The following is a 56,053-nucleotide window of genomic DNA, read 5'->3' as shown; positions in this document are numbered from 1 at the left end:
GGGCGTGCAACGGCCGAGTGGGCACGAGTTCCAGCAACAGCGCCACCGCCCGGCCCGCGACACCCTGACCCCACACCGCGCGGTCGATCCAGTACGTGATCTCGGTGTCGCCCTCGATCACGAAGCTGGCGATGCTGCCGACCACCCGCCCGTCGCCGACGATCACGCGATTGGTGGTGTCCGGGCGGGCCAGGTTCCTGCGCAGGTGCGCGTCGAACGCCTCGCGGTCGTCCGGGTCCTCCGCCGTGAACGCGGCCATCCGCACCGACTCCGGGTCGCGCATGAACTCGAAGAGGATGTCGAAGTCGGCCTCTTCCACGGGCCGCAGCGTGACGGTCTCGATCATCGGGCGAGCTTATCCGCGAGCCAGGCCAGGGAGAGCGGATAGCGGTAGTCGATGCCGCCGTGGCCCGCGTCGAAGAGCTCGAAGTGCACGCGCTCGTCCGGTAACCCGGCTTCGGCCAGCTGGGCGCGGAACGCTTCGGCACCCAGGTCCAGGTAGTACTCGTCGCTGCGCCCGGCGTCGATCCACACCGCCCGCAGCGACCGGACCGCCTCGGCGTGGACGGGCACCATCCGCACCGGGTCCCAGTCGAGCCAGCGCTGCCACACCTCCGGTCGCACCACCGCGGTCACCGGGTCGAACGGCAGCTCGGGAGTACCGTCCCCGGCCGCCGAGAAGCACGCCGCGACACCCAAGGTGCCGAGCAGCACCACGTCCTCCGGCTTGGTGAACGACGGCCGGCTCTGGAAGTCCGCCCACCACTTCTGGATGTCGTGGTCGTGCCCGCGTAAACCCCGCACCGCCTTGCCGAAGTCCGCGAGGTAGCAGAGCTCGTAGAGCGAGTCGCCCGCGTGCGTGGCCAGTGCGCCGAACAGGTCCGGACGCAGCATCGGCGTGATCATCGCCCCGAACCCGCCCGACGACTTGCCCGCGATGGCCCGCGACTCGCGGTCCGGGATCGTCCGGTAGTGCTCGTCCACCCACGGCACGATCTCGTCGCACAGGTACGAGTGATAGCGGCCGGTGCCGGGCGAGTCCACGAACTGCGAACCGCCGTACGACGTCCACGCGTCGACGAACACCACGACGCAGCCCGGCGCGCCGTCGGCGAACACCGCGTCGGCCGTCTCGACGAACGGCCGGCGGAACGGCATCCGGTTGGCCCACATGGACACGTGCCCGGTGTAGCCCTGGATGACGTAGACCGCCGGATATCGCTCGGTACCGGAGTCGTAGCCCGGCGGCACGTACACCCACAACGGGCGCTCGTGCGGATCGCCGAGCGGGTTGCCGCGCAGCAGGTCGGAAACGACGGTGTGCCGGTCGAGCCGGCCGGCCAGTGGGCCCTCCCAAGGAAGCATGGGGCCAGTCAACCATGGTGGACCAGCCGGTCCAGAAACCCTAAAATCGAGCCATGGCGATCACGGCGAAGGGACGCGCGACCAGGCAGCGCATCATCGAGGGTGCCGCGGCGTATCTGCGCAGCGACGACCCGGCGGGCGTGACGCTGGACGACATCCGCGCGATCACCGGCACCAGCAAGGGCCAGATCTTCCACTACTTCCCGGACGGCAAGGAGGAGCTCTTCCTCGCCGTCGCGCGCTACGAGGCGGGCCGCGTGCTCGACGACCAGCAACCGCACCTCGGCGCGCTGACGTCGTGGGCGGCCTGGGACCGGTGGCGGGACGCGGTGGTCGCCCGCTACCGCACGCAGGGCCGCAACTGCCCGCTGGCCGCCCTGATGAGCCAGGTCGGCGGTACGCCGGGAGCGAACGAGGTGGTCACCACCCTGCTCGACCGGTGGCAGTTCGACGTGCGGGAAGGCATCGCCGAGATGCAGGACGCGGGGCTGGTGCGCGCGAGCGTCGACGCCGACCGGGTCGCGGCCGCGTTCATCGCGGGCATCCAGGGCGGCGTCCAGGTGCTCCGGTCGACCGGCGACGTCGCGCACCTGGAGGCGGCGCTGGACACGCTCATCGACTACCTCAAGGGCTGAAGGTCTGGACTTGCTGGTCCAAAATTTGGTGCCTAACTTCGAGGGCATGGCACATCGTCTGCAGGCCAAAACGGCCCTCGTCACCGGTTCCACCAGCAACATCGGCCGTTCGATCGCGGTCGCCCTCGCCGCGGAGGGCGCGCACGTCGTCGTCTCCGGGCGGGACGACGCCAGGGGAGCGGCCGTGGTCGAGCACATTCGCGACAGGGGCGGACGGGCCGACTTCGTCCGCGCCGACCTCGACGGCACCGCCGCCGCCAGCCGCGCGCTCGCCTCGGCCGCCACCGAGATCCTCGGAGGCCGAGTCGACGTCCTCGTCAACAACGCCGGCATCTACCCGCCGTCGACCACCCCGACGACCGACGAGGAGACCTTCGACCGCGTCTACGGCGTCAACGTGAAGGCGCCGTTCTTCCTGACGCAGGCCCTCGTCCCCGGGATGATCGAGGCCGGCGGGGTGATCATCAACCTCGGCTCGTGGATCGCCCGGCTCGGCGTTGCGAGCAGTTCGCTGTACAGCTCCACCAAGGGCGCGATGGAGACGCTCACGCGCGCGTGGGCGGCGGAGTTCGGGCCACAGGGTGTCCGGGTCAACGCCATCTCGCCCGGTGTCGTCGTCTCGCCGGACTGGGACACCACGACCGACCACCCCGGCGAGGTGATGATGCACGGCACCCCCGCCGGACGGTCCGGGCATCCCGACGCGATCGCCGCCGCGGCCGTCTACCTGGCCTCGGACGAGTCCGCGTTCGTGCACGGCACCGTGCTCGACGTCGATGGAGGCCGCACCGGCGTGGCAGTGGTCTCGGTGTGACCTGGGTCACCAATTCGCCCGGTTTCTGTGACCTGAGGTGAGACTGCCCGGTCTCCCATGACGTACGGATGTCGTCGGCGAAGGGTGCGGAAGTGACGGGTCGGGAGTGGCTGGGGCAGGTGGACGCGGAGCAGGTGCAGGCCGCGCGGGCCGGTGATCGTGAGGCGCTCGACGCCGTCGTCACCGCCAGCCTGCCTCTGGTCTACAACGTCGCCGGTCGGGCGCTGAACGCCGATGCCGACGTCGACGACGTGGTGCAGGAGACGATGTTCCGCGTGATCCGCGGCATCGACGCGCTGCGCGAGCCCGAGCGGTTCCGGTCGTGGCTGGTCGCCGTGACGATCAACCAGGTCCGCGAGCACTACCGCCGCCGTGACGCCGCGCCCGCGCCGTTGGAGGAGTACGACCGGGCCGACCCGGACGCCGAGTTCGTCGAGGTCGCGTTATCGCGCCTGCACATGGCTCAGCAGCGGCGTGAGGTCGACGAGGCGGCGCGCTGGCTCGACCCGGCCGACCGCGAGCTGCTGGCGTTGTGGACGCTGGAACGCGTCGGACAGCTCACCCGCGCCGAGGTGACCGACGCGCTCGACCTCAACGCCCACGCGGTCACCGTGCGGGTGAGCAGGTTGAAGGGCCGCCTGGAGACGGTCCGGCACCTGGTCCGCGCGCTGTCGGCCGAACCGCGCTGCGCGGGGCTGGCCCAGGCCGCACAGGGCTGGAACGGCGAGCCGAACCCGTTGTGGCGCAAGCGGCTCCTGCGTCATGTCGACGAGTGCGGGCGATGCGGCCGCGGAATCGACGACGCGATGCCGGTCGAACGGATCCTGACCGGCGCCACGCTGCTCACGGTGCCGGCGAGCTACCTGCCGCAACTGCTCGAGAACCTCAGCGACCCCGCGCTGGAACAGGTCGCGCACGCCTACCACCTCGGTGAGGCCGCGGCCAGAGGCTCCCACGCGGCCGAGCCCGCCGGCCTGATCGGCAAGGTCACCGGGCTGACCGGCAAGCCCGTTCTCGCGGTGGCGGGCGCGGTGGCGGTGGCCGCGCTCGTCGGCGTGGCCGGAACGATGGTGCTCTTCCCGTCCGACCCGCCCGCCGCTGTGGCGATTCCCAACAACACCACGGCAGCGATCACCACGTCGTCGTCGGTCACGGAGACCGCCTCAAGCACGCCATCGTCCACGACCACCACAACCACTACGACGACCACGACCACCACCACTCAGACGCCCGAACCGGTTCGTGTCGCCACACCGGAGGAGCGCGTCCTCGCGCTGATCAACGAGACCAGGGCCAAGTCGGGTCTGCCGCCGCTGACCGTGGACCCGGCGTTGGTCGTGGCGGCCGAACGGCACACCAAGGCGATGATGAGCAACGGCTGTGGGTTGTCGCACCAGTGTCCCGGCGAGAGCGGTCTCGGTGAGCGCAGCACGGCGGCGGGCGTGAAGTGGAGCTCGGTCGCGGAGAACGTCGGCATGGGCGGTCCGGTGAAGGACACCGTCGAGGCGATCTCCAAGATGGCGCTCGGCCTGACCCAGGGCATGATCGACGAGAAGCCGCCGAACGACGGTCACCGCAGGAACATCCTCAGCGACTCCTCGACCCGCATCGGCATCGTGGTGATCCGCGACGCCAAGGGAACCGTGTGGATGACGCACGACTTCGCCGGGCGTTGACCGACTCAGGTATGGAAAAGATCATCCTCTGGTCGTACGCACGGACGCGACCGCAGTCGGACGCGTGACGATCCGTCCGGAAAGCACTGTCTCACCCGTGCAGATGCCGTCGACCGTTCTTCAACGCACGTCCGCGCCCGTCACCACCGGAACCCCTGATGTCCTGCGTTGGACGGGTTTCGGTGGCGCGGTGCTCCTCACGGCGGGAGCGTGGGCCACGAGTGCGGTGCCGGTCGCGCTGGGAGCCGCCATCGCGGGCGCCGGGCTGGTCGTGCTGGCCTGGGCGATGCTCGGCCGGGCCAGGCCGGACGCGTCCTGGTTGCGGCGCACGCTGGCGTTGTGGTGCGGGCCGTTGGTCCTCGCGCCGCCGTTGTTCAGCATGGACGTCTTCAGCTACCTGGCCCAGGGCGAGGTGGCGGCACGCGGGCTCGACCCGAACGTCGTGAGCCCGGCCGTCGGCGCGAGCGCGGAGGCGGTGGCGCGGGTCGGCGTCTACTGGAGGGAGACGCCGTCGCCGTACGGACCGCTGTTCAGCACCGTCGAACGGGCGATCAGCGAGGTCACCGGCGGGAACCCGGTGGCGGGCATCGTGCTGTACCGGCTGGTCGCGGTGGTGGGGCTGCTGCTGGTGGTGTGGGCGGTGCCCAGGCTCGCGCAGCGGACGGGCACGTCCGAGCGCGCGGCGTTGTGGCTGGGCGTGCTGAACCCGTTGGTCCTGTGGCATCTCATCGGCGGTGTCCACAACGACGCACTGATGCTCGGCCTCATGCTGTCTGGCACCGTCGTGGCGTTGCACTCACTCGACGACCTCAGGTGGTGGCAGTTCACGGCCGGTGTCGTGCTCATCGGCCTTGGTGCGCAGGTGAAGCTGCCCGCGCTGGTGGCGCTCGCGGTGGTGGGCACCGCGCTGGCCAGGCGGCTGGGCGGAGGCCTGGTCCGGTTCGCGGCCGCGGGCCTCGCCATGGTGGCGACCGCGGTCGGGGTGTCGGTCGTGACTTCACTGGCCGGCGGGGCCGGTTTCGGCTGGGTACAGGCGTTGGGGACGCCCTCGAAGGTCAACAGCTGGATGGCGCCGACCAACTGGCCGGGCTTTCTGGCGGGTGCGGTGTTCGGCCAGGAAACCGGGCAGGCGATGATTTCCTCGGCACGGATCGCGGGGCTCGTGCTGATCCTGTGCGGCATCGTGGTGGTGTTGAACCTCCACCTGCGCGGCGGGATCTCCGAGGTGACTGCGCTGGGAATGATGATGAGCCTGATCGTGGTGCTGGGGCCGGTGATCCAGCCGTGGTACCTGCTGTGGGCGGTGCTGCCGCTGGCCGCCTGCCTGCCGGCGGGGAGGTGGCGGACCGGGGTCGCCGTTCTGACCGGGGTGTTCGCCCTGCTGGTGCCGCCGCTCGCGGGCAACTTCGCCGGTCGCGTGACCGAGCTCGTCCTCGCCTACGCACTCGGGGTCGCCCTGGTGGGTTGCGCGTACTTCGTCCTGCGCCGGGTGCCCGTTGCCGTCCAGAACTGATCTCGCCCGCTACGGCGCGGCCGCGCTGGCCGGCGCCGCGCTCGCCCTGAGCTTCCCGCCGCGCACGTTCTGGTGGCTCGCGGTGCCCGCGTTCGTCGTGCTGTGGCTGACGCTGAACGGCGCGGGCGCGCGTCGCTCGGCCGGCCTCGGGTTCGTGTTCGGGCTCGCGTTCTTCCTGCCGCACCTGTGGTGGATCCAGCACTTCCTGGGCAACGAGTTCGGTCCCGCGCCGTGGCTCGTGCTCTCGGCGTTGATGGCGCTGTTCATCTGCGGGGTGTGCGCGCTCTTCCCGTTGGTCTCGCGGCTGCCGGTACCGCCGGTGTGGGCGGCGTTGCTGTTCGTGTTGCAGGAGACCGCGCGCGGGCTGATCCCGTTCAACGGCTTCCCGTGGGGCCGTGTGGCGTTCGGTCAGGTCGACGGCCCGTTCGCGCACCTCGCGGTGATCGGCGGCGCACCGCTCGTGACGTTCGCGGTGGTGGTGACCGGGTTCGGACTCGCGGCGTGGCTGCCCCGCGTGCGCGAGTGGCGTCGAGGCTGGGCACTGGTGCCGTTCGCCGCCGCTCTCGCCGTTGGCCCGCTTGTCGCCGTTGACGCGCAGAACGGCACACGGACCGTGGCGGTCGTGCAGGGCAACGCGCCGGACATCGGCCTCGGCCTGTTGACCGAGTCCAAGACGTTGCGCGCCAACCACCTGCGCAAGACCGAGGAACTGACGAAGCTGGTGCAGGGCGGGTCGATCCCGAAGCCGGACCTCGTGGTGTGGCCGGAGAGCGCGACCAGGACCGGCGACCGCGACCCGGTGCTCGACCGCGCCGTCGACGACCTCGGCGTGCCTGTGCTGGTCAGCGCGCTGCGCAACGGCCAGAACTCGGTCATCGCCTGGGAACCCGGACGCGGCGCGGGGGAGTCGTACGCGAAGCAGGAGCTCGTGCCGTTCGCCGAGCACATCCCGCTGCGCCCGCTGGCCCGGCTCGTGACGCCGTTCGCCGACCAGCCCGATCTCGACGCCGGCACCGAACCCGGCGTGCTGAACATCGCGGGCACACGCGTGGGTCTCGGCATTTGTTATGAGGTCGCGTACGACTACGTCCTGCGTGAGAGCACGGCGCTGGGTGCACAAGTGCTCGTCGTGCCGACCAACAACGCCTGGTACGGCCGTGGCGAGATGACCTACCAACAGCTCGGGATGGCCCGCCTGCGCGCCATCGAACACGGCCGTGCGGTCGTGGTCGCGGCGATCAGCGGCGTGAGCGCGGTGGTCCGCCCGGACGGCAGCGTGGTGCGATCGACCGGGATGTTCACCGACGACCTGCTGGTGGACTCCGTGCCGCTGCGGACGGACCTGACGTTCGCGACGAGGTTCGGCGGCGCGATCCACGTCCTGCTCACGGGAGCGGCTTTCGCCGCGTGCCTGGCCGGGCTGTGGATGCGCCGCCGTGCCTCAGTTGTTGCTGCCCAGCAAAGCTGATCCGAGCAGCGTTCGTTGGTGCAGCACCGAAATCCCCTGTCTCTCCGTCGTCAGCAGCCCTGCCTCCCTCAGCACGGTCGTGTGCCGGCTGACCGCGGACGCCGAGGCGCCCAGCCGTTCCGCCAGCTCGGTGGTCGTGGCGCCGGCACCGACCGCGGCCAGCACCGCGGACCGGGTGTTCCCCAGCAGCGCCGCGAGTGCTCCGAGCTCGCGCCGTCCACTTGCGAGCTGCCGCTGCCAGGTCCAGTCGTGGTGCACCGGATAGACGACGGTCGGCGGCAGCCCCGGATCAGCGAGCGCGACGGGTGTTCGCCGGCAGAAGTACGACGGCACCAGCCGCAACCCGCGCCCGTTCAGGTACAGGTCCCGGTCGTAGGCGTACTGAACCTCCAGAACGGGCGGCCGCCAGTTCATCAACGGCCACATGCCCCGCAGCAGTCCTTCTGTCCCCGACGCCGCCCGATTCAACCGGTCCGTCGCGACCGCCTCGTCGATCAGGTCGCGGTACGGCTCGATCACCGCGCCGTGATACCGCTTGAGCGCCTCGGTGAGCTCGGCCAGCGCGCCGTCGCACCCCTCCGCCAGCGGACGTGTCCACGTGGGAGTCGGGGTGACGTCGGCGAGCAACTGGAACTCGTCCCGCAGCCGGGCGCGCGGTGTCGACCGGATCGCGGCGAGAGCGGCCGGTAGACCGTCCGCACCCTCCGGCGGTGTGAGGAAGTCCGGAAAGTACGGACCCAACGGCGCGAGCACGGACAACAGCCGCACGCCGGAACGGATCACCTGCACGTTGCCGTTGCGCCGGATGTCGTGCAGCCACGGTTGCAACAGCATCCCGCTGTCGCTTTCGGTCAGCCGGTTCCGGCTGAACACCATCTCCCAGAGCGGATCGACCCTTTCTGCTATCTGCGTACGCTCCAGATCACCAGTGGAAAAATGGATGCGCAACACAGCAACCTCCCCAGGCCCAGGTCACCGTGGAACACGTTACCCGGCGTGTCACTCCGCCGAATTCCGCAACGAAAACCGGGCGTGCCGCCAATTGCCGCACGTCCGGTTTCGCATTACTGGCCGATCAACCGCAGGGGCCGCTGGTCCACTGGTGCGAGCGCACCTGGTGGGTGCCGGGCAGGTCGACCTTCCGCTCTTGTTCGGCGCAACCGATCCGGTCGTTGAACCCGGTGTCGCGGTAGAAGACGACGCCCCTGGGCGAGGCGGTGCCGCGGTTGTAGAGGGACCTGACCTCCTTGGCTGTCGCCGGCGAGCACTTGATGGCGCCGGACGCCCAGTCGGCGTCGGCCACGTCCCACGTGCAGCGCCCGCCGGTGCCGCCGAAACCGCTCCAGAAGCAGACGTTGCCGGTGTTGCAGTCCCAGGCGGCGAGCGCCTGGCCGGTCTCGGTGTCGTACGCGGCACCGACGGCGGCCTGCCCCTGTGCCTGCTGCCCCTGTTGCCCCTGTGCCTGCGCGCTCGGGGCCGCAACCCCGACGAGCCCGAGCAGCGCGAGCGACGTCAACGTCGGAGAAATTCGCCGAACAAAAGTCAAGGATTTCCTCCTCGCTCGTTCGAAAAGGAAAACCGGGCGTGCGGTCAGTTGCCGCACGCCCGGTTCCGCAGTTGCCGCGGGATCAGCCGCAGCGGCCCGTCGTCCACTGGTGCGACTTCACCTTGTAGGTGCCGGTCAGGTCACCCTTCTGACCCTGTTTGGTGCAACCGATCCGGTCGTGGAAACCGGTGTTGCGGTAGAAGACGACGCCCTTGAACTGCGAGGATGTACCCCGGTTGTAGACGGACTTGACCTCGTTGCTCGAAGCCCACGAGCACACCACGGGGGCGCTGTTCCAGTCGTCGTCCTGGTTCTCCCACATGCAGCGCTTGCCCTTGCCCTGGAAGTCGTTCCAGAAGCAGACGTGGCCGATGCTGCACTCCCACTGGGCGAGCGCCTGCCCCGTCTGAGCGTCGAAGGCCGCGCCCACGGCCGCGGCCTGCACGGCCGGAGCCTCCGCCTGTGCGCTCGGAGCCATGATTCCGGCGACGATGAGCAACGCGGCGGGAACCAATGCCAGGAAAATACGCCGAACGAAACTCAAGGATTCCTCCCTCTCCCATGAATTAAGCCGGGCTCACCTTAGGCAGAAGGAGGACGTCCACAAAAGCTATTGCTCTGTGGTGCAAAAGCTCATTTCACGACCGTCGTGTGTACCTGTGTTTCACGCCGATCGGGAAGTACTCCGGATCGCCCTGGGGTCGCAGCACGACCTCGGGCAGCTGCCGTTCCGCCGGCACGTAGTGGGCGAACTCGCTGTTGAGCCGCAGCAGTTGATCCCTGATCTCCCGCGCGATCCGCGGCGCGTCCGCGGTCCGGCCGGGTGCGGTCTCGACGGTGATCCGCAGCGTGCGGTCCCGGTCGGCGTCCTCGACAGACTCGATCACGAACTTGCCGGTCACGGTGTCGCTGACGCCCGGCTGTTCCAGGCCGACGGTGACGTTCTCCGGATAGACGTTCGCGCCGAAGAACGACACGGTGAACAGCGACCGTCCGAAGAGGAAGACGAACGGCAGCTCCGGTCCGGGCGGTGGCGTGAAGCCGTGTTCCGCGCAGAACGCCAGAAGTTCGTCGTAGCCGAGAATCCCGCCCTCGTCGGCGATTCGATAACGGATCAATGGAATTCCGCCGTCCGCGGTGAACACCAGCGTGCCGTCGTGCACCTCGAAGAACCGGCTCGCCGGGTCGTACTGCACCAGCGTCGGCAGCCGTGCGTCGCCGAACACCTCCCGCGCCAGATCGGGCCGGATCGCGAAGAACCGGCGAATGCTCACCGACAGCGCGGTCTCGTTGCCCAGCACCCCGGAATCCGCGGTGCCGTAGAGGGAAGCGATGTCGGTGATGGGATCGGCGACCCCGGCCCGTTGCGACACCAGATCACGCCACTGCTCGCTGAACACCTCACCGGCCAGCACCAGTTTGATGCGGTACGCGGGCCAGTCGACGCCAGGCGTGTCGATGACGTCCTTGACGAACGGCGGATAGCCGAGCAGCACGACCTGGTCGAAGTGCGACGCCAGTTCGGGCAGCACGCGCAGGATCTCCGCCTTGTTGTTGCCCGGCGCCACGACCGTGATCGGGCAACCCTTGGCCGCGAGATGCCTGGTGCACGCCTGCGTGAACAACCCGCCGACCCACGTGCCGAGCGGAAAGCACACCACGGCCAGCGTCCTGCGCTCGTCCGCGTGGAAGCCGTCCACCAGCACCTGCTCGAACCGCCGCGCCACGTGCAGCTCGTCTTCGAGGCCGCGCGGCCAGATCGTCGGCCGCCCGCTCGACCCGGACGACACCGCGATCATGTCGCAGCTGGTCAGCGTGCCGTCACGGCACAGCTCCGGCAACGGATACCGCTCGTGGTAGCTCGGCTTGTCGAGCAGCGGCAGCCGCTGGAAGTCGTCGAACGTCACGATCGTGGCCGGGTCGATGTCGTTCTCGCGCAACAGCTTCCGGTACGCGGGCACGGTCTGTGCCGTGTGCCGGAACAGGTCGAGCACCCAGCTGCCGGACTTCGGCTCGGACGGCGCGAAGAAGTCGTCGAACGCCTCGCGCACACGGGTCTGCCGGCTGGTGTCCATCAGCCGAGCCTATCCAGCCAGGCGCGGTCCGGGTCCCTGGCGAGCATCTCGCGGGTGGGGCCCGCCCGCAGCAGCGGAGTGGGGGCCGTCGACGGTGGTGGCCGCCAGCCGTCGAAGATCCGGACGTAGCCGCCGCCCGCGAGGATGGCGGCATCGTTGTGGCGGGGAAGGCGCTGGAACGTGCGGCTCACCGCGCTGGTGCGGGGGTCCTGACGTCCGCCTGGGCCTCCAGGTGGTCGGGCAGGGACGCGCGGTAGATCGGCATGGCCGCGGCGGTGGTGACGATCGCGACCAGGACGAGGATCGCGAACATCTCCGGTGTCACCATTTCGTAGGCGAGGCCGATGTTGATGAAGATCAGGATCATCAGGCCGCGCGCGTTCATCAGGCCGCCGACCGCGGAGGCGTAGCGCCAGGAGTAGCCCTGGGCGCGGACCACCAGGCCGCAGCCGAGGTACTTGCCGGCGAACGCCGCCAGCATGATCACGGCGAGCGGGAACCAGAGCCTGCCGCCCGCGCCGAACCCGGACACCTGCGTGTTCAGGCCGCTGAACGCGAAGAACACCGGCAGCAGCAGGATCGAGTTGAGGTCGGTGAGCTTGGTTTCGAGCTCGTGCCGCACGACCGGCGACTTGGGCATCGCGAGGCCGGTGATGAAGCCGCCGAACACCGAGAACACGCCGATGAAGTCGGTGAACCAGCCGGCCACCAGCACGACGAGCAGGATGATCGCCATCATGTCGCGGCTGAGCTTGCCGTCGCGTTCGGCGCGCTCACCGAGCTTGCCGAGCCACTTGCGGCCGAGCGTGAGCATCAGCACCGCGAAGATCGTCGCTCCGATGATCGTGCGCAGCGCGCCACCAGCGTTGCCCGAGGTACCGACGGCGATGATCAGGGCCAGGAACGCCCACGCCACCGCGTCGTCGATGGCCGCGGCGACCAGGGTGAGACCACCGATCGGGGTGTTCGCGATGCCGCGCTCCTGCAGGATCCGCGCGAGCATCGGGAACGCGGTGATCGACAGGGCGCCGCCGACGAACAGCATGAACACCCACAGGCTCGACCCCGCCGGGCTGAGTGTGTCGAAGAAGATCACCGCCGTGCCCGCGCCGAGCAGGAACGTGGGCACGATGCCGGACACGGCGAGCACACCTGCCTTGCGGGCGTTGGCTCCCGTGGTCAGCTTGTGGTCCAAAGAGGACCCGACGAGGAACATGTAGAACGTCAACCCGATGGTGCTCAGCACGTAGAGGGTGCTCTTGACGTCGGCGGGGAAGAGCTGGGCCTGCACACCGGGCGCCACCGCGCCGAGCAGGGCCGGGCCCAGCAGGACACCGGCGACCATCTCGCCGACCACCCTGGGCTGCCTGACCAGCATGGCGAGGCGCCCGCAGACCGTGGTCGCGACGAGCACGACCGCGAGTGCGGCGAAGACCTGCAACGCGAAGTGGATCTGGTTCACGGGGATCTCCTGGGGTCAGTGACGGACCGGGCAACCCTGCGGGTCGTGCGTGTCGAAGTAGCGGCCAGCCAACCGAAGCCGGCGGGCGTGCAGCACCATCGCGGTGCCGAGGACGAGCTGGACGACGCTGCGCCAGACGTCCTCCCAGCGGTCCCGCGCGCGCATCGGGGTCAGGCTCGGCACCCGGCCGTGTCGCACGAGCAGGCACGGGCCGCGGCTCGGCAACGATCGGGTGTGCGTGACCGACGAATGCAACGTGACGCGGCGCAGCACCACCCTGGTGGCCGCGCGCATCGCGATGGGGGAGAGCCGCCACGCCGGGCAGGGGCGGTTGGCGGCGATGCCGAACGGGATGTGGTGCTCGTCGCGTGCCGCTGTCCGGTCCCAGCGGTCCGGGGCGAACTCGTGCGGGTTCGCGTACCCGGTCGCGTGGTAGGCGGGATAGTTGAAGCACAGCACCGAACCCGCCGGGAACGTCGTGTGCTCGTCGAGCGAGATGTCCGCGGTGGTGATGCGGTGCGCGATGCCGAACAACGGGTAGAGGCGGAAGGTCTCGTCGAGCACGTGGGCGAAGTACCTGTCGTCGTCCCCGACTCGGGCCGCCACCTCGGGATGCTGAGCCAACGCGAGCAGCAGGTGCGCCATCGCCTCGGACATCTGCACGACGGCGGTGTTGAAGTAGGTGCCCTGCAGGTAGTGCACCTGCGCGGTCCTCGACAACGTCTCGGGCAACGGGTGCCGGACGTCCGCGAGCCGTTGTTCGAGGTAACGCGTGAGGCGGGCTCGCCGGGCCGGATGGCGCAAACCGGTGCACTTCAACGAGTTCACGACGTCGGTGGCGTGCCCGACGATCAGGTCGCGGGCCGCGCGCGGGCACGGTTCGCCGAACACCAGCTCGTAGAAGTACTCGGCCCAGATCGGCATCATCAGGTCGCGCAACCGGACGTGGGTGACCCGGCCGGTCAGCACCTCGTCGAGCACGCGCGTGGTGCAGTCCCCGGCCAAGGCGGACAGGGACTCCGCTGATCCCGCGAGGAACGTACGGGTCGCGCGGGCCACGTCGTCGTAGCGCGGCCCGGCCTCCAGATGCTCCTGGTGCACCTCGGGGCCGGGGGAGAGCCAGTACCAGAACAGGTCCGACAGCCCCGCGCCCCTGCTGCGGCCGTTCGCGGCGGGATGGCTGTAGAGCTCCTGGAAGCGGTCCGGGCCGACCTGGGCGTTCGGGAACGTGATGGCGTTGTCCCCGTTGACCTTCTCGAACACCTTGGCGCGCAACGCGACCACCCGTGCGGGCAACCAGCTCAGCACCGGACCACGACCATGTCCCGGCTGAGCTCCCCGCCGCACAGCGCGAGGACGTGCTGGAACTCGTCGCGCAGCACGTCGAGCACCCGGCGCACCCCTGCCTCGCCGTCCGCCGCGAGCCCCCACAGCACCGGCCTGCCGAGGCCCACCGCGTCAGCGCCCAGCGCGAGTGCCAACGCGATGTCGCCTCCACTTCGGACACCGCCGTCGAGCACGACCGGTATCCGCCCGCCCACGGCGTGGACCACCGCGGGCAACGCGTCCAGCGCCGCCGGTACGAGATCGAGCTGACGGCCGCCGTGGTTGGACACGAAGATCCCCGCCACCCCGTGCCCGGCCGCCAGCACGGCGTCGTCCGGGTGCAGCACTCCCTTCACCCACACCGGAAGCGACGTCGATCCGCGCAACCGGTCGACGTCCTCCCAGGAGAAGGCCGCCATCTCGATCTTCCGCAGACCGGTGACGCCGGCCAGGTCGCGCATGTTCTCCGCAGCCAGACCAGCGGGCAGGTCGTGGAAACCGTGCGCGATGTCCCTGCGGTGCCTGCCGAACACCGGCGAGTCGACGGTCACCACCAACGCGGCGCAGCCGGCTCGTTCCGCCCGGCGCACCAAGGCTTCCGTGACCTCAGGATCCGGTTGGAGATAGAGCTGGAACCACACCGGCCCGGTCGCGGCCGCGACGACGTCGGCGATCGGCACGGTCGAGGCCATGCTGGACACCAGGATCGTCCCGCCGGCCGCCCGCGCGGTCGCCAGCTCACCGTCGGGGTGAGCGAGCTTGTGGAACGCGGTCGGCGAGATCAGCACGGGGAAGTCGTCGCTGGTCGCGTTGCCCCGCAACACCCTCGGCAGCAGGGCCAGGCGCCGGAACGCGGCCTCGTTCTCCGCGAGGACGACCTCGTCCCCGGCCCCGCCCGCGAAGAAGTCGTAGTGGACGGGGTCGAGCACCGCACGTGCCTTGTCGTGGAGTTCCGCGAGCACGGGATTCACCGGAGGTACGCCCTGAGCGGTGCTTTGTGCACCTTCTCGCTGTCCCACTCGTTCTCGAGGTTCTCGGTGAGGTGGTGCTCGTCGACCAGCTCACCGGCGCGGAACCGCCGGACCACCGGGTGCAGGTAGCGGCCGTCGAGCCCGCTGGTGTCCTGCTGCGAGTTGCGGCCCGCGGTGATGTCGAACGGGTTGACCTTGTCGTGGTCCGCGCCGTACTCCAGCGTCACCGCCAGGTACGTCTCGACGTCCCCGAAGTCGCCCCGTGCCACGGCTTCGTGCAGGTGCGCGACCGGCACCTCCTCGACGTACCGCACCGCGCCGTCGGGCCCGACCAGCACCGCGTCCGCCATGAACGCGAACAGCTGCCACAGCGCGGAAGTCCGGTTGACCCGCTCGATGATCGCCTCGGTGATGTCGCCGGCGGCCACCTGACGGCTCGGCCAGTCCACGCCGTGGTACCGCTGTTCCGCGATCCGGTGCAGCGCGCGGACACCGTAGCGGAAGCCGTGGATGAACCCGCTGGTCGACTTCTTGAAGTCCCGCGCCTGTGTGATCGTGCCCGCGAAGAACAGGTCCGGCACGTTCACCGACTCCCACGCCGCGGTCTGGTCGGGGAACCGCGAGTTGATCGTGAGCTGTGGCCGGCACTCCGGCGCGAAGATCGAGGCGTCGAACCGGAACCCGGTCGCGAGGATCACCCGGTCGTACCGGATCTCCTTGATCACCTCGTCGACCCGCTGGAAGCTGACCTCGACCAGGTAGCCGTCGCCGTCGCGGCGGATGCCCGCGATGTGCCCGTCCAGCAGCGCGTTCTGCGACTTGAGCTGGTAGGTGTCGAGGAAGTTGTTGTTCACCGCCCGCAGGTGGCCGACGAAGTGCGTCTGCCACGCCAGTTTCAACGAACCGGGTCCGGCGAGGTGGATGACCGACGCCGTTTCGACGAGAGCGTCGGCGGTCTCGAACGCCGAGTTGCCGCGCCCGACGATCAGCACCTTCTTGTTGGTGAACTCCGCCGGGTCCACCGAGACGTCGTAGTACAGCTCGGCGTGCTCGGCACCTGGGATCTCCGGCACGTACGGCTTCGAGACGCCGGTCGCCACGATGATCCGCTTCGCCCGGTAGGTGACGCCGTGCTGGTCGCGCACCACGAAGTCGTCCGGCCTGCTGACCGACACGACCCTGGTGTCGTAGCGGATCGGGAGGTCGTTCTTGACGGCGAAGTCGCCGAGGTAGCGGACCATGTCGTGGGCCTGCGGGAAGTAGCGCGGCGTGTAGCCGGTGAACAGCAGCTCGGGATCGTCCGACAGCAACGAGTTCCAGTCGACGCGCAGGTTCAGCTCCGGATCGTCCCAGCCGGTGTAGATCTTGTTGATGGAGATCAGCTGACGGTGCCGGGGGAAGCGGGTGAAGAACGTGCCCGCCGCCGGTCCCGCCTCCAGCACCAGGTGGTCCCGGCCGTCCTGCTTGAGCAGGTAGGACGCCTGCAGCCCCGCCGGACCGGCGCCGATCACGAGACACTCGGTCGAAACCTCGCTGGACACGACGTTCTCCTTCACGCGAGTAGCTGACGCTTGTCGGGTTTGCCGCTGGGTGCGACGGGAGGTTCGGAGATCGCGGTGAGGCGGACGGGAGCGCAGGCCGCGCCCAGCCGTTCGGTCACCAGTTTCCGGAGCTCGGCGAGCTCGGGCACGCGATCCCCTTTGGGCACGACGAACGCGTGCACGGCCTCGCCGGTGTCGTTGTCCGGCGCGGCGACCGCGTAGGCCTCGGCGACGTCCGGATGCTCGGCGATGAGGTGCTCGATCGGGCCGAGGTAGTGCAGGTTCGCGTTGACGATCACGACGTCCCTGGCGCGTCCGGTCAGGTGCAGGAAGCCGTCGGCGTCGAAGTGGCCGAGGTCGCGGGTGCGGATCCAGCCGTCCACGAACACCTCGGCCGACTCCTCCGGGTTCGCCCAGTACTTGTCGGCCTGGCCAGGGGTGCGGACGAACAGCTCGCCGTCGCGGATTTCCACATCCACCGGCGGCTTTCCGACCGTGCCTGGCGGGTCGGACGGTGTGGCCATCGAGATCATCCCGGTCTCGGTCTGGCCGTAACCGTGGAACAGCACCGGTCCCAGCACTTCGAGGGCTTCCCGGTGGCGTTCGGTGGACAGCGGCGAGCCCGAGACCAGCAGCGCCCGCAACGACGACAGGTCGGCGGGGGAGTGGCGTTCGCCGGCAACGAGTTTCGCCAGGCCGGGCACGGTGATCACGCGCGCGGTGGCTTGGTACCGGGTGATCGCGTCGGCGGGGTCGTCGGCGACGACGATCGTGCCGCCGGCGGTCAGCGTCAGGATCGCGTACTCGAACATCACCTGGCTCGACAGCGATCCGAACACCAGGTACCGGTCGAGGCGGGTGGCCAGCTCCCGGATCGCCGGCGGCCACGCGCTGGGACGGGCCGTCCACGCGTTGGTCATCGAGGCGTAGGTCTGCGCGCACGCCTTGGGCGCGCCCGTGCTGCCGCTGGTGTGGATGAGCCGGGCGACGTCATCGGGATTTCCGGTGCAGTACAACGGTTCGGGGGCAGCCTTGACGAGGTCGTCGACTTCGCGGACGACGAGTTTGATGTCGAGGCCGAGCAGGTGCTCGACCTGGGCCGCGGTCAGCCCCGGCCGCACGCCCACCACCCGTGCGCCCACGACGTGCGCCGCCAGGATCGTGGCGAACGCCTCCGGAGTGACGCCCTGGAGCAACGCGACCCCGTCACCGGGGCCGAGACCGTTGCCGCGCAAGCCGTTCGCGATCCGGGCGATCAGGTCGAGCAGCTCGGACCCGGTCACCACGCGGGTGCCGTGCTCGAACACCGGCCGGTCCGCGGCGGCGCCGAGCACGTCGAGCACCGCGCGCGGGAACGGCTCGGCGTCACGCGCCGGCAAGGCATTCCTTCACGAACACGACCAGCGGCTGCTGGTGCACCTCCGGGAAGTCCCACTGGTTCTCGAGGTTCTCCGCGAGGTGGTGGGTCGCGGCGAGCACGCCGTTGCGGTGGTAGCGGATGACCGGGTGCAGGTAGCTGGCGTCGGCCGCGTTCACCACGTCGTTCTCGGCGACGCGCGGGATGGTGATGTCGAACGGGTCTACGGTGTCGTGGTCCGGCCCGTACTCCAGCGTCGCCACGAACCGGTGCTCGGCCGGCCCGAGGCCGCCGTCGGCCACGTACGCCACCGGCACTTCTTCCTCGTACCGCGCCGTGTCCGCGTCGACCGTCACCACGTCACCCATGACCGCGAACTGCTGCCACAGCGCCGAGGACGTGTTGAGCCTGGCGATCAGCGCGTCGCTGATCGCCTCCGGGGACAGCTCCAGCTCCGTGCCCGGCCACGGGGTGTCGTGGTTGCGGGCGCTCAGGACGCGGTGCAGTGCGCGGGCGCCGTAGCGGAAGCCGTGGATGAACCCGCTGGTGGACTTCTTGAAGTCACGGGACTGCGTGATGGTGCCCGCGAAGTACAGGCCGGGGATGTTCGTCGACTCGAACGCCGGGGTGAGCTGTGGGAACCGGTCCTTGATGACGAGGTCCGGGCGGCAGTTCTCCGCGAAGACCGAGGCGTCGAACCGGAACCCGGTGCATGCGATGATTCGGTCGTAGTCCAGTTCACGCAGCTTCTCGACCGTGCGCGCGTACCGGAACTGGATGCGGAACCCGCCCTCTGGCCGTTGCTCGATGCGTTCGATCGTGCCGTCGATGACCGCGTTCTCGGACTTGAGCTGGTAGGTGTCGAGGAAGTTGTTGTTGACCGCGCGGAGATGCCCGACGTAGTGGGTCTGCCAGGCCAGCTTCACCGAGTGCGGCCCGGCCACGTGGATCACCGCCGCGTGCTCGACGAGAGCGTCGGCGGTTTCGAAACCCGAGTTGCCCTTGCCGATCACGAGCACCCGCTGGTCGGTGAACCCCGCCGGGTCGGTGTCGAAGGTGTCGTAGCGTTCGACGTGCTCGATGCCGGGGATCTCCGGTACGTGGAGCTGCGAGACGCCGGTGGCCATGATGAGGTTCTTCGCCTGCCACGTCTGTCCGTTGTGGTCGGTTAGGACGAACCCGCTGTCGTCGCGGTCGATGGTGGTGACATCGATGTCGTACTGGACGTTGAGGCCGTTCGCGCAGTCCCGGAAGTACCGGACGATGTCGTCGGCGTCCGGGAAGTACTTGGGGCTGTAGCGGGTGAACAGCAGCTCGGGGTCGTCGAGCAGCAGCGAGTTCCAGTCCATCCGCATGCGCCGTTCCGGATCCGTGGACCCGGTGTGGACCTTGTTGATGGAGATGAGCTTGCGGTGCCGCGGGTAGCGGGTGAAGAACGTGCCGGCCCCGCTGCCGCGCTCGAGGACGGCGTAGTCGCGACCGTCCCGCTCCAGCAGTGCGGCGAGCTGCAAACCGGCCGGTCCCGCGCCGATGATCAGGTAGTCGTACGCCATGCTCGGGAAGCTACCGACGCGATCTCAGAACTTTCTGAGATCGGCTGCCTACCGTCCGTGCGGTGACCACGACCGCTTCAGCCACGTCCGTGGACCTGGGTTCACCGCTCTCCGTCGCGCATCTGCTGCGTGCTTCCGCACCGCTGGACGTGGTGGTGGGAGCCGAGGTGTCCGATCGCGTCGCACGGGGCCGTGCGTACCTACGCGCCGTGCTCGCCGACGACGAACGTCCGGTGTACGGCGCCAAGACCGGCTTCGGCGCGTTGGTCGGCTACGCGGGCCGTGCCACCGAAGCCGACCAGTGCGACAACACGCTGGCACACCTGGGCGCCGGCCAGGGCCCCGACCTCCCGCTGGACATCGCCCGCGCCGCGCTGCTGGTTCGCACCTGGTCGCTGGCCCAGGGTTTGTCCGGCGTGTCCGCGCACGTCGTGGACGGCCTCGCCGCGATGTTCGCCACCACCTTCGTGCCGGCGATTCCGCGCTACGGCTCGGTGGGCGCCAGCGGTGACCTGATCCCGCTCGCCTATGCGGCGCAGGCCTTGCGCGGCCGTGGGCATGCTTACCTCGACGGCGTCCGAATGCCCGCTTCGGAGGCCTTGGCGTCTGCGGGACTTTCGCAGTTGGAGCTCGACGGCCGTGACGCCCTGGCGTTGGTCAACGGCACCTCTCTGACTTCTGCCGCCACGGCCCTTGCGCTGTCGTCGATCCGTGCGTCGCATCGCGCCGTTGCCGATCTGACGTGTCTGCTGGTGGACGTGCTCGGCGCCGATCCCGGCTTCCTGGATCCGCTTTTGATCTCCGCGTTCGGTCACACCGGTGCTTTCGCGGTCGCCGCGGACATGCGCGAGCTGCTCGAAGGCACGCGGCCGAGCGGATCGCGGCCGTTGCAGGAGCCCTACAGCATCCGCTGCTCGCCACAACTGCTCGGCGCGGCCGAGGACGCGCTGCGCTACGTGGACGGTGTGGTGCTCGCCGACCTCGGCGGGGTGAGCGACAACCCGTTGTTCTTCCCCGGCGACGACCTGGTGGCACACGGCGGCAACTTCTTCGGCCAGCCCGCCGCGTTCGCCGCCGACGTCCTGGCGATGGTGACGGCGTCGCTGGGCAACCTGGCCGAACGCCAGCTGGACCTGCTGGTGGACCCGGCCCGCAACACCGGCCTGCCACCGATGCTCGCCGCCGGACCCGGTCAGCAGCACGGGTTGCAGGGCGTGCAGCTGGCCACGACGGCGTTCGTCGCCGAGATCCGGCGGAACGTGTTGCCCGCCAGCACCCAGAGCCTGCCGACGAACCTGCACAACCAGGACGTCGTGCCGTTCGGGACCCAGGCCGCCTTGCGCGCCTACGACCTGGCCGAGCTGTTGCGGCTGTTGTGCGGGTCGCTCGCGTTGGGGCTGCGGCAGGCCGTGCACGTGGGTGGGAGGAGGCCGACCGCGCCGCGCTGTGCGGAGCTGCTGGACGCACTCGCCGACGCCATCGAGCCGGTGGATCCGGATCGGCCGCTGGACGTGGACGTGCGGGTGGCGGCCGACGTGGTCATGGGCAGGCGGTGGTGATCTGGTGGGGCGTCAGCGGGCCGCGGGTTGGTGATCCGTGTCCGGCAGCGCGGAGGTCTCGGCACCTCGGCCGACGTGGTCACGGGCAGCCGGACGTGATCCTCTCGCGCAGCGGCCCCGAACCCCGCTCCGCCACCGGCAGCCTCAACGTGAACCGCGCCCCTCGCCCCGGATGCCCGACCGCCTCCACCTCGCCCCCGTGCCCAGCCACGATCTCCCGCACCAACGCCAGGCCGAGCCCGAAGCGCCCCGCCCCCGGCCCGTGGTGGAACCGGTCGAACAACCGCGGGGCCTCCACCGGCTCGAATCCTTCGCCGGTGTCCGCCACCTCCAGCTCCGCGAACCCGCCCCGCGACTCGACCCGCACCGAGATCCGCCCGCCCTCCGGCGTGTGGCGGACCGCGTTGGCCAGCAGCTCGCCCACCGCCCGCCGCAGCGCGGTCTCCACCCCGCGCACCACCACCGGTCCGGTCGAGGAGACGGAGAGTGCGATCCGGCGTTCGGCCGCCCGTTCGGTCTCCCCGGTCACCGCCGACGACGCCACCTCGGCGAGGTCGACCGGACTGGCCGCGGAGTCCCGGTTCAGCTGGGCCGACAGCAGCAGGTCGTCCACCACGTCCGACAGGCCGCGGATCGAGCGGGCCAACGCGTCCAGGCCGTCCCGCTGGTCCTCTGGCAGGTCCTCGGACAGCAGCTGGGCCCGCAGGTACGCCCGCGCGAGGGGAGTGCGCAGCTCGTGGCTCGCGTCCGTGACGAACCGCCGTTGCCTGGCCAGTGCCTCCGCCAGTGGGCCGACCGTCCGGCGGCTCACGCCCAGGCCGATCAACGCCGCCACCAGCAGACCGGCGGCCTGGGCGATCCCCAGTGCCAGCAGCAGGTGGTGGCGGTCGGCGAGCAGGTACCGCAGGTCGAACACGGCCTGCGCCGTCGAGTTCCCGGCCGTGGTCGTGAGCACCATGTACTGCGTGCCGTTGGCGGATACGGTGCGCGATACCGCCACACCCGACGACTGGACCGCGTCGAGGTCACCGCGCAACGGGAACCCGCCGGGGACGGCCAGCACGCCCTCGTCGAGCACGCCGTTCTTCAGCACGAACACCCACGCGCAGCGCGGCGCGACGTCCGGCACGCCGAACCGGGCGTTGTACCGGAGTTCGCGCGCCACCTGGGTTTCCTGCGCCTGCACCATGACCACGTACGCGATCGCGCCGACGAAGGCGATCATCACGGTGATCGCCAGGCCCACCAGCACACTGATCCGCAACCGCGCCCGCCGGACCTCCGCGCGCTCGGCCTCCGCCCATGAACTCACAGGGCCCCCAACCGGTAACCGACCCCCTGGACCGTCCGCACCACCGAACGTCCCACCTTCGACCGCAGGTAGTGCACGTAGGTGTCCACAATGGACGGTGAGGGTGCGTCCTGGAACACCGTTCGCCGCAGCGAGGCCCGCGTGTGCACCATGTCGGGGTGGGTGGCGAGCACGCGCAGCAGGGCGAACTCCCTGGCGGTCAGCTGCACCCGTTCGCCGTCGGGCAGCACCACCTGGTGCTGTTCCAGCTCCAGCCGGCCGGCGCCGATCCGCAGCACGGCGGCCAGTTCCGCGGCCCGCCGGTACAGCGCCCGCAGCCGGGCGCGCAGCTCGCCCAGGTCGAACGGTTTCGTCAGGTAGTCGTCCGCGCCGGCGTCGAGGCCGTCGATCCGATCGTGGACGGTGCCCATCGCCGTCAGCACCAACGCCTGCGTCCACACGGACCGGGAACGCAACCGGGAAAGGAGGTCCAGGCCGTCGATGACGGGCAATCCGCGATCGATCACGACCACGTCATAAGGTCTGGTCAGCGCGAGATGCAGCCCGCGTTGCCCGTCGAATGCTGTGTCGACGGCATGTCCGTCACCGCGGAACACGGCGGAGAGCAACTCCACCAGCTCCCTGTCGTCCTCCACGAGCAGCAGGCGCACAGCGTGAAGAATCGCACGGTTCCAGGGAGTCGGGCCAGGTCACCGAGGTGGTGCAACAGGTAATGGACAGGCGGCGGAGGGTTCACAAATGTGATCAAAAGGCCGTGAGTGGTGCGATTTCCGTGGTCAATTGCGGCATTCGGCGGATACCCTGACAAGCCGGTCGACCGCAGTGGCCGAAACGGACCGGGAATTCCACGGTAAACATGTGAACGCCGGGCCCGCCGTGACCTGCGAAAAATCGTTGAGTGTGAAGAACTAGTGCCGTAACCGGCAACCTTCGCCGCGTCTTCCGGCGCCCAGCAGGGCGCCTCGCGGCACCGGCCCCGCACCCGCAGCCAACCAGGATGAGGACGCGGGGCCGGCACCGCGATCCACCCGTCTGGACACCGAAATACGGGGCAAAGGCTGCCGGTTACGGCACTAGGCCGGCGCCACGGCCGAAGTGGTGCCGATACCGCCGACCCAGCCCGCGGTCGCGATGGCGCGCAGGCCGTCGTCGCCCTCGGTGAGCCGGCCGTGGGGCCCCAGGGCGTCCTTGCTCCCGTCGTGCCAGCGCACCGGCAGCCGGCCGTGGCGCTGCAGCAGGTCGCCGAACTTCGTGGTGAGCTTCGCGCTGCCGATGTGCACCCACCGGCTCGGGAACAGGTCCAGCAGTTCGATCGTCGCCGGGCTGAGCTCGGGCACGACGGTGATCCCGTGATCGCGGCCGTACTCGACCAGGTCGCGCAGCGCGTCGGGGTCGCCGTCGGGGAACACGTGCAGCACGTTGAGCTTGTAGGCGGCCATCTGGTCGATGGCCCTGCGCATCTCGGCCGGCGGCAGCAGGGCGCTCGACACCCCGCGCCAGGCGAACGCGGGGGAGTCCCGCACGTCGGCCGCGCGCACCGTGGCGTCACGGGTCATCAGCTGGCGGAACGACTGCACGCCGTGCCGCAGCCCCGCCTGGGTGCCCGCGCGCAGCATCACCGCGTCGTTGCTGACCAGCAAGGCGTAACCCTCGGGGCCGAGGCCGCGCATGGCCGGGTCGTGCGACACCATCAGCATGCCGTCGGGCGACTCCGCGAGCAGGTAGCCGGTCTGCGCGAAGATGTGCTCGCGCAGCAGAGCGGCCGCGGTACGGGCCTGTCCGGTCACCCGGACGGCGACGTCCTCGGTCAGTACGAACGAGCCCGTGCGACGGGGCGCGCTCGTGGGCATGGGAACAATCACCGGTTTCCTCTCCAGCGGACTAACGCTGGCAGTATCAGGGGAGTTCCGGCAACCGGAGGGTGAACGTGGTCCCCCGGCCTGTTGTGCTGATCACACCGACGGATCCGCCGTGCGCCTCGACGAGCTTGCGCACGATCGCCAGGCCCAGCCCGCTGCCGCCCGTGCTGCGCGCACGTGACTTGTCCGCGCGCCAGAACCGGTCGAACACGTGCGGCAGATCCTCCGCGGCGATGCCGGCACCGGTGTCCGCCACCGAGATCACCACGCCGTCGTCCTGAGCCGCGCTGACCTCGACCGAACCGCCGGAAGGCACGTACCGCAGGGCGTTCGCGACGAGGTTGTCGAGGATCTGCCGCAGCCGCAACGCGTCCGCGTACACGACGAGCGAAGGAGAGGCGGACACCGACAGCGTGACCCCGGCCTGCGCCGCCCGTGCCTCGTGCGCCGCGCGGACCTGCTCGAACGCGGCCAGGACCGGCACCGGTTCGCGGGTCAGCCGCAACGAGCCCGCGTCGGCCACGGCGAGGTCCTGCAGGTCGTCGACGACGTGCTGCAGCACCAGCGCTTCCTTGAGCAGCAACGAGACCAGCGCCGGGTCGAGGTCGCTCACCCCGTCCTCGGCCGCCTCCAGCCAGCCCCGGATGTTGCTCAACGGCGTGCGCAGCTCGTGCGCTACATCGCTGACCATCGCCTTGCGCGCCTGCTCCAGCTGCGCCCTGTTCGCGGCCATCGTGTTGAACGCCCTGGTCAGGCCCGCGATCTCGTCCTGGCCGCGTACCGGCACCGGCGGGATGTCGCTGCCGCCGGACAGGTGCTGCGCCGCGGCCGTCAACGCCCGCAACGGCCGGGTGATCCGGGCGCCCGCGAACGCCGCCACCCCGACCGCGGCCAGCAGCACCGCCGCCGCGGCGCCCACGACCCGCCAGCCGTTGCCCGACAACGAGATCGCGGCAGTCGGCGGGCCGGTGGGGTTGGTCAGGTAGAGCAGGACCGGCGGCGCCACGTACGGCGTGAGCTGTTCCTTGCGCGACGACGCGACGCACCCGGCGACGGCGGGTTCGTCCGGGATCGCCAGGCCCGTGGTCTGCTTCGCCGCGGGCGTGTAGTCGGTGTCGAGCTCGACCGGCGGCAGCGACCTGCGCGCCAGGCAGGCGTTGACCAGGTCCTCCAGGCCGAGCAGCGCGTAGAAGTCGGCGGCGGTGTCGAACAGCAGTTCCGAGTCCCGGCAGTCGACGTCCGCCTCCTTGCGCTTGACCATCCGCAGGCAGATGAGCGTTCCGGTGTGGTCCTCGCGGTCGCGGAAGTCGATCGGCGTGCGGAACGGCCCGAGCACCCGCTTGTCGATCCGGTCGGCGGGCGCGTCCGGCACCAGCACCGGGTCGACCGCCAGCGGATCCACCACCGCGGCGGCCGTCGCGGGCAGCTGGCCGCCGTCGCCGCCCCTGTCCACGATCGTCCTGCCGTCCTTGGTGATCAGCGCGATGCGGCGGTGCGAGCGCTCGCTCGTCAGCGAGTCCAGCCAGCCGTCCACTTCGGACCAGTCGCGGTGGTTGGTGGCGTAGGACAGCAGCGTGGCGTAGATCTTGTTGTCGGAGGCCAGTTCCCGGCCCTGTTCACGGGCGATCGACGCCTTCGTCAGCTGGGTGGCGAGCCACGCGGTCGCGGCGATCGAGCAGACCGCGATCAGCACCACGACCACGAGCAGCCGGGTGAAGACGCTACGACGCATCACGGCGTCCGGCGGTGAGCTTGTACCCGATGCCGTACACGGTGACCAGGTGCTCGGGTGAACGGGCGTTGGTCTCGATCTTGCGGCGCAGGTTCTTGACGTGCGTGTCGATCGTGCGGGTGGTGAAGAAGCTGTCGATGCCGTGCATGCGCTCCAGCAACTGCTCGCGGGTGAACACCCGGTCCACTTCGGACGCGAGCACCTCCAGCAGCCCGAACTCGCCCGGCGTGCACTCGACCTGCTCGCCACGCACCGTCACCTCGTGCCGCATCGGGTCGACCGCGATCGGCCCGACCTTCAGCAACGGCGCGGGTCGTGCGGCGGGACGTCGTCGCAGCAACGTCCGCACCCGCGCCACCAGCTCGCGCGGGCTGAACGGCTTGGTCATGTAGTCGTCCGCGCCGATCCCGAGCCCGTGCAGCAGGTCGTCCTCGGTGGACCTCGCCGTGAGCATCAGCACCAGAACGTCGTGCTGGTCCTTGCCCGCTCTCAAAGCACGGCAGACGTCCAGCCCGCCCAGGCCTGGCAGCATGAGGTCCAGCACCACTAGTTCGGGCCGGTGCGCGCGGACGACGTCCAGCGCGTCTCGTCCGTCGTGGACGACGAGCACCCGGTGGTGGTCCTGTTCCAGGTAGCGCCGGACGAGCTCGGCCTGGTTCTCGTCGTCCTCCGCGACCAGGATGAGAGCGCTCACGCGCAGAGGATACGGACGCCCTCGGGGCGATCACCGGTTCGTCACAGGATCCTCACAAGTGCTGATCAAGATCCACGGCATGCGCAACGCCCTCATCGCGGCCACCGTGCTCGTGGTGGTCGTCACCGCCGCCGTGCTGCTGGTGCGCGGCAGACCGGACGAGCCTGCCGCGGCGCCGCCACCAGCGACGAAGACGACGACCGTGCGCAAAGGAGACCTCGCGAACACCCGCGTGCTGCAGGCGAACCTCGGCTTCGGCGCCGCCCGCCCGGTCAAAGGAGGCACCGGCACCGTCACCAAGCTGCCCGCGGCCGGCCAGACGACCGAGCTGGGCAAGGAGCTGTACCGGGTGGACGACAAGCCGGTGGTCGTGTTCTTCGGCGCGACCCCGCTGTTCCGCGCCCTGGACGCGCCGGGCCTCAAGGGCTCGGACGTCGCCGTGGTGATGGACAACCTCGCCGCGCTCGGCTACCAGGTGGGCACCCGCCCCGGCGACGCCGCCAAGGCCGAGTTCACCCCTCGCGTGGTCGACGCGGTGAAGAAGTGGCAACGGGCGCTCGGCGTCGAGCAGAACGGTGTCCTGGCTCCCGGCCGCGTGCTGGTGCTGGACCACCCGATGCGCGTGGGGTCGGTGAAGGCGCAGCTCGGCGCCCCCGCTTCGGAAGAACTGTTCGAGCTCACGCCCACCACCCGCCTGGTCACCGTCCAGGTGCCGGTGGCGGAGGCCGGCGCGCTGAAGGCCGGCCTGCCGGTGACGATCGTGCGGCCGGACAACCGCGAGGTGCCCGGCAAGGTCACCGCGGTCACCAACTCCGCTCCGCCGGAGAACGGCGGTGGCCAGAAGATCGACGTCGTGGTCACCCCCGACAACCCGCCCGACGTGGGCGACCTGGACACCGCGCCGGTCCGGTTGAAGATCACCACGGAGAGCCGCACCGGCGTGCTGACCGTGCCGCTGGCGGCACTGATCGCGTTGAAGGAGGGCGGCTACGCCGTGCAGTTGCCCGGCGGTGGGCTGAAGGCCGTGCAGACCGGCCTGTACTCGCAGGACAAGGTCGAGATCTCCGGCGACGGCATCACCGACGGCCTCGAAGTGGTGACGGCCCAGTGACCCCGGTGCTCGCGCTGCGCTCGGTGAGCAAGCACTATCCCGGCGGCGTCACGGCGTTGTCCGACGTCTCGCTGCGGATCACCGCCGGCGAACTGGTCGCGATCGTCGGGCCGTCCGGTTCCGGCAAGTCCACGTTGCTGCACCTGATCGGCACGCTGGACCTGCCGTCGTCGGGCACGGTCGAGATCGACGGCCGGGACGTGTCGTCCCTGTCGGACCGGCGGTTGTCGGCGTTGCGCGGCAGCCGGCTGGGGTTCGTTTTCCAGCAGTTCCACCTGTCCGACGCGCTGAGCGCGGTGGAGAACGTGGCCACCGGGCTGCTGTATGCCGGGGTGGGGCGCAAGGACCGGCAGGCGCTGGCCGTGGAGGCGCTGCACCGGGTGGGGCTCGGGCATCGGATCTCGCATCGGCCGCAGGAGCTGTCGGGAGGGGAGAAACAACGCGTCGCGATCGCACGGGCCGTGGTGAACAACCCGGCGTTGGTGCTCGCCGACGAACCGACCGGGGCGCTCGACACGGCGAACGGGCGTGCTGTGCTGGAGTTGCTGCGGGAGCTGAACGAGGAAGGCACCACCATCGCGCTGATCACCCACGACCGGGACATCGCCGCATCGCTGCCGCGCCGGGTGGAGCTGCGGGACGGGCGGATCGTCGCGGACAGCGGGGGCGAGCGATGACCCGGCTCTCCGTCGTCGACCTGCTCGCCCTGGGCTCGCTCGGCATCCGCACCCGCAGGCTCCGCGCCGCCCTCTCGGCACTGGGCATCGCGCTCGGCATCGCCACCGTCGTCGTGGTCACCGGCATCCCCGCCTCCAGCCAGCAGGCCCTGCTCGACGAACTGACCGCGCTGGGCACCAACCTCCTGCGCGCCCAGCCCGCCCAGCGCCAGGAGAACCCGGTACTGCTGCCCGAGTCGTCGGTGGCGATGGTCCAGCGCATCGGCCCGGTGACCGCCGCCGCGGCCGTGGCCAACACCCACGCCCGCGTCCGCCGCAACGACCTGCTGGACCCAGGCCACAGCTCCGACATCACCGTCCTGGCCGCGACACCGGGACTGCTGGAAGTCGTCAACGGATACGTGCGGAGCGGTGAGTTCCTGTCCCGCCCCGACTTCCCGGCCGTGGTGCTGGGCAACGTGGCCGCGCAACGGCTCGGCATCGCGAACGCCCAGGACCAGCCCGCCGTGTTCGTGGGGGAGCGGTGGTTCACCGTGACCGGTGTGCTCGGCCCGATGCCCCTCGCCCCCGACATCGAACGCTCGGTGCTCGTCGGCTGGGAGTCCGCGCGCGCCGACCTCGGCTTCGACGGCCACCCGACGGTCGTGTACGTCAAGGCCCGCGAGGAGTCCATTGAGGACGTTCGCGCGGTGCTGCCGGCCACGCTGCACGGCGAGGTTCCCGGGCTGGTGCAGGTGAGCCGGCCGTCCGACGCGCTGGCCGCCAAGCGCGCCACCCAGAACTCCTACAGCGCGCTGTTCCTGGGCCTCGCCGGGGTCGCGTTGCTGGTCGGCGGCGTCGGCGTGGCGAACACGATGGTGATCTCGGTGCTGGAACGCCGCAGCGAGATCGGCCTGCGGCGCGCGCTCGGCGCCACCCGCGGCCACATCCGCGCCCAGTTCCTCACCGAGGCCGTCCTGCTGTCCGGCCTGGGAGGTCTGGCCGGCACCGCCATGGGCGCCATCGGCGTCGCCGGGTACGCCACCCTGCACGCCTGGCCGCTCGTGATCCCCCTGCCCGTCCTGGCTTCCGGAGTGCTGGCCGCGTTCGTCGTGGGCGCCGCCGCCGGCCTCTACCCCTCCATCCGCGCCGCCCGGCTCACCCCGACGCAGGCGCTCTCCGCGTGACGAAAGGACAGTGTTCACTCCCATGGCTCACCTGAAGAAGGCGGCTCTCGCACTCGTTCTGTTGCTGGCCGCCTGCTCCAAAACCGAAGCACCACCGCAGGTCGCGTCGATCACGACGCCGAGCAGCGCCGCTCCGACGTCGGCCGCGCAGGAACAACGCCCCCGCGAACGCCTCGACATGACGCCGGAGGACTTCGACGCCCTGTACGCCGCGTACGACCGGTGCATGGGGCAGTTCGGCCTGGACAAGAAAGGCCAGGTGGCCAGCGGCCAGGCCGGCGTGCAACCCGTCAAGGAAGAGGTCGACAAGGCGCTGAAGGCGTGCGAGTCGAAGGACCCGCTTCCCCCGTGGGAGAAGGACGTCAACAACCCGGAGGCGCTCGACTTCGCCACCCGCGTCGTGCAGTGCCTGCGGGACAAGGGCGTCCGCTACGTCGAGGTGTCCAACGAGCCCGGCGCCGAGGCCGTCTCCTTCGCGCTCGGCGGCCCCAACAACGACGCGGCGTCGATCACGCTCGGCCTGGAGCACGCCAAGGAGTGCGAGATCGCGGCCTCCAAGAAGTAGTTCCGGGCGAGCTCCCGGCCGCTGCGTTAGCGTCTCGGGCATGTGGAATCTCGGTGACGCGTACGAGCGGTACGTGGGCCGGTGGAGCAGGCCGGTCGCGGTGGAGTTCCTGCGGTGGCTGGACGTGCCACCGGGCCGGACGTGGCTCGACGTGGGCTGTGGCACCGGCGCGCTGACGGAGACCGTGCTGACCCACGCGCGGCCGGCCGCGATCACCGGCATCGATCCGTCGCCGGCCTTCCTCGAACTGGCCAGGCAACGCGTGCACGGCGCCACCTTCGACGTCGGCAGCGCGGACGAACTGGGCGAGCTCGAAGCCGACGTCGTGGTGAGCGGGCTCGTGCTCACCTTCGTGCCCGACGTGCGCCGCGCCGTCTCCGAGTTCGCGCGCGTCGGTTCGTTCGTCGGGTCGTACGTGTGGGACTACGCGGCCGGCATGCGGATGATGCGGCACTTCTGGGACGCCGCCCGGGACGTCGACCCCGCCGCGGCCGAGCAGGACGAAGGTGTGCGCTTCGCCGGGGTGAGCGGGCAGGACCCGTTGCGCGACCTGTGGACCGGCGCCGGACTCCGCGACGTCGAGGTGACCGGCATGGTCGTGCCCACGGTGTTCCGCGACTTCGCCGACTTCTGGGAACCCTTCCTGGCCGGGGCCGGTCCGGCACCCGCCTACCTGGCCACGCTGCCAGCGGACCAGCGGACCGCGATCCGCGACCTGCTGGCGTCCCGGCTGGACACCGGCGGCCCGATCGAGCTGACCGCCAGGGCGTGGGCCGTCAGAGGGTCGCGCTGAGCAACCGCCCCAGTGCGGGACCACGGTTGACATTTGTCATCTCGACGAGGTGACGCCACCTCACTACTGGCCCAGGCTCTCGCCGAGCACGCTGAGCACCATGGAAACGGTGCTCGAAACACGTGGGGCGCGCTTCGACTACGGGGCCACGCAGGCATTGGCCGGCGTCGATCTCGACGTCGGCGCGGGGGAGTGCGTGGCGTTGCTCGGGCCGAACGGCGCCGGCAAGACGACGTTGGTCAACCTGGTGATCGGCCTGCTCGCCGCGAAGGAGGGCCGGGTCCGGGTTTGTGGCGGTGATCCGCGGATCGCGTCGACCCGGCGGAACCTCGGTGTGGTGCAGCAGTCGCTCGGCTTCCCGAACACGCTGAAGGTGGCCGAACTGGTCGCCGGTGCCGCGGTGCGGGCGGGGGTGCCGCGCTCGGCCGCCGGGCCGGTCATGGCCGAGCTCGACCTGACGGACCTGGCGGGTCGGCGGGCCGCGAAGTTGTCCGGTGGCCAGAAACAACGGTTGCAGCTCGCCATGGCACTGGTCGCCGAACCCCGGCTGCTGGTGCTGGACGAACCGACCGCGGGCCTGGACGTGCCCGCTCGCAGGAGGTTCTGGCAGATCCTCGCGGAACGGCGTGAGCGCGGCACCGGCGTGCTGCTGACCACGCACCTGATCGAGGAGTCGTCGGCTGTCGCCGACCGCGTGGTGGTGCTCGACCGCGGTCGCGTGCTCGCGGAGGGGACGCCGGACGAACTGGTGGCGCGGCTGCCCGATCGCACGGTGATCGCGCGGACGTCGTTGGTGCGCACGCGGCTCGAAGCCATCCCCGGTGTGGTGTCGGTGCGCGACGACGGCGCGCACGTGCACCTGGGCACTCGCACGCCGGAAGCGTTGCTGCGGGTGTTGCTCGCGGAAGATCCCGGCCTCACCGATCTGCGGGTCGAGGGCGCCGGACTGGAAGAGGCAGTGGCGGGTCTGATCGAGAGGGGTGCGGCGTGAAGGTGTTCGCAGTGGAGCTCACGGACGAGCTGAGAGGCATCGTCCGCGAGCCGGTCGCGCTGTTCTTCTCGATCCTGATGCCGGTGGCGTTCTTCGCGCTCTTCGTGTCGCTGTTCGGGAAGTTCAGCAGCGGAGGGGTGTCGGCGGGCACCACGATGGTCGCGACGTTCGGCGCGTTCGGCGTGATCTCGGTGGTGTTGATGAACCCCGGTATCGGCGTCGCGGCGGACCGGGAACGCGGGTGGCTGCGGGCGAAACGGGTGTCCGCGGTGCCGATCGGCGTGACGCTCGCGGCGAAAGTGGTGGCGGCACTGCCTTACGCGGCCGGGGTGCTGCTCGCGATGATGGCGACCGCGGCGATCACCAGGTCGTTGGACGCGCCGGTGCCGGCGCTGCTGCGGATGCTGCTGGTGCTGCTGGTGGGCGCGTTGCCGTTCGCGTTGCTGAGCCTGGCGATCGGCTTCCAGGTCGGGGCGGGTGCCGCGGCCGCCGTGCTGAACGCGGTGCTGATCCCGTCCGCCGTCGTGTCCGGGCTGTGGATGCCGCTGTCGATCATGCCCGCGTTCTTCGCCGAGATCGCCCGGTTCCTCCCGACCTACCACCTGGCGGAGCTGGCGCGCGCCCAGCTGACCGGGGGACCGGTGCTGGCACATGCGCTCGTGCTGCTCGGGTTCGCGGTCGTGGCCGCGGGGCTGGCCGCGGTGTCGTATCGTCATGCCCGGTCATGAGAAAAGTCGCTGGGATCTCCCGCTGGATACACCTGCTGTACCTCGGGAACCTGTTGTGGGCACCGGTGTTCGACCCGAGTGCGGGCTGGCCGGACTGGACGCTCGTCGCCGTCGTGGTCGTGGCCTTCGTGCCGATGTACGTGCTGGCGTGGCACCGGCCGGATCTCGTGCGCTGGTGGTGCCTGGTGCCGACGGTCGTGCTCGGCGCGCTGGCGACGCCGTTCAACACCGGTGCCGCGGTGCTCTTCGTCTACGCGGGGGCGTTCGCCGGTCTCGCCGAGTCGCGGCGCGTGGCGATGCGGTGGTTCGTCGGCCTGTCCGCGCTGATCTGCCTGTTCGCCGTGGTGTCGACGGTCGAGATGCCGTACCGGCTGTGGGGCCTGCTGCCATCGTTGATCTTCCTGTGGCTCATCGGCATCCTGCAGGTCGAGTGGGCCGAACGTGACCGCGAGGCCGCCGAGCTCCGCATCCGCACCGCACGGGTCGAGCACCTCGCGACCCTCGCCGAACGGGAGCGCATCGCCCGCGACCTGCACGACCTGCTCGGCCACACGCTGACCGCGATCGTCCTGCGCGCCCAGCTGGTCGCCGCGGACCCCACCCGTGCCGCGGCAGAGGCGGCGGAGATCGAACGCGCGGCGCGTGCGGCGCTGGGCGAGATCCGCGACGCCGTCACCGGCTGGCGCAGCGCGAGCCTGGAGACCGAGCTGGTGGCGGCGCGTACGGCGTTGACGAGCCTGGGCGTGGAGGTGGTCGTGCGGCGCGACCCGGACCTGACGATCGTCAGTTCGACCGAGCACGAGCTGGCGCTGGCGTTGCGCGAGGCGGTGACGAACGTGGCCCGGCACGCGCGGGCCAGGACCTGCCACATCGGCATCGAGGCCCGCGGTGGTGAGCTGTGCCTGGTGATCGCCGACGACGGTGTCGGCAGCCACGCGCCGGAGGGCAACGGCCTGACCGGCATGCGCGAACGCATCGCCGCGCTCGGCGGCCTGGTCCGCCGCACCGGTTCGGCTGGCACCACCGTGACCATCGCCGTGCCGCTGCGGGTGGCGACGTGATCAGGGTCGTCCTGGCCGAGGACCAGGCGATGGTGCGCGGCGCGTTCGCCCAGCTGCTGGACCTGCAACCGGACGTCACGGTCGTCGCCACCGCCGGCAACGGCGACGAGGCCCTCGCGGTCGTGGCCGAACACCGCCCGGACGTGCTGCTGGCCGACATCGAGATGCCCGGCCGCTCCGGCCTCGACGTCGCCCAGGAGCTGAGCCGGTCCGGTGACACCACCCGAGTCCTGATCGTCACGACGTTCGCCCGCAGCGGTTACCTGCGTCGCGCGATGGACGCGGGCGTGGCGGGGTACGTGCTCAAGGACGCGCCGATCGCGGACCTGGTGTCCGCCCTGCGCCGGGTGCACGCAGGCGAACGCGTGGTGGCGCCGGAGCTGGCGATGGCCGCCTGGGACAGCGCCGACCCGCTCACGCCGCGCGAACGCGAGTTGCTGCACGAGGTCACGACCGGTGCGAGCAACGCCGACATCGCGGCCCGGCTCAACCTCGCGGAGGGGACGGTCCGCAACTACCTGTCGACGGCGATGGCCAAGCTGGGTGCCCGCAACCGGTCGGACGCGGCGAACATCGCCAGGGAACGCGGCTGGCTGTGATGCCGGACGTCACGGCCGCGACCTGGGCCGAGCAGCAGGTCGCGCGGGTCCGCGACGACCCCGCCGGCCGGCTGGCGTTGATGGAACGCTGCTACCACGGCCCGTTCGGCACAGCGCCGCGTCACCTGCCGTTCCGCCGGGCGGCGATGTCGTTCCTGCGCTGGCAGCTGCGCAGGGGTGTGCTGCGGCCGAGGTCCAGTGCCCGGCCCGGCAGTCCGTGGTGGCGGGCGGTGAACGAGCGCATCCTCCGCGACGGCTGCGAGGCGGTGGGTCTGAGCGGCGGACTGGGTGGCCCGGTCTCCTCGCGCACCGCCGCGCACTGGCTGTCGTTCGCGCGCCGCCCTACCGCGAAAGCCTGGTACCGCGCGCACAACGGCAGCGTGGTCGCCGCGTACCTGGAGCACCGCGACCTCGCGGAGGCGGAGAACGAGCCCGAACGGTTCTTCATGAACGTCATCCTGTGCCGGGTGCTCTACACGCACGCCCTGGTCGCCGCACCCCGGATGTCGCTGAGCCGGCTGCGCGCGCTCGCGCCGTTGCTCGGCGACCCCAGGCTCGGCATGACGGGGATCTTCCTGCAGCTGTCCCGCGTGCTTCCGGACCGGTACCCGCTGAACGGCAGCGCGCGGTACTACCTCGGCCAGGAACACGGGTTCGGGCGCCTCGTCGACTTCGGCATGATCATGCCGAGGCTGCGGCAGCTCTACGAGTGGTCGGCACGCGAACTCGAGGAGCCCGGCCTGCTCGACTGCATCCGCGACGGCGCGTTGACCTACGCGTGGCGGTTCGAGGACCGGGACGTCTGGCAACCACCGAGATCGCTCGTGCTGCCCGTGATCAACCGGACGCTTCCGCCTCTGCGCTGAACGCCCGCAGAAGTCCTTCGACACCACGGAGAAACGTCTCGCAGACGGCCTCCGCGTCGGACAGGCACCCCGCCGCCATGGCGCCGTCGCGCAGCATCACGAAGTGCCGGGCGGCCGGCGCGGCCTCGTCTGCCCGGATCAGCGCGAACAGATCCGTGACGGTGGCCTCGAACCACCGGCGGTGGGCCAGTACGGCCCGGTGCACCGGATGATCGGGGTCCGGGTACTCGGCGGCGGCGTTGAGGAAGGCGCAGCCCCGGAACTCGGGTGAGCGGATCCCGCCGGCGATGGCCTGGCCGAGGGCGCGCAGGGTGTCGGCGGGGGAGTCGCTGCGGGCCGCGGCCGCCTGGGCGCGCATGGCGCCGTCGACCTCGGTCAGGTAGGCGACGACGAGCTCCTCCTTGCCGAGGAAGTGGCGGTACAGCGTGGCCCGCGTGACCTGCGCTTCCTCGACGATGCGGTCGATTCCGACGGAGTGGATGCCCTCGGCGTAGAAGACCCGGAGGGCGGTGTTGAGCAGCCGGGACCGCGCTTCGGAGGGCCGGGTCGAGTCGGTGCGCGCCATGCCGCCCACTTTAGCGGATAGAACGTTCGGTCTTGACGAACCGGCGCGAGGTCGTCAGGCTGGGAAGAGGTAGAACGTTCGGTCTCATTGACCGGACGCCTGATGAGAGGGACCTCCCGTGACTGCCGTTGCTTCGTCCACCGAAAACGCGTCGGCGCTGCGCCGCCTCTACCTCGTGCGGTTCGGGTTCGCCGTCGTGTGGGCGGTGCTGCTGTTCGTGATGAGCAAGAACCTCGGGCCGGTGACCACCGCCCTGCTGGTCCTGTACCCGCTGTTCGACGTGGCCGCGGCGGTGGTGGACGCCCGCTCGTCCCGCGCCGCCGGACCGGTGCGCGGGCTGTACGTGAACATCGCGATCAGCCTGCTCGCCGCCGTCGGGCTGGCCGTCGCTCCGGGCCTGCCGGCGGTGCTGACGGTGTGGGGTGCCTGGGCGATCGTGGCCGGGCTGGTGCAGCTGTTCGTGGGCGCGAGCCGGCGCGCGATGGGCGGGCAGTGGCCGATGATCCTCAGCGGCGGCATCTCCGTGCTGGCCGGGTCTTCGTTCATCGTGATGGCGTCCGGGGCGGATCCGACGCTCGCGAGCCTCGCCGGGTACGCCACGATCGGCGGGATCTTCTTCCTGGTCTCGGCGCTGCGCCTGCGCCGTCAGTGACGCTCGGCGAACCGCGCGACGCGGGCCCGGTTGCCGCACGAGGCCTTGCACCACTGCTGGCGGCCGTGCTGCTGAACGAAGTACCGCACGCATCGGGGTGCCTGGCAGGAACGCAGCCGCGGCGCGAGCGGGCCGGTGAGGAACTCGACGACGGCCATCGCCAGCGAGCCCTCGATCAGCGTCTGGTCCTGCGCGGTGGTGCTTCGTGCGTGCCGCACACCGCTGCCGGTGATCGTCACGACCGCGCGGGGTTCCAGCGCGTTGATCGCCGACTGGAGCACGGTTGCCGCGTCGTCGTCGCTCATCCGCCGGCCGCGTTCCACGCGGCTCGGCGGGTGCGGTGAGACCGAGGCCGCGAACGCCGACCGTGCGGCGAACCGCAGGGTCCGCAGCCGGTCCGCCTGATCGGGGGAGCGCGGCGCGAACTCGGGAAACCGTGCCGCGACCCAGGTGTTCACGCCCGCGTCGTCGGCGAAGAGGTCCGCGACGCCGCCCTGTCCGTCGTGAGCGATCGTGCTCACCAACGCGAGCGCCGTCTGGCCGTCGGAACCGTCCGGCAGCACGATCACGGTGTCCTCCACTAACGGTTAATCGAAATTTACCGTTAGTCTAGCCCTCATGACGACCTTGCTGCACGTGAGTGACCCCCATCTGGACGGCTCGGACGAGCGGGCGGACCGGCTGCGCGCGGTGCTGGACCTCCTCCCGGCTTCCCGCCGACCGGACGCGATCGTGGTCACCGGCGACATCGCCGACAACGGGGCGGCCCACGAGTACGCGCAGTTCCGTGCCGTGATGGAGGCCCGCGAACCCTGGCTCGCCGCACCGGGCAACCACGACACCCCGGCCCTGCTGGCGGGGTTGCCGTTCCTCGACGCCGGCGACCTGCGGATCCTGGGCCTCGACGTGACGGTCGCGGGGGAGAACCACGGCGAGCTGCGCGACGAGGTGGCGGAGCAGGCCGTGTCGCTGGCCGCGGACGCCGGTCGGATCGTGCTCGCGTTCCATCAACCACCGGTGCGGATCGGTCACTCCTATGTGGACCCGATGCGCCTTCTCGACGCCGAGCCGCTGGCCCGGCTGGTCGAGCGGATCGGGAACGTCACGGCGATCCTTTGTGGACACGTGCACACGGCGGCCGCGACGTCGTTCGCCGGGGTGCCCCTGCTGATCGCGCCCGGCATCGTGTCCGCGCTGGGTACTGACCCGGAGCGGCAGCCCTTGGCCGATCGGTCGCAGCCGCCCGGCATGGCGTTGCACAGCTTCGAGAACGGCGTCGTCACGACGACGTTCCACTACGCGGGCTGAGGGCCGTGCGGCCGGAGGCGGTCGCGGGTTTCGCGCTCGCGATGGTGCCGATCGTCGTCACGCCAGGCGCGAGCTTCACGTTGATGGCAACGCACGTGCTGACGTCTCAGCGGGGCGTCGTGCGCCGGGTGGCCGGTGGTACAGCGCTCGGCATCGTCAGCCATGCGACGCTGGCGGGCCTCGGCCTGTCGATGCTCGTCATGCGGTCGGCCGAGCTGTACCGGGCGGTACAACTGGTCGGTGCCCTCTATCTCGTCGCGCTCGGTGTCGCGTCACTGCGCGCTCGCCCGCCCGACCCGCCCGGGGAGCCTGGACGAACGCTGCGCACCCGCACGGCGTTCGTGGCGAACGTCTTGAACCCCAAGGCGGCCGCCGTCTACCTCACGGTGGCGCCGCAGTTCCTGGACAGCGGCACGTTCACCCCGGCGAACCTGCTCGTCCTGGCGGGCGTGCACGTCGTCCTGACCGCGACGTGGCTCGCGGCCGGAGCCGTCGCACTGAGGTCGTTGAGCCGTCGCTTCCGGCGCGTCCCGTGGCGCGCGATCAGCGGCACCGGCGGCGTGGTGCTGATCGCGTTGGGGCTGAAGTCCTTGTGGGATCAGGAAGTGGTCTCCGGCGGCGGCGCGCTCACACCTCGGTGGGCCATGCTCTCGCTGTAGACGATGTTGGTCGTCGTGCTGCCGAACGCCATCAGCTCGTCGACCACCTTCTCCAGGTGTGGCATCGAGGTCGCGGCGATCTTGAGGGTGTAGCAGTCCTCGCCGGTGGTGCGCAGGCACTCCAGGATCTCGGTGCGTTCGGCGAGCAGCCGGTGCAGGGGCTGGTGCTGGTTGCCGGGGTACTTGAGGCGCACCACGGCGAGGACCTGGTAGCCCGCCTTGCCGAGGTCGACGGTGGCGCGGTAGCCGGTGATGACGCCGGCGGTCTCCATGCGCTTGACGCGTTCGGTGGTGGCCGAGGCGCTGAGGTTCACCCGACGGCCGAGTTCGGTGAGCGGGACCCGGCCGTCCTGTTGCAGCTCGGCGAGGATCGCCCAGTCGGTCGCGTCGAGAGTCTCGGTCATTCCGCCAAGCTACCGGGAAATCCACGGTGTAGGCGGCTGGATGCCGTGAACAATCCCTTCTGCGAACCGAGTGCGGGGTCATAGTCTTGATCACGTGTTGATCGGCGTGAACGTCCCCAACTTCGGGCCCGGTACCAGCCCCGCCGTGCTGCGCGAGTGGGCGCGGACGGTGGAGAGCCTGGGCTTCGACCTGCTCATGATGTCCGACCACGTGGTGGTGACGCCCGACGTGGCCCAGCAGTATCCGGCACCGTTCTACGATCCGTTCACCACGCTGTCCTGGCTGGCCGGCGTCACCGAGCGGATCACCCTCGGCACGACCGTGCTGATCGCGCCGTACCGGCACCCGCTGCTGGTCGCCAGGATGGCGGCCAACCTCGCAGAGCTGAGCGGCGACCGGCTGGTGCTCGGGGTCGGGATCGGCTGGGCGCGCCAGGAGTTCGAGGCGCTCGGGGTGCCGTTCGAGCGTCGCGGGAAGCTGACCGACGAGCTGATCACGACGGTGCGCGAGGCGTGGCGCGACGAGGGCTACCGCGCGGGGCACATCCCGATCTGGGTGGGCGGGCAGAGCGACGGCGCCCTGCGGCGCACCGTCCGGCTGGGCGACGCCTGGCATCCGTTGCGGCAGACGCCCGACGGGTGGCGGGAATCCTTGGCACGACTGGAAGAGATCGCCGCCGCGGAGGAACGCCCACGACCCGCGCTCGCGCCGCGCATCCTGCTGAGGCTGACCGACGAGCCCGTCGCGGACCGCAGGCTGGGCGAGGGCACGGTCGAGCAGGTCGCGGCGGACCTGGCCCGGCTGCGCGCGGACGGGGCGCACGCCGTGGTGCTCGACCCGTACGTCGATGATCCGGAGGAGACGCGGCACCCGGAAGTCCTGTGGAACGCATTGGCCGCGGTACGAAAGGAATTCAGGTGAACGAAGAGCATCTGCGTCGCGCGATCGCACTGGCCGCCGAGGCGCGGGCGGGCGGCAACCCGCCGTTCGGATCGCTGCTGGTCGGGCCGGACGGTGCGGTGCTCGCGGAGGAACGCAACTCGTCCCTCACCGATGACGACATCACCGCCCACCCCGAGCTGAAGCTGGCGAGGTGGGCGGCGCGGTCGCTCGACGCCGCGACGGCGGCCGGGACCACCATGTACACGAGCTGCGAACCCTGCGGGATGTGCTCGGGGGCGTTGGCGCGGTCGGGTATCGGACAGGTGGTGTTCGCGCTGTCGGGCGATCAGCTCGGCGGGCTGAGGACGATCGGCGGATTCCCCGTCGTGCCGACCGACGGACCGCACCTGTACGACGAGGCGAAGGTGCCGGTCGAGGGCTACTACCCCTGACGCAGGGCGGCCTCGATCGCCTCGGTGATCGTGGCGTCCTCGGGCTCGACGCGCGGCCGGAACCGGCCGATCACCTGTCCGTCGCGCGACACCAGGAACTTCTCGAAGTTCCACTGCACGTCGCCCGCGGCTCCGTCCGCGTCGGGGTGCCGCGTCAGCTCCTGGTAGACGGCGTGCTGCCCGGGACCGTTGACCTCCACCTTCTCGTACAGGGGGAACGACACCCCGTAGGTCGTCGAGCAGAACGTGGCGATCTCCTCGGAGGTGCCCGGTTCCTGCCCGGCGAACTGGTTGCAGGGGAAGCCGACCACGGAGAAGCCGTCCGCGCCGTACTTCTCCTGCAGCCGCTCCAGGCCGGCGTACTGCGGGGTGAGGCCGCAGCGCGAAGCGACGTTGACGACGAGGGACACCTTGCCCCGCAACGCGCTCAGGTCACCGGGCTCGCCGGCGAGGGTGGCGACCGGGATGTCGTAGATCTCCATGACACCAACGTAGTTCACCGGTCGCGGCGGGTGTCCGCGCAGTGGCCGCCGCCACGGCCCGGTGGTCAGGCCGGCGGCCAGTGGGCCAGCGCGGCGTCGGCGATCTCCTGGAGGTCCGCGCGGCCGACGCCGCCGGCGGCCTGCACCGCGAGGCCGAACGCCACGGTCATGACGTAGAGGGCGAGCCGCCGCGCGCTGGTGCCCTCCGGCAGGTCGCCGTCCGCGACGGCGCGCAGGAAGCGTTCCTCGAGACGGCGGCAGGCGTCGTTGCGCCACTCCACCAGTGCCTCGTGCGCGGGCAGACCGGCCTCCCCGGCGGCCAGCGCGCCCTGGACACCCAGGCACCCGGCCGGGCACTCCGGGCGTGTCGTGGTGCGCACCGTGCCGTTCAGGAACGCCGTCGCCACGGCTCGCGCGGTCGGTTCTTCCAGCGCGTGCAACCCGTATGCGCCGGGCCCGTCGGTGTAGCGCTCCAGGGCCTTGCGGAACAGCTGCTCCTTGTTGCCGAACGCCGCGTACATGCTGGTCTTGGTGATGCCCATGGCACTGGTCAGGTCGGTGAGGCTGGCGCCCTCGTAGCCCTGTTTCCAGAACACCAGCATGGCCCGCTGCAGCGCCTCGTCGGCGTCGAAGCCCCTCGGCCGGCCGACAACGGTGTTCCCGTGACCTGTCACGACCCCAGGCTACCCCTTCGGTACCGATCGGTTCACAAGTGCTACGGTCGATTTCAGTACCGATCGGTACCGAACTTTGTGGAGGTAGACGGGCATGGGGCAGTTCGAAGGCAAGACGGCGGTCGTCACCGGCGGGAGCAGCGGCATCGGCCTGGCCACCGCCCGGCGGCTCGCGGCCGAGGGTGCGCACGTCTTCATCACAGGTAGGCGCCAGGGCGAGCTGGACGCGGCGGTGGAGAGCATCGGCGACGCCACCGCGGTGCGGGGTGACATCGCGGACCTCGGCGACCTGGACCGGCTCTACGACGCGGTCCGCGCCAGGGGCAAGGGGGTGGACGCGCTCTTCGCCAACGCGGCCGCTGCCGGGTTCGCCAGCCTGGAGCAGACCACGCGGGAGCACTTCGACCAGATCTTCGACGTCAACGTGCGCGGCACGCTGTTCACCGTGCAGAAGGCGTTGCCGCTGCTCAACGATGGTTCCGCGGTGATCGTGAACTGCTCCGTGCGGGCCGACGACGGCGTCGCGGAGTTCGGCACGTACGCGGCGACCAAGGCCGCCCTGCGCTCCTACACCCGGACCTGGGCCAACGAACTGAAGGACCGGGGAATCCGGGTCAACGCGATCTCGCCGGGCACGATCGACACCCCCGCGCTCGTGGGCATGGTCGGCGAGGAGAAGGCCGGCGAGCTCAAGGAGGGCTTCGCGGCCAGGGTGCCGCTCGGCCGGATGGGGACGTCGGAGGAGGTCGCCGCGGCCGTCGCCTTCCTCGCGTCGGACCAGAGCAGCTTCATCGTGGGGGCCAACCTCCACGTCGACGGCGGCGAGAACCAGTTCTGAAGGAATGTCCGATGGCGTCGCGGCGTTCCTGGTCTACGCTAGGTTGAGACGTCAACTAACGGATGGAAGTGTTCCGCTCGGTATGAAGAAGATCGGGTTTCTGTCGTTCGGGCACTGGTCGGACAGCCCGCACTCGCAGACGAGGTCCGCGTCCGACACGCTGCTGCAGTCGATCGACCTGGCCGTGGCCGCGGAGGAGCTGGGTGCCGACGGCGCCTACTTCCGGGTGCACCACTTCGCCCGGCAGCTCGGGTCGCCCTTCCCGCTGCTGGCGGCGATCGGCGCGAAGACCGAGCGCATCGAGATCGGTACCGGTGTGATCGACATGCGGTACGAGAACCCGATGTACATGGTCGAGGACGCCGGGGCGGCGGACCTCATCGCCGGCGGCAGGTTGCAGCTCGGCATCTCCCGGGGATCGCCCGAGCAGGTCGTCGACGGGTGGCGGTACTTCGGCTACGAGCCCGCCGAGGGTGAGACCGAGGCCGACATGGCCCGCCGGCACGCCGAGGTGTTCCTCAAGGTGCTGGACGGTGAGGGGTTCGCGCGGCCCAACCCGCGGCCGATGTTCCCGAACCCGCCGGGGTTGCTGCGGCTGGAGCCGCACTCGCCGGGGCTGCGGGACCGCATCTGGTGGGGCGCCGGGTCCAACGGCACCGCGGTGTGGGCGGCCGAGCAGGGCATGAACCTGATGAGCTCGACGCTGAAGTTCGACGAGGGCGGGGCGCCGTTCCACGTCCAGCAGGCCGACCAGATCCGGGCGTTCCGCAAGGCCTGGACGGAGGCCGGGTGGCAGCGGGAGCCGCGGGTCTCGGTGTCGCGCAGCATCTTCGCGCTCACCACCGACCTCGACCACGCCTACTTCGGCGGTGACGGCGAGAGCACCGACCAGGTCGGGTTCATCGACGGGCCGAACAGGGCGATCTTCGGCCGGTCGTACGCCGCCGAGCCCGAGGTGCTGATCGAGCAGCTGGCCGAGGACGAGGCGATCGCCGAGGCCGACACGCTGTTGCTGACCGTGCCCAACCAGCTCGGTGCCGACTACAGCGCGCACGTCGTCGAGAACATTCTCCTGCACGTGGCGCCGGCCCTCGGCTGGCGCTGATCACGTAACCGCGGCCGGCGGTGGTGTGGCGAAAGCCGTGCCATCGCCGGCCGTCGCGGTTTCTCCGTCAGGTTCGGCGGAATTGGTGCTGTTGCGGCGAATCGGCCCGTTTGCGGGGAGATTGCCGGGGTAGCTCCTGAGCCAGGACACGCCGATGAGCTGAGGAGTCAGCCGTGACCGAGAACCAGATGGGTGGAGTGCGCACGGCGGCCCGGGACGAGGGTTTCGAGGTCGCCCAGCACGCCAAGGACGCGGCCGGGCAGGTGGGAAGCACTGTCCGGGACGAGGCCGCGCACGTGACGCGCGAGACCGCCGCACAGGCCCGCCAAGTCGTCCGGGATGCGCGGGAACGTGTTGTGGCGGAAGCGGAAGATCAGGCCACGCGGGTGTCGAAGCAGCTCGGCCGCATCGCCGACGAGCTGAGCGACATGGCCGGCAGCGCGCCGTCCGGCTCGATGTCGGCCGGGGCGATCCGCAGCGCCGCCGACACGAGCAGGCAGGCCGCGCGGTTCCTCGACGAACGAGGTGCGCAGGGGCTGCTCGACTCGGCGCGGGACTACGCCCGCCGCAAGCCAGGCACGTTCCTGCTGGGTGCCGCCGTGGCCGGGTTCCTGGTCGGACGCGTCGCGAAGAGCGCGACCGGTGGCGAGCAGAGCCGGTCCCAGCAGAGCCAACCACAGCAGGGCCAGCCCCAGCAGAACCAGCCGCAGCAGGGTGGATACGTGCCGGTGGCGGCCGAACGTCCTGACGTGACACCGGATTACGGCGCGCCGCTGCCGACGGGCGCCGCGCCCGTCGTTCCCCCGGCGGGGGTGCCGCATGTCGAGCCCTGAGGCGCCAGGCGCACGGGTGGACTCGACCGGCGGCGAGTCGCTGGGCGATCTGCTCGGTGAGCTCAGCGGGGACCTGTCCAAGCTGATGCGGCAGGAACTGGAGCTCGCCAAGGCCGAGTTCCGGCAGGAGGCCGTCAAGGCGGGCAAGGCGACCGGAATGCTCGCGGCGGCCGGGTTCGCCGGCTACCTGACGACCGTGCTGCTCAGCCTCGCGCTGGTGTTCGCGCTCGGCGCGGTGATGCCGCTCGGCTGGGCCGCGCTGATCGTCGCCGCGTTGTGGGGCGTCGTCGGACTGGTCCTCTACACGACCGGCCGCGCCCGGATGCGCACCGTCAACCCGAAACCCGAACGCACCGTCGAAACGCTGAAGGAGGACGCGGAATGGGCGAAACACCCGACCAAATAAGGCGTGACATCGAGGTCACCCGCGCGGAACTGCGCGCGGACGCCAACCGTCTCGTCGACCACGCCAGCCCGCGCGGCATCGCCCGGCGCCGCGTCCGCGGTGTGCGGCAGGGACTGGTTTCGATGAGGGAGCGAGTGATGGGCACCGCCACGCAGGCCGCGTCGACCGTGCGGGAACAGGGACACGACACCGGGACCGCCGTCGCCGAACGAGCCGAACAGGCCGTGCAGGTGGTGCAGGACGCGCCGCGCCGGGTCGCCCGGCAGACGCAGGGCAGTCCGCTCGCGGCCGGTCTGATCGCGTTCGGCAGCGGCCTGCTGCTCGCCGCGGTGCTGCCCCGCACCGACGCCGAACAGCAAGCGGTGCAACAGCTTTCGGACACCTTCGGCGACGTGGTCGAACCGGCCAGGGACGCCATGGCCGAGTCGGCGCAGCACCTCAAGGAGGACGTGAAGTCCTCGGTGAGCGACGCCGCGGGGGAGGTGCGGCAGGTCGCCTCTGACGCCGCGCAGACCACGGCCGAGCAGGCGAAGGACGCGGCGCAGGACGTCGGCGGACACGCCCGCGAATCGGGCCAGCGGGTGTCGGGTCAGTGAGCTGAACGAACCAGAGCGCCGTGGTGGCGACACCACGGCGCTCCTCGTTGTGTTTGGCCTGGCGGGGAACGGGTAGCCGGAACCTGCGTCAAGCAGTCGGCGCGTCGTGTCCCGACTGTGCCCAAGGCGGCGATCACCGTGCAGCACAACTCACTCGACCAGGCGATCTGCGAAGCGCTCGTCCTGCTCCGCGTCACCGCCGGAGCGGACCTCGCGGTGCGGGCAGAGCAGGCGCGCAAGTGCCTGGCGAAGGCGGTCATGGAGTCGCCGGACGCACCGCAGCAGGCGTTGGCGCACATCGCGGCCGCCGACGATCACCTCGAGTACGGCGAGTTGATGGAGGCGCGCACGCTGCTGAGCGCGGCGCGCGGCTTCCTGCCCGGCCGGCGGGCCGCGGTCGCCGCACGCGCGTGACTCACGGGTCCATACCGCCGTCACCGCCCGCGCCCTCGGGTTCGGACTCGTCGTGACCTCGGTGCGGCCCGCCGGGGTTCTCGTCGGCGACGGTGGGGCGCGTGTGCTCGGCGCCGATGTCGGCGTCCTCCAGTTCGCTCTCGGCGGTCACCCGATCGGGTTGGGGAGCGCGGCTGGTCATCGCCACTCCTTCTGCCAGGCGTGGTGCGTGTCGTAGGCGGCGGCCAGCAAGCGCAGCATCGACTCGTCGCCGGTCTGCTCGACCTCGGACCGCAGCGCGGCGGCCTTCTCCAGGAACGGCACCCGCTCCCCGGCCGCCTGCACCGGTCCGGGCAGCAGGAGCAGGCCCTGGCCGTCGTCCGAGCGCACGACGCGCAGCCTGCCGTCGCCCTCCGCCTCGTCGAGCAGCGGCAGCTTGTCGTCCGCGAGGCGTTCTTCGTCCTCGTCGAGCCGGTCGAGGACGAACCGCCGGAGTTCGTCGGTGTTCATGACCCAGGGGTATCCGGTTCGCCGCCGGGTACGCCTCTCGACGTCGCGGGGTTTTTGGTTCACGGCGTGCGGCGAAGGTCCACGAGGTCGAGCACGAGCGCCGCCGGGCTGTCGTCCGGAGCGATCAGCGTCGGCCGCTGCTGGTGGGCGGAGAGCTGATCGGTGACCTCGTACAGGATGCGCACGCCCGAGCTGGCGAGGTGGGTGACGCCGGAGAGATCCACGGTCATCGGCGCGACGCCGCCGCGGGAAGCCCTGAGCAGGTCCCGTTCGAACACGGCCGCGGTCATAGCGTCGATCGGCCCGGAGATCCGCACCAGCCGGATGTCGTCACGAACGACCGTTTCGGCGCGGTAGGGCGAGAACACACTGCTGGTCGTGGAGCCGGTGCTGCCGGAGGCGACCATCGCGGGCTGGTTGAGGTAGTGGCGCACGGTCACGGTGGTGCCGCGGGCGCCGACCGGTTCGCCGACCTGGCGTGGCGGGTGGGTGATGGTGAGCTCGTCGACGAGCTGTTCGCACAGCATGAGGCCGTGCCCTCGCTCGGAGGGGGCGACGTCCGGTGTGCGCCAACGGCCTTCGTCGGTGATCCGCAGTTCGCAGATGCCGTCCGGGTGCAGTTCGGCGCTGATGTGCACGATGCCGGACCCGTCGGGGTAGGCGTGTTCGACGACGTTCGTGACGGCCTCGCCGACGGCGAGTTCCAGCACCTCCTGGTCCTGGTGGCCGACGTCGAGCTCGGTCAGCCAGCCGCGGACGGCGTGGCGGGCGGCGGGCAGGTCGCCGAGCGCCGCCCGCAGGCGCACCGACAGCGGTGGCACGGGGGTCGCGAGGCGCTGCGCGGCGAGCGCGGTGACGTCGTCGTGGTATCCCGTGCGGGTCAGCAGTTCCACGGTGAGCTGGCAGACCCGTTCGGCGGGCGAGCTCGCGGCTCCTTTGGGGAGCACGCGGTTCATCGCCGCGTCGGACGCCACCGCGGCCAGCTCGGCCGTCCCTTCGGAGAGCGAGCGGTTCGGCCGTTCGACCAAACCGTCGGAGTAGAGCAGGACGAGGTCGTCGTGGCCGAGCCGGCCCGTTTCGACGACCGGGGTGCGGCCCACGCCGAGCGGTCCGCTCACGGCACCGTCCAGGTACACGGCCGTGCCGTTCGCGCGGACGACCAACGGCGCCGGGTGGCCGCAACGGCTGTAGGAGAACTCGCCCGTACGCGGATCGAGGAGGACCAACGCGAGGGTGGCCGCGCGCAGGACGCGTTCGCGGGTCGCGAAGGTGTTCACCTGACTCAGCACCGCCGTCAGATCCGCGTTGGTGCACAGGAGATGCTTCAGCACGGCCCGGAGCTGACCCATGGCCGCGGACGCCGCGACACCGTGCCCGACGACGTCACCCACGATCAGCACGACGTTGCCGTCGGGCCGGGTGACCGCGTCGAACCAGTCACCTCCCGCGGCCTGGTCCTCGGCGGCGACGAGGTAGCGCGCGGCGATCCTCGCCTGCGGCAGCACCGGCAGCGACGTCGGCAGGATCGCCGCCTGCAGGTCCACGACGACGTCGCGCGGCCGCTCGTACCGGGACCGCGCGTGCGCGGCTCTGGCCGCCTCGGCCTGGCGGCGCCGGACCCGGTCGGTGACGTCGAGGCCGTACATCGCGACGCCCCGCACCGTTCCGTCAGCGTGAAAGTAGGGCTCCATCACGAAGTCGACGTACAACTCCAGCACGTCGCCGTCGCCGCGGCGATCGAGGTGCATCCGCCACTCGCTCGCGGTCTGCGCCTCCCCGGTCAGGTAGACCCGGTCGATCGCCGCCTGGATCCGCTGGGACTCGAACTCCGGAAGGATCTCGCGCGAGGTCATTCCGACGGGCTCGGGAACTCCCGCGCACCGCCGGAACGACTCGTTCGCCGCCACCAGCCGTTGTTCCGGGCCTTCGCAGACGACCAGCACGACCGACAATCCGTCGAAACGATCACGGACGACCTCAGGGTCGCCGGTGTGGCGCAGACGTTCGTCGCCGCCTGGCCGCGCGTTCGGCTTCATACCTGGTCAACGTACCCAGAACGGCCCGGATCATGCGCGGTCAGGCCGTTCTGACACAGGCGCCTCGGTTCACCGCGACCGGATTCGCCTGCTCGTACACCGTCACCATCTCCGCTGCCAGGCGGGCGGTGGGGTAGCGGGCCGCCATCCGGTCCCGCGCGGCCGAGCCGAACTCCTGACGCAGCGTCTCGTCGCCGAGCGACCTCCGCAACGCCCGGATCAGTGCTCGGAGGTCATGCGGCGCAACGAGAAGACCGGTCACGTCGGGCACCACGACGTCGGCCAGCGCTCCCACCGCGGTCGCCACGACGGGGACACCGCACGCCATCGCCTCGAGCGCCAGGATCCCGAACGGTTCGGCGGGCGGTGTGCACACCACGGCGTCCGCCGACCGCAGCAGGGCCGGCCGCCCGGTGCGAGGTACCGCGCCCGCGAACACGACCCGATCCGCCACGCCCAGCTCGCGCGCACGTCCCTGCCACCGGGTGCGAGCGTCCTCGCCGATGACCACGAGTTCGACGTCGTCGGTCACGGGCAAAGTGGTGATGAGCTCGTCAAAACCGTTGCGGGACCTCGGGTCGGCCGCGGTGACGACACGCTTGAACCTCCCGCGCGCGGTGGCGGGACCATCCGGGTGGAACAACTCCAGGTCCACGCCGCAGGGCACCGTCGAGATTCGCGTGCGGCGCACTCCGAGGGTCTGCAGCCGTACGGCCTCGGCGCAACTGGTCGCCACCGTCCACGCGGCTTTGCGCGCGACGAGGGCTTCGGCGTCGGAACGTTGTGGTGCGTCGTGCGCCGCAAGCCCGTGGTACGACTGCACTACCGGCACCTGGAGGCGATGTGCGCCGAGCACCGCCGCCAGCCCGGACGTCCAGTGGTGTGCGTGCACGACGTCCGGCGCCCGCAGCCGCCACCGCGCGGCGAGGAACCCGGCGAAGTCACCGAGGTGCGCCACCACCTCGTCGTCGGTCAGTTCGGCGGCGGGGCCCGCGCACACCCGCACCACCTCGTACCCGTCGCCGGTACGCACCCGCTCGGGCGACTTCGGCTCGTCGCGCCGGGTGTAGACGGTGACCTCGTGGCCCAGGGCGGTCATCGCCGCCGCGAGCCCGCCGACGTGCGCGCTTTGGCCCAGGTCCCGGGCGAGTGGACTCGCCTGCTCGGACACCATTGCGATCTTCATCCGCTCAGCTCCTCGGCTGACGGACGGACAGTGAGAACCGCGACCGCCAGCGTCGTGTACACCGAGCTGGTCACTCAACCCGACGGACTGTTTCCGGTAAGTACCCGACCGTATTGCCGAAAGTCGTTGGCCACAAACGGTGAAGTGACAGGTTTCGGAGGCGGCTACAGCCCGCCGCGCCTCTCCACGAGGCAGCTCGCGACCTCGTGCAGCTTGATGTTGGCCGCCTGGGAGGCCTCGACCAGCATCCGGAAGGCACGTGCGGCGCCGATGTCGTGCCGTTCCATGAGCATGCCCTTGGCCGTGGAGATGATGTCGCGGCTCTCGATGGCCACGCCCAGTTGTGCCTCGCGTTGAGCGCCGATCAACGCGATCGCGGCGTGCGTGGCGAACAGCTGACCCTCTTCTTCGGTGCGTTGGTCGAAGGCGTCGACACGACTGGAGTAGAGGTTGAGCGCGCCGATGGTCCGGTCTGTCACGAACAACCGGTAGGACAGCAACGAGTGAATGCCGTGTTCGGCTGCGGCGGGACCGAACGCCGGCCAGCGTCTCTCCTTGGCGGCGTCACCGACGCGGTAGGTCCGGTGCTCGGTGATCGCGTCCACGCACGGGCCTTCGCGGAGGTCGTACTGCAGCTGGTCGATGGTCTCGACGATGGCGCTGGTCGGCGCGACGGTGTGGATCCTGCGCTGTTCGCCCAGCGAGATCCCGGCGTGTTCCGCACCCGTCACGTAGTCGACGGCGGCCTTGACGATCGCCCGCAGCGTCGTGTCGACGTCCGGTTCCGCCTGCAGGGTCCTGGCGATGTGACTGAGTGTCTCGGCGAGCCCGTGGTAGGTGATGCCGTCAGTCGCACGCATGATGCCTCCACCATCAAGTTCCGACGCACGTGACACTTCTACCCCAACAGAATGCCGCACGAAACGTGCGCTGCGCGTGGCGTGTACGACATCATCCGGATGCGCAGAGGTCACCGTCGGCGGAGGCGGTCCTTTGTGGAACGTGCGGTCAGCAGCGCGAGCATGTCCGGCAGGTCGAAGTACCGAGCGATGTCGAGCGCGGACCGCGGCCCGAGGGCGGGGTCCGCACCCGCGTCCAGCAGCAGGCCGACGGAACGCTCGGAGCGGCGGAAGACCGCCGCCCCGAGCGCCGTCTGACCCCGGTCGTCGACCCGCCCGGTGTCGGCGCCGCGCTCCAGCAACGCCCGCACGGTGTCCGGGTGGTCGTGGTACGCGGCGAGGATCAGCAGGGAGTCGCCGGACCCGTTGGTGAGGTTCACCGGTATCCCCGCGTCGATCGCGTCGGTCAACCGGCCCGTGTCACCGGCACGGGCCAGGTCGAACATCGAGCGCAGGAAGGTGAGTTCCTCCTCGGTGAGCGACACGCCGGGCTCCTCAGGAGATGGTCGCGGGGAAGCGTTCCCACACGCGGTGGGCTCCCAGCGACGAGGTCACCGTCTTCAGCACCTGCGAGGCATCGTCGTCGACCACGACCCCCGGCCCGGCGCATCCGGCGGCCTCGACGGCGGCACGTCCGGTGCCCCAGGCGCCGATGGCCTTGGCGTGGCGGAAGCACTCCTGGATCATCAGGAGCACGCGCGGGTCGACGACGTCACCGGGCGCGCCGGCCTTCGCGTCCCTGGCCGGCACGGCGTCCGCACCGGGAGGTGGGCCGCCGGCGAGCAACAGGGCGTCGAACTCGACCGAGCGCGCGGTGAGGAACGTGCGCTGGGCGACCAGGCCGCTGTCGCCGATCGGGCCACCGGTCGGGGCGATCAGCAGCGGCACCATGCCGCCCGCCAGGATCGTCTCGCGGACCGCGCGCACGCCGTCGAGATCGGCCGGGTCGACCACGATGCCGATCAGCCTGCCGTCGGTGGGCCACGTCTGCCCGATCTGCGAGAGGGCCGGGCTCGGCACGACCTTCTTCGGCCGGACGGTGGCGCTCGGCGCCGGAAGTCCGAGCCCCTCGGCCACCTGTGCGCACAGCGTCGGGTCGACGTTGGCCAGCACGCGCAGCTGACGTTCCTTGACGGCCTGCTCGTAGCACTTGCCGAGCTCGAAGGTGAACGCGCGCACGACGTGCTCCTTCTCCACCGGCGAGAGGCTCAGCCAGAACAGCCTCGGCTGGGTGTAGTGGTCGGCGAACGACGCGGGCGCCTCCCGGACCTTCACCGCCTTCGGCAACGGCTGCGCCACCTCGACCAGCGGCCGGTCCTCTGCCGTCGCCTCGAACGGGTTGCCGCCGTCGAGGGTGTTGGGCCGGTACGGCGCGACACCGGCGTGCACCGCGTGCTGGTGGAACCCGTCGCGGAACATGTCGTTCACCGGCGTGTGCGGGCGGTTGATCGGGATCTGGTTGAAGTTCGGCCCGGCGAGCCTGGTCAGCTGGGTGTCCAGGTAGGAGAACAACCGTGCCTGCAACAGCGGGTCGTCGGTGACGTCGATGCCCGGCACCAGGTTGCCGAGGTGGAACGCGACCTGCTCGGTCTCCGCGAAGTAGTTCATCGGGTTGCGGTTGAGCGTCAGCATCCCGACCGGCTGCACTGGCGCGAGCTCCTCCGGCACGATCTTCGTCGGGTCGAGCAGGTCGATGCCCTCGAACGTCTGCCGCGGCGTGTCCGGGAAGATCTGCAGACCGAGCTCCCACTGCGGGAACGCGCCGGACTCGATGGCGTCGGCGAGGTCGCGGCGGTGGAAGTCGGGGTCGATGCCGTTGATCATCTGGGCCTCCTCCCACACCAGGGAGTGCACGCCCAGCTTCGGCTTCCAGTGGAACTTCGCGAGCGCGGTGCCGCCCTCGGCGTTGACGAGGCGGAACGTGTGGACGCCGAACCCCTCCATCGTGCGGTAGGAGCGGGGGATCCCGCGGTCGGACATGTTCCACAGGACGTGGTGGGTGGCCTCGGTGTGGGTGGACACGAAGTCCCAGAACGTGTCGTGCGCGCTCTGCGCCTGCGGGATCTCGCGGTCCGGGTGGGGCTTGCCCGCGTGGATGACGTCCGGGAACTTGATCCCGTCCTGGATGAAGAAGACCGGAATGTTGTTGCCCACCAGGTCGAAGTTGCCCTCCTGGGTGTAGAACTTCGTCGCGAACCCGCGGGTGTCGCGGACCGTGTCAGCCGATCCACGCGAGCCCAGCACCGTCGAGAACCGCACGAACACCGGCGTTTCGACGCCGTCGTCCAGAAAGCCGGCCTTGCAGACGCTCGCGGCCGTGCCGTAGCCCACGAACACGCCGTGTGCGCCGTACCCGCGTGCGTGCACGACCCGCTCCGGAATGCGTTCGTGGTCAAAGTGCATGACCTTCTCGCGAAGGTGGTGGTCCTGGAGCAACGTCGGTCCGCGCTCGCCGGCCTTCAACGAGTGGTCGGTGTCGTACAGCCGTGCACCGACGGAGGTCGTGAGGAAGTCACCTTGTTGTCCCTGGGACAGCTTCGGGGCTCCCGTCGGCGCGCCCGTCGGCGACACCGTCTCCGGCCCGGTCTGGTCCTGCTTGGGCGGCAACGGTCCGCGCGGCTCGGTCGGCTCCTCGAGTGACGGCGGCTCGCTGTTCGGCGCGCCGGGGATCGGCGGGTTCACCAGTTCGGTGACCTTGTCGACCGCCTTCTCGAGTGCTGCCTTCACGAGCTTGCCCGGCTTCTGGGTCGCCACTGCATCCTCCTCGGGGCGGGAACGTCGTAGAGGCAGTACCCGCGCTCCGGCCGGATATGCGCGCCGTGATCGGCCGCCGCGATCGGCCGCCTGGATTGGATGGGGTGGTGAAGTGGGTATTCGGCGGTATCGGCGCCTGCCGGTCCTGAGCGGGATGGTGAGACGTGAAGAAGGCGCCATCGAAGGACGCGTGGTGTCCGACGGTCGGTGTGGAGGAGGAGTTCCTCCTCGTGGACCCGAAGACCGGAGTTCCGGTCAACCGGGCGGACGACGTCGTCACCATCGCGCGTGAGCGGTTGGGTCTCGACCTCCAGCACGAGCTGACCGGGGCGCAGGTGGAGATCAACACTTCGGTGTGCCGCGACGTGGCGCAGGCCCGTACTGAGTTGCTGGGGACACGCCGGCTGGTAGCGCGGGCCGCGCGAACGGCGGGGTGCCGGGCGATCGCGGTCGGGGCGCCTCCGCTGGGCCACGCGACCGGCGAGATCACGGACAGTCTGCGGTACCGGCGGATCGCTCGCGAGTTCGGTGCGCTGGCCGAGCAACAGCTGATCTGCGGCTGCCACGTCCACGTCGCGGTGCCCGACCGGGAGACCGCCGTGCAGGTGTGCAACCACGTGCGGCTGTGGTTGCCCGTGCTGGCCGCCGTCACCGCGAACTCGCCCTTCTCCGACGGGCAGGACACCGGGTTCGCCAGCTGGCGTTCGACGGTGTGGTCGCGCTGGCCGGTGTCCGGGCCGCCGCCGTTCTTCACCTCCTGGCAGCACTACGAACAGGCCTGCGACACCATGATCGTCGCGGGCACCGCGCTGGACCGGGCGATGGTCTACTGGGACGTCCGGCCCGCCACCGAGCTGCCGACCGTGGAGGTGCGGATCTCGGACGTCGCGGCGAGCGTGGACGACGCGGTGCTGCTGGCGGCGCTCGTCCGGGCACTGGTCGCCCAGGCCGTCGTCGACGTCGGACGCGGCGTGCGGGCGGAGCAGATTCCTCAGGACACCCTGCGCCAGGCTTGCTGGGGCGCGGCGAACGCCGGCCTGCCCGGCACCACCCTGGACGTGCTCTCCGGCGAACCGCGGCCGGTGCGGCGGCAGCTCGACGACCTGGTGCGCCGACTGACCCCGGTGTTCGCGCTCAACGGTGATCTGCCTGCGGTGCAACGAGGTCTGCGACTCCTGGACCGCGAAGGCGGTGGCGCCGAGCGGCAGCGGCGGGTGTTCCGGGGAGGCCGGGTGGAGGCGCTGCTGGGCCTGCTCGACGTCGACCGCGCGGACCGCGCCGAACCGCGGAGGGTTTCCGCGTCCTGATGTTCGTGCCCACACGCAGTAGTGTCGGCGACACTGTCGGCGTGGGTGGAGGTGGCATGGCTGGACCGATGGGCTCGTCGATCCGGCTGCGCGTCCTCGACGCCGTCACGGACGGGACGCTCAAGCAGCTGGACCTCGACAAACTGCTCGAGATGCTGCTGGAACGCTCCCGCGAACTCCTCGCGGTCGACACCGTCACCGTCCTGCTGGTGGATCGCAGCGGCACACAGCTCGTGGCGAAAGCGACCTCCGGATTCGAGGAGGAGGTCTTCCAGGGCGTGCGCGTGCCGGTCGGCAAGGGCTTCGCGGGCCGCGTGGCGCAGCTCCGGGAACCGGTGCAGCTCGAACACGTCGATGCGTCCACAGTGGTCAACCCGCTGCTCTGGAAGCACGGCCTGCGGGTGCTGCTCGGCGTGCCGATGATCGCCGAGGGCGAGCTGACCGGCGTCTTGCACGTCGGCAGCGCCACGCCACGCCGGTTCACCGACGAGGAGATCGACGCGCTGCAACTCGTCGCCGACCGCCTCGCCGTGGCCGTCTACGTGGACCGGACGCGGTCCGAGCGCGCCGCCGCCACGATGCTGCAGGAAAGCCTGCTGCCGTCCCGGCTGCCGAGCCCCGAGGGCTGGGAACTCGCGGCCCGCTACGTGCCCGGCGCCGAGAGCGGCGTCGGCGGCGACTGGTACGACGTGTTCGAGCTGCCCGGCGACCGGATCGGCGTGGTGATCGGGGACGTCGTCGGCAACGGCCTGCGGGCCGCCGTCGTGATGGGACGGCTCCGCAGCGCCCTGCGCGCCTACGCGCTGGAGTACCTCGATCCCGCGCAGGTGCTGGGCAAACTCGACCGGAAAGCCAGCTACTTCGAGCACAACACCATGGCCACCGTCGCGTACGCGATCATCGACGCGGCGACGCACCGGATGACGCTCGCCGTGGCCGGGCACCTGCCCCCGGTGGTCGCCGTGCCGGGCGAGGAGGCCAGGTTCGCGTCCGTGCACGTCGACCCGCCCATCGGGTTCGACCTCGGTACCGACGGGCGTCGCAGCGTCGGCCTGGACGTGCCGCCGGGCACCCTGATCGTGCTGTACACCGACGGTCTGGTGGAACGCCGCGAACAGGATCTCGACGTCGGCCTGGAGCGGTTGCGGCAGGTGGTCAGCCCGATGGGGCCGGAGGCGGCGTGCGTCCGGGTCATGGCCACGATGGTCGGCGACCAGCCGGCGAACGACGACATCGCGTTGGTGGCGATCCGGCACAGCGGCTGACGCCGTGCGGTGATCTCGGCGGCGATTCCTCTGGCCGTCGTTTCGAGTCCAACTCTCCGAAGACTGCCGAAAGGCCGGCTGTGGCCGGTCGGAGCCGGAGGAGAAGTAGTTCATGTCCGACCTGAAGGCGCACGCGGACCTGCTGCGTGAACTCCACCACGGAAAGATGCTCGTGCTGCCGAACGCGTGGGACGAGCCCAGCGCGGAACTCGTTGCGGAGAAAGGGTTTCCGGTGGTGGCGACGTCGAGTGCGGCCATCGCGGAGTCGCTCGGCCACCGTGACGGCGAGAACGCGCCGTGGCGGGAGATGTTCGCGGCAGTCGCGCGGATCGCCGGTGCCGTGCCGGTTCCGGTCACCGTGGACGCGGAGGCGGGCTACGGCCTGGCACCGGACGAACTCGTGGCGGCCCTGCTCGACGCCGGCGCGTCCGGCTGCAACCTGGAGGACACCGACCACCGGGAGGGCGGCCTCGTGGACGCGGCCGCGCAGGCGGACCGGCTCGCCGGGGTGCGGGCCGCCGCCGACGAAGCCGGGGTCCCGATCGTCATCAACGCGAGGATCGACGTGTTCCTGCCGTCCGGCGGGATTCCCGAGCAGGACCGGCTGGACGAGGCGATCCGGCGCGGCCGGCTGTACCGGGCCGCGGGCGCCGACTGCGTCTACCCGATCGGCGGATCGACCAGCGCCGGCCTCGCCCGGCTGGTCGCCGAGGTGCCGGGACCGGTCAACGGGAACACCAACGACGCGCTGGACCTGGAGGCGCTGAACTCGCTGGGGGTGGCACGGGTGTCGTTCGGTCCCCGTTTCTACCGGGCAGGCGCGGACGGGTT

The 56,053-nt window shown here is 70.6% G+C and carries 60 protein-coding genes (1 of these 60 only partly in view); 30 read left to right on the top strand and 30 right to left on the bottom strand.

Going from position 1 to position 56,053, the window contains the following annotated elements; all coding sequences use genetic code 11:
* Together B0F77_RS06930 and B0F77_RS06925 are read right to left on the bottom strand one after the other, a co-directional pair.
* Positions 1-346, bottom strand: partial view of a GNAT family N-acetyltransferase gene (locus B0F77_RS06930; protein WP_086661937.1) — the 5' portion only. The gene continues 131 nt to the left of window position 1, outside the view; only the first 346 of its 477 coding nucleotides appear in the window; it begins with the start codon at positions 344-346; its stop codon lies off the left edge, out of view.
* Entirely contained in the window at positions 343-1,365 is a 1,023-nt protein-coding gene (locus tag B0F77_RS06925; protein WP_086661936.1) for an alpha/beta hydrolase, read from the bottom strand. The genes B0F77_RS06930 and B0F77_RS06925 overlap by 4 nt, the downstream gene beginning before the upstream one ends.
* 53 nt (positions 1,366-1,418) lie before the next feature.
* On the opposite strand from B0F77_RS06925, the gene B0F77_RS06920 reads away from it, so the two are divergent.
* The 5 genes from B0F77_RS06920 (at position 1,419) to lnt (ending at position 7,471) form a co-directional block, all read left to right on the top strand.
* Positions 1,419-2,000 (top strand): TetR/AcrR family transcriptional regulator, encoded by a 582-nt coding sequence (locus B0F77_RS06920; RefSeq protein WP_086661935.1) that lies wholly within the window; start codon positions 1,419-1,421, stop codon positions 1,998-2,000.
* Positions 2,001-2,046: 46 nt separating this feature from the next.
* Positions 2,047-2,814: an SDR family NAD(P)-dependent oxidoreductase gene (locus tag B0F77_RS06915; protein ID WP_086661934.1), complete on the top strand. Its 768-nt coding sequence runs from the start codon at positions 2,047-2,049 to the stop codon at positions 2,812-2,814.
* 92 nt (positions 2,815-2,906) lie between these two features.
* Positions 2,907-4,490, top strand: a complete 1,584-nt coding sequence (locus B0F77_RS06910) for a sigma-70 family RNA polymerase sigma factor (protein WP_158102623.1) — start codon at positions 2,907-2,909, stop codon at positions 4,488-4,490.
* A 103-nt stretch (positions 4,491-4,593) separates the two neighbouring features.
* Complete coding sequence (mptB, locus tag B0F77_RS06905) at positions 4,594-6,003, top strand: polyprenol phosphomannose-dependent alpha 1,6 mannosyltransferase MptB (protein ID WP_169730897.1); 1,410 nt, start codon at positions 4,594-4,596, stop codon at positions 6,001-6,003.
* Entirely contained in the window at positions 5,987-7,471 is a 1,485-nt protein-coding gene (gene lnt, locus B0F77_RS06900; RefSeq protein WP_086661931.1) for an apolipoprotein N-acyltransferase, read from the top strand. Before mptB ends, lnt begins: the two co-directional genes overlap by 17 nt.
* On the opposite strand, the gene B0F77_RS06895 is transcribed toward lnt, so the two are convergent.
* The 11 genes from B0F77_RS06895 to B0F77_RS06845 all read right to left on the bottom strand — a co-directional run bounded on the left by B0F77_RS06895 (position 7,445) and on the right by B0F77_RS06845 (position 19,302).
* On the bottom strand, positions 7,445-8,347 hold the full coding sequence (locus B0F77_RS06895; RefSeq protein ID WP_086661930.1) for an ArsR/SmtB family transcription factor: 903 nt from the start codon (positions 8,345-8,347) through the stop codon (positions 7,445-7,447). The genes lnt and B0F77_RS06895 overlap by 27 nt on opposite strands.
* 199 nt (positions 8,348-8,546) lie before the next feature.
* Complete coding sequence (locus tag B0F77_RS06890; protein WP_211293698.1) at positions 8,547-9,017, bottom strand: peptidase inhibitor family I36 protein; 471 nt, start codon at positions 9,015-9,017, stop codon at positions 8,547-8,549.
* A gap of 82 nt (positions 9,018-9,099) precedes the next feature.
* Positions 9,100-9,561, bottom strand: coding sequence for a peptidase inhibitor family I36 protein (locus tag B0F77_RS06885; protein WP_143466606.1), 462 nt, complete (start codon positions 9,559-9,561; stop codon positions 9,100-9,102).
* A 94-nt stretch (positions 9,562-9,655) separates the two neighbouring features.
* Positions 9,656-11,092: a phenylacetate--CoA ligase family protein gene (locus B0F77_RS06880; protein WP_086661927.1), complete on the bottom strand. Its 1,437-nt coding sequence runs from the start codon at positions 11,090-11,092 to the stop codon at positions 9,656-9,658.
* Complete coding sequence (locus tag B0F77_RS06875; protein WP_086661926.1) at positions 11,092-11,283, bottom strand: alpha/beta hydrolase family protein; 192 nt, start codon at positions 11,281-11,283, stop codon at positions 11,092-11,094. Before B0F77_RS06875 ends, B0F77_RS06880 begins: the two co-directional genes overlap by 1 nt.
* Positions 11,280-12,554, bottom strand: coding sequence for a cation:proton antiporter domain-containing protein (locus B0F77_RS06870; protein ID WP_086661925.1), 1,275 nt, complete (start codon positions 12,552-12,554; stop codon positions 11,280-11,282). The genes B0F77_RS06875 and B0F77_RS06870 overlap by 4 nt, the downstream gene beginning before the upstream one ends.
* Positions 12,555-12,569: 15 nt before the next feature.
* Complete coding sequence (locus B0F77_RS06865; RefSeq protein WP_245847867.1) at positions 12,570-13,862, bottom strand: cytochrome P450; 1,293 nt, start codon at positions 13,860-13,862, stop codon at positions 12,570-12,572.
* Positions 13,856-14,842, bottom strand: a complete 987-nt coding sequence (locus B0F77_RS06860) for an alpha-hydroxy acid oxidase (RefSeq protein WP_211293697.1) — start codon at positions 14,840-14,842, stop codon at positions 13,856-13,858. The genes B0F77_RS06865 and B0F77_RS06860 overlap by 7 nt, the downstream gene beginning before the upstream one ends.
* 5 nt (positions 14,843-14,847) lie before the next feature.
* Positions 14,848-16,392: an NAD(P)-binding domain-containing protein gene (locus tag B0F77_RS06855; protein ID WP_086662101.1), complete on the bottom strand. Its 1,545-nt coding sequence runs from the start codon at positions 16,390-16,392 to the stop codon at positions 14,848-14,850.
* Positions 16,393-16,403: 11 nt separating this feature from the next.
* Entirely contained in the window at positions 16,404-17,771 is a 1,368-nt protein-coding gene (locus B0F77_RS06850) for a class I adenylate-forming enzyme family protein (protein WP_211293696.1), read from the bottom strand.
* Positions 17,758-19,302 (bottom strand): NAD(P)-binding domain-containing protein, encoded by a 1,545-nt coding sequence (locus B0F77_RS06845; RefSeq protein WP_086661922.1) that lies wholly within the window; start codon positions 19,300-19,302, stop codon positions 17,758-17,760. The genes B0F77_RS06850 and B0F77_RS06845 overlap by 14 nt, the downstream gene beginning before the upstream one ends.
* A 62-nt stretch (positions 19,303-19,364) precedes the next feature.
* Here B0F77_RS06845 and B0F77_RS06840 point away from each other — a divergent pair, with 62 nt between their 5' ends.
* Positions 19,365-20,861 carry an aromatic amino acid ammonia-lyase gene (locus tag B0F77_RS06840; protein ID WP_211293695.1) on the top strand — a complete coding sequence of 499 codons (1,497 nt, stop codon included), beginning with the start codon at positions 19,365-19,367 and terminating at the stop codon, positions 20,859-20,861.
* Positions 20,862-20,940: 79 nt separating this feature from the next.
* Here B0F77_RS06840 and B0F77_RS06835 read toward each other — a convergent pair whose 3' ends face one another.
* From B0F77_RS06835 to B0F77_RS06815, 5 genes are all read right to left on the bottom strand, one after another.
* Complete coding sequence (locus B0F77_RS06835) at positions 20,941-22,173, bottom strand: sensor histidine kinase (protein ID WP_245847866.1); 1,233 nt, start codon at positions 22,171-22,173, stop codon at positions 20,941-20,943.
* On the bottom strand, positions 22,170-22,823 hold the full coding sequence (locus B0F77_RS06830; protein WP_425435627.1) for a response regulator transcription factor: 654 nt from the start codon (positions 22,821-22,823) through the stop codon (positions 22,170-22,172). The genes B0F77_RS06835 and B0F77_RS06830 overlap by 4 nt, the downstream gene beginning before the upstream one ends.
* A gap of 423 nt (positions 22,824-23,246) precedes the next feature.
* A complete protein-coding gene (locus B0F77_RS06825) occupies positions 23,247-24,035 on the bottom strand; it encodes a glycoside hydrolase family 20 zincin-like fold domain-containing protein (RefSeq protein WP_281252475.1) in 789 nt (262 codons plus the stop codon).
* A gap of 34 nt (positions 24,036-24,069) precedes the next feature.
* Positions 24,070-25,764: a HAMP domain-containing sensor histidine kinase gene (locus tag B0F77_RS06820; protein ID WP_086661919.1), complete on the bottom strand. Its 1,695-nt coding sequence runs from the start codon at positions 25,762-25,764 to the stop codon at positions 24,070-24,072.
* Positions 25,754-26,458 carry a response regulator transcription factor gene (locus tag B0F77_RS06815; RefSeq protein WP_086661918.1) on the bottom strand — a complete coding sequence of 235 codons (705 nt, stop codon included), beginning with the start codon at positions 26,456-26,458 and terminating at the stop codon, positions 25,754-25,756. Before B0F77_RS06815 ends, B0F77_RS06820 begins: the two co-directional genes overlap by 11 nt.
* A gap of 58 nt (positions 26,459-26,516) precedes the next feature.
* Between B0F77_RS06815 and B0F77_RS06810 the strand changes: the two genes are divergently transcribed.
* The 10 genes from B0F77_RS06810 to B0F77_RS06765 all read left to right on the top strand — a co-directional run bounded on the left by B0F77_RS06810 (position 26,517) and on the right by B0F77_RS06765 (position 35,015).
* The gene (locus tag B0F77_RS06810) at positions 26,517-27,569 is read left to right on the top strand and encodes a peptidoglycan-binding protein (protein WP_086661917.1); all 1,053 of its coding nucleotides are present in this window, start codon (positions 26,517-26,519) and stop codon (positions 27,567-27,569) included.
* Positions 27,566-28,246, top strand: a complete 681-nt coding sequence (locus B0F77_RS06805; RefSeq protein ID WP_086661916.1) for an ABC transporter ATP-binding protein — start codon at positions 27,566-27,568, stop codon at positions 28,244-28,246. Before B0F77_RS06810 ends, B0F77_RS06805 begins: the two co-directional genes overlap by 4 nt.
* Positions 28,243-29,412, top strand: a complete 1,170-nt coding sequence (locus tag B0F77_RS06800; protein ID WP_086661915.1) for an ABC transporter permease — start codon at positions 28,243-28,245, stop codon at positions 29,410-29,412. The genes B0F77_RS06805 and B0F77_RS06800 overlap by 4 nt, the downstream gene beginning before the upstream one ends.
* Positions 29,413-29,434: 22 nt before the next feature.
* Complete coding sequence (locus tag B0F77_RS06795; protein WP_086661914.1) at positions 29,435-29,977, top strand: hypothetical protein; 543 nt, start codon at positions 29,435-29,437, stop codon at positions 29,975-29,977.
* A gap of 40 nt (positions 29,978-30,017) precedes the next feature.
* Positions 30,018-30,770, top strand: coding sequence for a class I SAM-dependent methyltransferase (locus B0F77_RS06790; RefSeq protein ID WP_086661913.1), 753 nt, complete (start codon positions 30,018-30,020; stop codon positions 30,768-30,770).
* A gap of 100 nt (positions 30,771-30,870) precedes the next feature.
* Complete coding sequence (locus tag B0F77_RS06785; RefSeq protein WP_086661912.1) at positions 30,871-31,761, top strand: ABC transporter ATP-binding protein; 891 nt, start codon at positions 30,871-30,873, stop codon at positions 31,759-31,761.
* Positions 31,758-32,489, top strand: a complete 732-nt coding sequence (locus tag B0F77_RS06780; protein WP_086661911.1) for an ABC transporter permease — start codon at positions 31,758-31,760, stop codon at positions 32,487-32,489. Before B0F77_RS06785 ends, B0F77_RS06780 begins: the two co-directional genes overlap by 4 nt.
* Positions 32,486-33,550, top strand: coding sequence for a sensor histidine kinase (locus B0F77_RS06775; RefSeq protein WP_086661910.1), 1,065 nt, complete (start codon positions 32,486-32,488; stop codon positions 33,548-33,550). The genes B0F77_RS06780 and B0F77_RS06775 overlap by 4 nt, the downstream gene beginning before the upstream one ends.
* A complete protein-coding gene (locus tag B0F77_RS06770; protein WP_086661909.1) occupies positions 33,547-34,149 on the top strand; it encodes a response regulator transcription factor in 603 nt (200 codons plus the stop codon). Before B0F77_RS06775 ends, B0F77_RS06770 begins: the two co-directional genes overlap by 4 nt.
* Positions 34,149-35,015: a hypothetical protein gene (locus B0F77_RS06765; RefSeq protein ID WP_086662097.1), complete on the top strand. Its 867-nt coding sequence runs from the start codon at positions 34,149-34,151 to the stop codon at positions 35,013-35,015. The genes B0F77_RS06770 and B0F77_RS06765 overlap by 1 nt, the downstream gene beginning before the upstream one ends.
* On the opposite strand, the gene B0F77_RS06760 is transcribed toward B0F77_RS06765, so the two are convergent.
* Complete coding sequence (locus B0F77_RS06760; protein WP_086661908.1) at positions 34,987-35,580, bottom strand: TetR/AcrR family transcriptional regulator; 594 nt, start codon at positions 35,578-35,580, stop codon at positions 34,987-34,989. The genes B0F77_RS06765 and B0F77_RS06760 overlap by 29 nt on opposite strands.
* 118 nt (positions 35,581-35,698) lie before the next feature.
* Between B0F77_RS06760 and B0F77_RS06755 the strand changes: the two genes are divergently transcribed.
* Positions 35,699-36,232: a hypothetical protein gene (locus tag B0F77_RS06755; protein ID WP_086661907.1), complete on the top strand. Its 534-nt coding sequence runs from the start codon at positions 35,699-35,701 to the stop codon at positions 36,230-36,232.
* On the opposite strand, the gene B0F77_RS06750 is transcribed toward B0F77_RS06755, so the two are convergent.
* Complete coding sequence (locus tag B0F77_RS06750; RefSeq protein ID WP_211293694.1) at positions 36,226-36,801, bottom strand: CGNR zinc finger domain-containing protein; 576 nt, start codon at positions 36,799-36,801, stop codon at positions 36,226-36,228. The two genes, B0F77_RS06755 and B0F77_RS06750, sit on opposite strands and share 7 nt — an antisense overlap.
* A gap of 49 nt (positions 36,802-36,850) precedes the next feature.
* Here B0F77_RS06750 and B0F77_RS06745 point away from each other — a divergent pair, with 49 nt between their 5' ends.
* Positions 36,851-37,540 carry a metallophosphoesterase gene (locus B0F77_RS06745; protein WP_086661906.1) on the top strand — a complete coding sequence of 230 codons (690 nt, stop codon included), beginning with the start codon at positions 36,851-36,853 and terminating at the stop codon, positions 37,538-37,540.
* A 5-nt stretch (positions 37,541-37,545) separates the two neighbouring features.
* Positions 37,546-38,199 (top strand): LysE family translocator, encoded by a 654-nt coding sequence (locus tag B0F77_RS06740; protein ID WP_211293693.1) that lies wholly within the window; start codon positions 37,546-37,548, stop codon positions 38,197-38,199.
* Here B0F77_RS06740 and B0F77_RS06735 read toward each other — a convergent pair.
* Positions 38,139-38,603: an Lrp/AsnC family transcriptional regulator gene (locus B0F77_RS06735; protein ID WP_086661905.1), complete on the bottom strand. Its 465-nt coding sequence runs from the start codon at positions 38,601-38,603 to the stop codon at positions 38,139-38,141. The genes B0F77_RS06740 and B0F77_RS06735 overlap by 61 nt on opposite strands.
* Positions 38,604-38,697: 94 nt before the next feature.
* Here B0F77_RS06735 and B0F77_RS06730 point away from each other — a divergent pair, with 94 nt between their 5' ends.
* A complete protein-coding gene (locus tag B0F77_RS06730) occupies positions 38,698-39,525 on the top strand; it encodes an LLM class flavin-dependent oxidoreductase (protein ID WP_086661904.1) in 828 nt (275 codons plus the stop codon).
* A complete protein-coding gene (locus B0F77_RS06725) occupies positions 39,522-39,938 on the top strand; it encodes a nucleoside deaminase (RefSeq protein WP_425435626.1) in 417 nt (138 codons plus the stop codon). The genes B0F77_RS06730 and B0F77_RS06725 overlap by 4 nt, the downstream gene beginning before the upstream one ends.
* On the opposite strand, the gene B0F77_RS06720 is transcribed toward B0F77_RS06725, so the two are convergent.
* Together B0F77_RS06720 and B0F77_RS06715 are read right to left on the bottom strand one after the other, a co-directional pair.
* The gene (locus B0F77_RS06720) at positions 39,929-40,420 is read right to left on the bottom strand and encodes a glutathione peroxidase (RefSeq protein ID WP_086661903.1); all 492 of its coding nucleotides are present in this window, start codon (positions 40,418-40,420) and stop codon (positions 39,929-39,931) included. The genes B0F77_RS06725 and B0F77_RS06720 overlap by 10 nt on opposite strands.
* Positions 40,421-40,485: 65 nt before the next feature.
* A complete protein-coding gene (locus tag B0F77_RS06715) occupies positions 40,486-41,094 on the bottom strand; it encodes a TetR/AcrR family transcriptional regulator (protein WP_211293692.1) in 609 nt (202 codons plus the stop codon).
* A gap of 94 nt (positions 41,095-41,188) precedes the next feature.
* On the opposite strand from B0F77_RS06715, the gene B0F77_RS06710 reads away from it, so the two are divergent.
* The 6 genes from B0F77_RS06710 to B0F77_RS06685 all read left to right on the top strand — a co-directional run bounded on the left by B0F77_RS06710 (position 41,189) and on the right by B0F77_RS06685 (position 45,286).
* The gene (locus tag B0F77_RS06710) at positions 41,189-41,932 is read left to right on the top strand and encodes an SDR family NAD(P)-dependent oxidoreductase (protein WP_086661902.1); all 744 of its coding nucleotides are present in this window, start codon (positions 41,189-41,191) and stop codon (positions 41,930-41,932) included.
* A gap of 82 nt (positions 41,933-42,014) precedes the next feature.
* Complete coding sequence (locus B0F77_RS06705; protein WP_086661901.1) at positions 42,015-43,037, top strand: LLM class flavin-dependent oxidoreductase; 1,023 nt, start codon at positions 42,015-42,017, stop codon at positions 43,035-43,037.
* A 173-nt stretch (positions 43,038-43,210) separates the two neighbouring features.
* Complete coding sequence (locus B0F77_RS06700; protein WP_086661900.1) at positions 43,211-43,870, top strand: hypothetical protein; 660 nt, start codon at positions 43,211-43,213, stop codon at positions 43,868-43,870.
* Positions 43,857-44,276 (top strand): phage holin family protein, encoded by a 420-nt coding sequence (locus B0F77_RS06695; protein ID WP_086661899.1) that lies wholly within the window; start codon positions 43,857-43,859, stop codon positions 44,274-44,276. Before B0F77_RS06700 ends, B0F77_RS06695 begins: the two co-directional genes overlap by 14 nt.
* The gene (locus B0F77_RS06690) at positions 44,252-44,872 is read left to right on the top strand and encodes a DUF3618 domain-containing protein (protein WP_086661898.1); all 621 of its coding nucleotides are present in this window, start codon (positions 44,252-44,254) and stop codon (positions 44,870-44,872) included. The genes B0F77_RS06695 and B0F77_RS06690 overlap by 25 nt, the downstream gene beginning before the upstream one ends.
* 117 nt (positions 44,873-44,989) lie before the next feature.
* On the top strand, positions 44,990-45,286 hold the full coding sequence (locus B0F77_RS06685; protein ID WP_086661897.1) for a hypothetical protein: 297 nt from the start codon (positions 44,990-44,992) through the stop codon (positions 45,284-45,286).
* Position 45,287: 1 nt separating this feature from the next.
* Here B0F77_RS06685 and B0F77_RS06680 read toward each other — a convergent pair whose 3' ends face one another.
* The 7 genes from B0F77_RS06680 to B0F77_RS06650 form a co-directional block, all read right to left on the bottom strand.
* A complete protein-coding gene (locus B0F77_RS06680) occupies positions 45,288-45,467 on the bottom strand; it encodes a hypothetical protein (RefSeq protein ID WP_086661896.1) in 180 nt (59 codons plus the stop codon).
* The gene (locus tag B0F77_RS06675; RefSeq protein WP_086661895.1) at positions 45,464-45,775 is read right to left on the bottom strand and encodes a hypothetical protein; all 312 of its coding nucleotides are present in this window, start codon (positions 45,773-45,775) and stop codon (positions 45,464-45,466) included. Before B0F77_RS06675 ends, B0F77_RS06680 begins: the two co-directional genes overlap by 4 nt.
* A 59-nt stretch (positions 45,776-45,834) precedes the next feature.
* Positions 45,835-47,811: a SpoIIE family protein phosphatase gene (locus B0F77_RS06670; protein WP_086661894.1), complete on the bottom strand. Its 1,977-nt coding sequence runs from the start codon at positions 47,809-47,811 to the stop codon at positions 45,835-45,837.
* A gap of 40 nt (positions 47,812-47,851) precedes the next feature.
* The gene (locus B0F77_RS06665) at positions 47,852-48,997 is read right to left on the bottom strand and encodes a glycosyltransferase (protein ID WP_086661893.1); all 1,146 of its coding nucleotides are present in this window, start codon (positions 48,995-48,997) and stop codon (positions 47,852-47,854) included.
* A gap of 164 nt (positions 48,998-49,161) precedes the next feature.
* Positions 49,162-49,857, bottom strand: coding sequence for a GAF and ANTAR domain-containing protein (locus B0F77_RS06660; protein ID WP_086661892.1), 696 nt, complete (start codon positions 49,855-49,857; stop codon positions 49,162-49,164).
* A 110-nt stretch (positions 49,858-49,967) separates the two neighbouring features.
* A complete protein-coding gene (locus tag B0F77_RS06655; protein WP_245847865.1) occupies positions 49,968-50,381 on the bottom strand; it encodes an ankyrin repeat domain-containing protein in 414 nt (137 codons plus the stop codon).
* A gap of 10 nt (positions 50,382-50,391) precedes the next feature.
* Entirely contained in the window at positions 50,392-52,650 is a 2,259-nt protein-coding gene (locus tag B0F77_RS06650; RefSeq protein ID WP_086661891.1) for a catalase, read from the bottom strand.
* Positions 52,651-52,814: 164 nt separating this feature from the next.
* Here B0F77_RS06650 and B0F77_RS06645 point away from each other — a divergent pair, with 164 nt between their 5' ends.
* The 3 genes from B0F77_RS06645 to B0F77_RS06635 all read left to right on the top strand — a co-directional run.
* Entirely contained in the window at positions 52,815-53,957 is a 1,143-nt protein-coding gene (locus tag B0F77_RS06645) for a carboxylate-amine ligase (RefSeq protein WP_086661890.1), read from the top strand.
* Between the two features lie 56 nt (positions 53,958-54,013).
* Positions 54,014-55,222, top strand: coding sequence for a PP2C family protein-serine/threonine phosphatase (locus B0F77_RS06640; RefSeq protein WP_086661889.1), 1,209 nt, complete (start codon positions 54,014-54,016; stop codon positions 55,220-55,222).
* A 112-nt stretch (positions 55,223-55,334) separates the two neighbouring features.
* The coding region (locus B0F77_RS06635) for an isocitrate lyase/PEP mutase family protein (protein WP_086661888.1) at positions 55,335-56,053 on the top strand (719 nt) is incomplete at its 3' end.

This window comes from Lentzea kentuckyensis (assembly GCF_002150765.1).
GTDB classification, from domain to species: Bacteria; Actinomycetota; Actinomycetes; order Mycobacteriales; family Pseudonocardiaceae; genus Lentzea; species Lentzea kentuckyensis.
Note: the sequence above shows the minus strand (reverse complement) of the source record. Positions and strands in the feature narration are given on the sequence as shown.

Bases quoted from the DNA above. Each gene is read 5' to 3' on its own strand.
- mptB (WP_169730897.1), top strand. From the start codon at position 4,594: ATGCCGTCGACCGTTCTTCAACGCACGTCCGCGCCCGTCACCACCGGA.
- B0F77_RS06745 (WP_086661906.1), top strand. From the start codon at position 36,851: ATGACGACCTTGCTGCACGTGAGTGACCCCCATCTGGACGGCTCGGAC.
- B0F77_RS06760 (WP_086661908.1), bottom strand. From the start codon at position 35,580: ATGGCGCGCACCGACTCGACCCGGCCCTCCGAAGCGCGGTCCCGGCTG.
- B0F77_RS06795 (WP_086661914.1), top strand. From the start codon at position 29,435: ATGGCTCACCTGAAGAAGGCGGCTCTCGCACTCGTTCTGTTGCTGGCC.
- B0F77_RS06765 (WP_086662097.1), top strand. From the start codon at position 34,149: ATGCCGGACGTCACGGCCGCGACCTGGGCCGAGCAGCAGGTCGCGCGG.
- B0F77_RS06800 (WP_086661915.1), top strand. From the start codon at position 28,243: ATGACCCGGCTCTCCGTCGTCGACCTGCTCGCCCTGGGCTCGCTCGGC.
- B0F77_RS06695 (WP_086661899.1), top strand. From the start codon at position 43,857: ATGTCGAGCCCTGAGGCGCCAGGCGCACGGGTGGACTCGACCGGCGGC.
- B0F77_RS06895 (WP_086661930.1), bottom strand. From the start codon at position 8,347: ATGGTGTTCAGCCGGAACCGGCTGACCGAAAGCGACAGCGGGATGCTG.
- B0F77_RS06880 (WP_086661927.1), bottom strand. From the start codon at position 11,092: ATGGACACCAGCCGGCAGACCCGTGTGCGCGAGGCGTTCGACGACTTC.
- B0F77_RS06670 (WP_086661894.1), bottom strand. From the start codon at position 47,811: ATGAAGCCGAACGCGCGGCCAGGCGGCGACGAACGTCTGCGCCACACC.
- B0F77_RS06735 (WP_086661905.1), bottom strand. From the start codon at position 38,603: ATGACCGAGACTCTCGACGCGACCGACTGGGCGATCCTCGCCGAGCTG.
- B0F77_RS06775 (WP_086661910.1), top strand. From the start codon at position 32,486: ATGAGAAAAGTCGCTGGGATCTCCCGCTGGATACACCTGCTGTACCTC.
- B0F77_RS06660 (WP_086661892.1), bottom strand. From the start codon at position 49,857: ATGCGTGCGACTGACGGCATCACCTACCACGGGCTCGCCGAGACACTC.
- B0F77_RS06705 (WP_086661901.1), top strand. From the start codon at position 42,015: ATGAAGAAGATCGGGTTTCTGTCGTTCGGGCACTGGTCGGACAGCCCG.
- B0F77_RS06675 (WP_086661895.1), bottom strand. From the start codon at position 45,775: ATGAACACCGACGAACTCCGGCGGTTCGTCCTCGACCGGCTCGACGAG.
- B0F77_RS06680 (WP_086661896.1), bottom strand. From the start codon at position 45,467: ATGACCAGCCGCGCTCCCCAACCCGATCGGGTGACCGCCGAGAGCGAA.
- B0F77_RS06925 (WP_086661936.1), bottom strand. From the start codon at position 1,365: ATGCTTCCTTGGGAGGGCCCACTGGCCGGCCGGCTCGACCGGCACACC.
- B0F77_RS06790 (WP_086661913.1), top strand. From the start codon at position 30,018: ATGTGGAATCTCGGTGACGCGTACGAGCGGTACGTGGGCCGGTGGAGC.
- B0F77_RS06720 (WP_086661903.1), bottom strand. From the start codon at position 40,420: ATGGAGATCTACGACATCCCGGTCGCCACCCTCGCCGGCGAGCCCGGT.
- B0F77_RS06665 (WP_086661893.1), bottom strand. From the start codon at position 48,997: ATGAAGATCGCAATGGTGTCCGAGCAGGCGAGTCCACTCGCCCGGGAC.
- B0F77_RS06785 (WP_086661912.1), top strand. From the start codon at position 30,871: ATGGAAACGGTGCTCGAAACACGTGGGGCGCGCTTCGACTACGGGGCC.
- B0F77_RS06915 (WP_086661934.1), top strand. From the start codon at position 2,047: ATGGCACATCGTCTGCAGGCCAAAACGGCCCTCGTCACCGGTTCCACC.
- B0F77_RS06920 (WP_086661935.1), top strand. From the start codon at position 1,419: ATGGCGATCACGGCGAAGGGACGCGCGACCAGGCAGCGCATCATCGAG.
- B0F77_RS06640 (WP_086661889.1), top strand. From the start codon at position 54,014: ATGGCTGGACCGATGGGCTCGTCGATCCGGCTGCGCGTCCTCGACGCC.
- B0F77_RS06690 (WP_086661898.1), top strand. From the start codon at position 44,252: ATGGGCGAAACACCCGACCAAATAAGGCGTGACATCGAGGTCACCCGC.
- B0F77_RS06710 (WP_086661902.1), top strand. From the start codon at position 41,189: ATGGGGCAGTTCGAAGGCAAGACGGCGGTCGTCACCGGCGGGAGCAGC.
- B0F77_RS06845 (WP_086661922.1), bottom strand. From the start codon at position 19,302: ATGGCGTACGACTACCTGATCATCGGCGCGGGACCGGCCGGTTTGCAG.
- B0F77_RS06820 (WP_086661919.1), bottom strand. From the start codon at position 25,764: ATGCGTCGTAGCGTCTTCACCCGGCTGCTCGTGGTCGTGGTGCTGATC.